The organism is Sinorhizobium kostiense, from assembly GCF_017874595.1.
Taxonomy (GTDB): domain Bacteria; phylum Pseudomonadota; class Alphaproteobacteria; order Rhizobiales; family Rhizobiaceae; genus Sinorhizobium; species Sinorhizobium kostiense.
Genome location: NZ_JAGILA010000001.1, coordinates 284504 through 340254, shown reverse-complemented (window position 1 = coordinate 340254; position 55751 = coordinate 284504). Strand labels below are relative to the sequence as shown.

At 62.5% G+C, this 55751-nt stretch carries 54 protein-coding genes and 1 tRNA gene (1 of these 55 cut by a window edge); 33 read left to right on the top strand and 22 right to left on the bottom strand.

Going from position 1 to position 55751, the window contains the following annotated elements; genetic code table 11:
- Positions 1–251 precede the first annotated feature (251 nt).
- Entirely contained in the window at positions 252–1052 is an 801-nt protein-coding gene (locus J2Z31_RS01510; RefSeq protein WP_209600105.1) for a 3-methyl-2-oxobutanoate hydroxymethyltransferase, read from the top strand.
- Between the two features lie 133 nt (positions 1053–1185).
- Positions 1186–2070 (top strand): formyltetrahydrofolate deformylase, encoded by an 885-nt coding sequence (gene purU, locus J2Z31_RS01505; protein WP_209600104.1) that lies wholly within the window; start codon positions 1186–1188, stop codon positions 2068–2070.
- A gap of 258 nt (positions 2071–2328) precedes the next feature.
- Here purU and J2Z31_RS01500 read toward each other — a convergent pair whose 3' ends face one another.
- Both J2Z31_RS01500 and J2Z31_RS01495 read right to left on the bottom strand, forming a co-directional pair.
- A complete protein-coding gene (locus tag J2Z31_RS01500) occupies positions 2329–2931 on the bottom strand; it encodes an alpha/beta hydrolase (protein WP_209600103.1) in 603 nt (200 codons plus the stop codon).
- A 53-nt stretch (positions 2932–2984) separates the two neighbouring features.
- On the bottom strand, positions 2985–3917 hold the full coding sequence (locus tag J2Z31_RS01495) for a VOC family protein (protein WP_209600102.1): 933 nt from the start codon (positions 3915–3917) through the stop codon (positions 2985–2987).
- A 120-nt stretch (positions 3918–4037) separates the two neighbouring features.
- Between J2Z31_RS01495 and J2Z31_RS01490 the strand changes: the two genes are divergently transcribed.
- The 10 genes from J2Z31_RS01490 to J2Z31_RS01445 all read left to right on the top strand — a co-directional run bounded on the left by J2Z31_RS01490 (position 4038) and on the right by J2Z31_RS01445 (position 14562).
- Positions 4038–4937, top strand: a complete 900-nt coding sequence (locus J2Z31_RS01490; protein WP_209600101.1) for a LysR family transcriptional regulator — start codon at positions 4038–4040, stop codon at positions 4935–4937.
- Positions 4938–5157: 220 nt separating this feature from the next.
- Entirely contained in the window at positions 5158–6063 is a 906-nt protein-coding gene (locus J2Z31_RS01485) for a helix-turn-helix domain-containing protein (RefSeq protein WP_209601038.1), read from the top strand.
- Positions 6064–6202: 139 nt separating this feature from the next.
- Complete coding sequence (locus J2Z31_RS01480; RefSeq protein ID WP_209601037.1) at positions 6203–7108, top strand: helix-turn-helix domain-containing protein; 906 nt, start codon at positions 6203–6205, stop codon at positions 7106–7108.
- Between the two features lie 161 nt (positions 7109–7269).
- Positions 7270–8175, top strand: a complete 906-nt coding sequence (locus J2Z31_RS01475) for a helix-turn-helix domain-containing protein (RefSeq protein ID WP_209600100.1) — start codon at positions 7270–7272, stop codon at positions 8173–8175.
- A 241-nt stretch (positions 8176–8416) separates the two neighbouring features.
- Positions 8417–9067, top strand: coding sequence for a hydrolase (locus J2Z31_RS01470; RefSeq protein WP_026617514.1), 651 nt, complete (start codon positions 8417–8419; stop codon positions 9065–9067).
- Positions 9068–9154: 87 nt separating this feature from the next.
- Positions 9155–9445 carry a XapX domain-containing protein gene (locus tag J2Z31_RS01465; RefSeq protein WP_209600099.1) on the top strand — a complete coding sequence of 97 codons (291 nt, stop codon included), beginning with the start codon at positions 9155–9157 and terminating at the stop codon, positions 9443–9445.
- Positions 9445–11430: an amidohydrolase gene (locus J2Z31_RS01460; protein ID WP_209600098.1), complete on the top strand. Its 1986-nt coding sequence runs from the start codon at positions 9445–9447 to the stop codon at positions 11428–11430. Before J2Z31_RS01465 ends, J2Z31_RS01460 begins: the two co-directional genes overlap by 1 nt.
- 11 nt (positions 11431–11441) lie before the next feature.
- Entirely contained in the window at positions 11442–11885 is a 444-nt protein-coding gene (locus J2Z31_RS01455; protein ID WP_209600097.1) for a DoxX family protein, read from the top strand.
- On the top strand, positions 11882–13495 hold the full coding sequence (locus J2Z31_RS01450; RefSeq protein ID WP_408022003.1) for an MFS transporter: 1614 nt from the start codon (positions 11882–11884) through the stop codon (positions 13493–13495). Before J2Z31_RS01455 ends, J2Z31_RS01450 begins: the two co-directional genes overlap by 4 nt.
- 236 nt (positions 13496–13731) lie before the next feature.
- Positions 13732–14562, top strand: coding sequence for an alpha/beta fold hydrolase (locus J2Z31_RS01445; RefSeq protein WP_209600096.1), 831 nt, complete (start codon positions 13732–13734; stop codon positions 14560–14562).
- Positions 14563–14879: 317 nt separating this feature from the next.
- On the opposite strand, the gene J2Z31_RS01440 is transcribed toward J2Z31_RS01445, so the two are convergent.
- From J2Z31_RS01440 to xylF, 4 genes are all read right to left on the bottom strand, one after another.
- A tRNA-Arg gene (locus J2Z31_RS01440) sits at positions 14880–14956 on the bottom strand.
- Positions 14957–15161: 205 nt separating this feature from the next.
- On the bottom strand, positions 15162–15947 hold the full coding sequence (locus J2Z31_RS01435; RefSeq protein WP_209600095.1) for an ATP-binding cassette domain-containing protein: 786 nt from the start codon (positions 15945–15947) through the stop codon (positions 15162–15164).
- A gap of 14 nt (positions 15948–15961) precedes the next feature.
- Positions 15962–17275, bottom strand: a complete 1314-nt coding sequence (locus tag J2Z31_RS01430) for a sugar ABC transporter permease (protein ID WP_209600094.1) — start codon at positions 17273–17275, stop codon at positions 15962–15964.
- 151 nt (positions 17276–17426) lie between these two features.
- Positions 17427–18467 carry a D-xylose ABC transporter substrate-binding protein gene (gene xylF / locus J2Z31_RS01425; protein WP_209600093.1) on the bottom strand — a complete coding sequence of 347 codons (1041 nt, stop codon included), beginning with the start codon at positions 18465–18467 and terminating at the stop codon, positions 17427–17429.
- 238 nt (positions 18468–18705) lie between these two features.
- Between xylF and J2Z31_RS01420 the strand changes: the two genes are divergently transcribed.
- Positions 18706–19917, top strand: coding sequence for an ROK family transcriptional regulator (locus J2Z31_RS01420; protein ID WP_209600092.1), 1212 nt, complete (start codon positions 18706–18708; stop codon positions 19915–19917).
- Between the two features lie 74 nt (positions 19918–19991).
- On the opposite strand, the gene iolG is transcribed toward J2Z31_RS01420, so the two are convergent.
- Entirely contained in the window at positions 19992–20984 is a 993-nt protein-coding gene (gene iolG / locus J2Z31_RS01415; RefSeq protein ID WP_209600091.1) for an inositol 2-dehydrogenase, read from the bottom strand.
- A gap of 448 nt (positions 20985–21432) precedes the next feature.
- On the opposite strand from iolG, the gene J2Z31_RS01410 reads away from it, so the two are divergent.
- Positions 21433–21663: a hypothetical protein gene (locus tag J2Z31_RS01410; RefSeq protein WP_209600090.1), complete on the top strand. Its 231-nt coding sequence runs from the start codon at positions 21433–21435 to the stop codon at positions 21661–21663.
- Positions 21664–21715: 52 nt separating this feature from the next.
- Here J2Z31_RS01410 and J2Z31_RS01405 read toward each other — a convergent pair whose 3' ends face one another.
- Both J2Z31_RS01405 and J2Z31_RS01400 read right to left on the bottom strand, forming a co-directional pair.
- Positions 21716–22165 carry a hypothetical protein gene (locus tag J2Z31_RS01405; protein ID WP_209600089.1) on the bottom strand — a complete coding sequence of 150 codons (450 nt, stop codon included), beginning with the start codon at positions 22163–22165 and terminating at the stop codon, positions 21716–21718.
- Positions 22166–22230: 65 nt separating this feature from the next.
- Entirely contained in the window at positions 22231–23205 is a 975-nt protein-coding gene (locus J2Z31_RS01400; protein WP_209600088.1) for a LysR family transcriptional regulator, read from the bottom strand.
- A gap of 272 nt (positions 23206–23477) precedes the next feature.
- Between J2Z31_RS01400 and chvE the strand changes: the two genes are divergently transcribed.
- The 7 genes from chvE to J2Z31_RS01365 all read left to right on the top strand — a co-directional run bounded on the left by chvE (position 23478) and on the right by J2Z31_RS01365 (position 32882).
- Complete coding sequence (gene chvE / locus J2Z31_RS01395) at positions 23478–24545, top strand: multiple monosaccharide ABC transporter substrate-binding protein (protein WP_209600087.1); 1068 nt, start codon at positions 23478–23480, stop codon at positions 24543–24545.
- A gap of 192 nt (positions 24546–24737) precedes the next feature.
- The gene (mmsA, locus tag J2Z31_RS01390; protein WP_209600086.1) at positions 24738–26273 is read left to right on the top strand and encodes a multiple monosaccharide ABC transporter ATP-binding protein; all 1536 of its coding nucleotides are present in this window, start codon (positions 24738–24740) and stop codon (positions 26271–26273) included.
- Positions 26273–27487, top strand: coding sequence for a multiple monosaccharide ABC transporter permease (gene mmsB / locus J2Z31_RS01385; RefSeq protein ID WP_209600085.1), 1215 nt, complete (start codon positions 26273–26275; stop codon positions 27485–27487). The genes mmsA and mmsB overlap by 1 nt, the downstream gene beginning before the upstream one ends.
- 152 nt (positions 27488–27639) lie before the next feature.
- Positions 27640–28635: an AraD1 family protein gene (araD1, locus tag J2Z31_RS01380; RefSeq protein ID WP_209600084.1), complete on the top strand. Its 996-nt coding sequence runs from the start codon at positions 27640–27642 to the stop codon at positions 28633–28635.
- A gap of 69 nt (positions 28636–28704) precedes the next feature.
- Positions 28705–30138: an aldehyde dehydrogenase family protein gene (locus J2Z31_RS01375; RefSeq protein ID WP_209600083.1), complete on the top strand. Its 1434-nt coding sequence runs from the start codon at positions 28705–28707 to the stop codon at positions 30136–30138.
- A gap of 48 nt (positions 30139–30186) precedes the next feature.
- Positions 30187–31926, top strand: a complete 1740-nt coding sequence (gene araD, locus J2Z31_RS01370) for an L-arabinonate dehydratase (protein ID WP_209600082.1) — start codon at positions 30187–30189, stop codon at positions 31924–31926.
- Positions 31927–32216: 290 nt separating this feature from the next.
- On the top strand, positions 32217–32882 hold the full coding sequence (locus J2Z31_RS01365) for a hypothetical protein (RefSeq protein ID WP_209600081.1): 666 nt from the start codon (positions 32217–32219) through the stop codon (positions 32880–32882).
- A gap of 157 nt (positions 32883–33039) precedes the next feature.
- On the opposite strand, the gene J2Z31_RS01360 is transcribed toward J2Z31_RS01365, so the two are convergent.
- The 3 genes from J2Z31_RS01360 to J2Z31_RS01350 are packed head-to-tail and all read right to left on the bottom strand — an operon-like array spanning position 33040 to position 36251.
- Complete coding sequence (locus J2Z31_RS01360) at positions 33040–33894, bottom strand: transglutaminase family protein (RefSeq protein ID WP_209600080.1); 855 nt, start codon at positions 33892–33894, stop codon at positions 33040–33042.
- A gap of 16 nt (positions 33895–33910) precedes the next feature.
- Complete coding sequence (locus J2Z31_RS01355) at positions 33911–34852, bottom strand: alpha-E domain-containing protein (protein ID WP_209600079.1); 942 nt, start codon at positions 34850–34852, stop codon at positions 33911–33913.
- Positions 34853–34856: 4 nt separating this feature from the next.
- Positions 34857–36251, bottom strand: coding sequence for a circularly permuted type 2 ATP-grasp protein (locus J2Z31_RS01350; protein WP_209601035.1), 1395 nt, complete (start codon positions 36249–36251; stop codon positions 34857–34859).
- Between the two features lie 351 nt (positions 36252–36602).
- Here J2Z31_RS01350 and J2Z31_RS01345 point away from each other — a divergent pair, with 351 nt between their 5' ends.
- Positions 36603–37064, top strand: coding sequence for a GyrI-like domain-containing protein (locus J2Z31_RS01345; RefSeq protein WP_209600078.1), 462 nt, complete (start codon positions 36603–36605; stop codon positions 37062–37064).
- A gap of 83 nt (positions 37065–37147) precedes the next feature.
- The gene (locus tag J2Z31_RS01340) at positions 37148–38059 is read left to right on the top strand and encodes a DMT family transporter (protein WP_209601034.1); all 912 of its coding nucleotides are present in this window, start codon (positions 37148–37150) and stop codon (positions 38057–38059) included.
- A gap of 174 nt (positions 38060–38233) precedes the next feature.
- Here the strand turns inward: J2Z31_RS01340 and J2Z31_RS01335 are convergent, their stop codons facing one another.
- The 3 genes from J2Z31_RS01335 to J2Z31_RS01325 form a co-directional block, all read right to left on the bottom strand.
- Positions 38234–39730, bottom strand: coding sequence for a DEAD/DEAH box helicase (locus tag J2Z31_RS01335; protein WP_209600077.1), 1497 nt, complete (start codon positions 39728–39730; stop codon positions 38234–38236).
- Positions 39731–40031: 301 nt separating this feature from the next.
- Positions 40032–41132, bottom strand: a complete 1101-nt coding sequence (locus tag J2Z31_RS01330) for a DNA alkylation repair protein (RefSeq protein WP_209600076.1) — start codon at positions 41130–41132, stop codon at positions 40032–40034.
- 14 nt (positions 41133–41146) lie between these two features.
- The gene (locus tag J2Z31_RS01325; RefSeq protein WP_209600075.1) at positions 41147–41446 is read right to left on the bottom strand and encodes a hypothetical protein; all 300 of its coding nucleotides are present in this window, start codon (positions 41444–41446) and stop codon (positions 41147–41149) included.
- 80 nt (positions 41447–41526) lie between these two features.
- Here J2Z31_RS01325 and J2Z31_RS01320 point away from each other — a divergent pair, with 80 nt between their 5' ends.
- Positions 41527–42201 carry a helix-turn-helix transcriptional regulator gene (locus J2Z31_RS01320; RefSeq protein WP_209600074.1) on the top strand — a complete coding sequence of 225 codons (675 nt, stop codon included), beginning with the start codon at positions 41527–41529 and terminating at the stop codon, positions 42199–42201.
- A gap of 117 nt (positions 42202–42318) precedes the next feature.
- On the top strand, positions 42319–42771 hold the full coding sequence (locus tag J2Z31_RS01315; RefSeq protein WP_209600073.1) for a host attachment protein: 453 nt from the start codon (positions 42319–42321) through the stop codon (positions 42769–42771).
- Between the two features lie 66 nt (positions 42772–42837).
- Here the strand turns inward: J2Z31_RS01315 and J2Z31_RS01310 are convergent, their stop codons facing one another.
- Positions 42838–43875, bottom strand: coding sequence for a saccharopine dehydrogenase NADP-binding domain-containing protein (locus tag J2Z31_RS01310; RefSeq protein WP_209600072.1), 1038 nt, complete (start codon positions 43873–43875; stop codon positions 42838–42840).
- A 104-nt stretch (positions 43876–43979) separates the two neighbouring features.
- Here J2Z31_RS01310 and J2Z31_RS01305 point away from each other — a divergent pair, with 104 nt between their 5' ends.
- The gene (locus J2Z31_RS01305; protein WP_209600071.1) at positions 43980–44594 is read left to right on the top strand and encodes a TetR/AcrR family transcriptional regulator; all 615 of its coding nucleotides are present in this window, start codon (positions 43980–43982) and stop codon (positions 44592–44594) included.
- A gap of 18 nt (positions 44595–44612) precedes the next feature.
- On the opposite strand, the gene mnmD is transcribed toward J2Z31_RS01305, so the two are convergent.
- Positions 44613–45329, bottom strand: a complete 717-nt coding sequence (gene mnmD / locus J2Z31_RS01300; protein WP_209601033.1) for a tRNA (5-methylaminomethyl-2-thiouridine)(34)-methyltransferase MnmD — start codon at positions 45327–45329, stop codon at positions 44613–44615.
- A 39-nt stretch (positions 45330–45368) separates the two neighbouring features.
- On the opposite strand from mnmD, the gene J2Z31_RS01295 reads away from it, so the two are divergent.
- The 6 genes from J2Z31_RS01295 to uraH all read left to right on the top strand — a co-directional run bounded on the left by J2Z31_RS01295 (position 45369) and on the right by uraH (position 49979).
- Positions 45369–46499, top strand: coding sequence for an NAD(P)/FAD-dependent oxidoreductase (locus tag J2Z31_RS01295; RefSeq protein ID WP_209600070.1), 1131 nt, complete (start codon positions 45369–45371; stop codon positions 46497–46499).
- Between the two features lie 115 nt (positions 46500–46614).
- Positions 46615–47400 (top strand): DUF1045 domain-containing protein, encoded by a 786-nt coding sequence (locus J2Z31_RS01290; protein WP_209600069.1) that lies wholly within the window; start codon positions 46615–46617, stop codon positions 47398–47400.
- Between the two features lie 193 nt (positions 47401–47593).
- Complete coding sequence (gene puuE, locus J2Z31_RS01285) at positions 47594–48523, top strand: allantoinase PuuE (RefSeq protein ID WP_209600068.1); 930 nt, start codon at positions 47594–47596, stop codon at positions 48521–48523.
- Positions 48523–49026 (top strand): 2-oxo-4-hydroxy-4-carboxy-5-ureidoimidazoline decarboxylase, encoded by a 504-nt coding sequence (uraD, locus tag J2Z31_RS01280; protein ID WP_209600067.1) that lies wholly within the window; start codon positions 48523–48525, stop codon positions 49024–49026. Before puuE ends, uraD begins: the two co-directional genes overlap by 1 nt.
- Before the next feature lie 78 nt (positions 49027–49104).
- Positions 49105–49620, top strand: a complete 516-nt coding sequence (locus J2Z31_RS01275) for an ureidoglycolate lyase (RefSeq protein ID WP_209600066.1) — start codon at positions 49105–49107, stop codon at positions 49618–49620.
- Positions 49617–49979: a hydroxyisourate hydrolase gene (gene uraH, locus J2Z31_RS01270; protein WP_209600065.1), complete on the top strand. Its 363-nt coding sequence runs from the start codon at positions 49617–49619 to the stop codon at positions 49977–49979. The genes J2Z31_RS01275 and uraH overlap by 4 nt, the downstream gene beginning before the upstream one ends.
- Before the next feature lie 30 nt (positions 49980–50009).
- Here the strand turns inward: uraH and J2Z31_RS01265 are convergent, their stop codons facing one another.
- From J2Z31_RS01265 to J2Z31_RS01250, 4 genes are all read right to left on the bottom strand, one after another.
- A complete protein-coding gene (locus J2Z31_RS01265; RefSeq protein WP_209600064.1) occupies positions 50010–51146 on the bottom strand; it encodes an alpha-hydroxy acid oxidase in 1137 nt (378 codons plus the stop codon).
- A 106-nt stretch (positions 51147–51252) separates the two neighbouring features.
- Positions 51253–52569, bottom strand: a complete 1317-nt coding sequence (guaD, locus tag J2Z31_RS01260) for a guanine deaminase (protein WP_209600063.1) — start codon at positions 52567–52569, stop codon at positions 51253–51255.
- Complete coding sequence (locus J2Z31_RS01255) at positions 52566–53798, bottom strand: urate hydroxylase PuuD (RefSeq protein ID WP_209600062.1); 1233 nt, start codon at positions 53796–53798, stop codon at positions 52566–52568. The genes guaD and J2Z31_RS01255 overlap by 4 nt, the downstream gene beginning before the upstream one ends.
- A gap of 151 nt (positions 53799–53949) precedes the next feature.
- Positions 53950–54849: a LysR substrate-binding domain-containing protein gene (locus J2Z31_RS01250; protein WP_209600061.1), complete on the bottom strand. Its 900-nt coding sequence runs from the start codon at positions 54847–54849 to the stop codon at positions 53950–53952.
- Positions 54850–54878: 29 nt separating this feature from the next.
- Between J2Z31_RS01250 and J2Z31_RS01245 the strand changes: the two genes are divergently transcribed.
- On the top strand, positions 54879–55181 hold the full coding sequence (locus tag J2Z31_RS01245) for a hypothetical protein (protein WP_209600060.1): 303 nt from the start codon (positions 54879–54881) through the stop codon (positions 55179–55181).
- Positions 55182–55353: 172 nt separating this feature from the next.
- Here J2Z31_RS01245 and xdhB read toward each other — a convergent pair whose 3' ends face one another.
- Positions 55354–55751, bottom strand: partial view of a xanthine dehydrogenase molybdopterin binding subunit gene (xdhB, locus tag J2Z31_RS01240; RefSeq protein ID WP_209600059.1) — the 3' portion only. 1960 nt of this gene lie beyond the right edge of the window; the window shows 398 of its 2358 coding nt (coding positions 1961–2358); the start codon falls outside the window, past its right edge; it ends in the stop codon at positions 55354–55356.

Here is a 55751-nt window from a genome sequence, read left to right as displayed (position 1 = left end):
ATGAAAGTGACACCCCCCTCTGCCCTGCCGGGCATCTCCCCACAAGGGGGAGATCACAAGCGGCGCGCCCAGTGCTCGTCACCCCCTCCTCGTTGGCCAAGGCTTTCGATTGAAGGGAAGCGCTTGCCGCGAGTCGATCTCCCCCCTTGTGGGGGAGATGGCCGGCAGGCCAGAGGGGGTAAAACTCCGCACTCAACTGTTCACCATTTCACGCCGTCACCCGCACCATTACCGACTTCCAGGAGACCCCGATGAAACACCGCCGCCCGACCGTTGCCGATCTGTTGTCGATGAAAGGTCAGAGGCAACTCACCATGCTGCGCGTCGTGACGCTCGCGGAGGCGGAAGCCGCCGAGAAGGCCGGGATCGACCTGGTCTCCGTGCCGCCGGCGCTGCTCGGGCCGGAATTCCGCGAGGCCGCTCCTTCCGTCTTTGCCTTTCCCGGCCTCGAATATGGCGACTTCGTCACGGCGGAGGACTATCTGCGCGCGGCTTTCGAGGCGATGCGCGCCGGCGGCGATGCCGTCTATTGCGCGGCCGGCCTTTCGACCGTCAGGCGCCTGCGCGAGGAGGGCATTCCGGTCTGCGGCCATGTCGGACTCATCCCTTCGAAAGCCACCTGGACCGGCGGCTTCCGCGCCGTCGGCAAGACCGCCCTAACCGCGCTCGAGGTGTGGCGACAGGTGAAGGGGCTCGAAGAGGCCGGCGCCTTTGCGGCGGAGATCGAGGTCGTGCCCGCGGAGGTGGCGACGGCGATCTCCAAGCGCACCTCGCTGCTGATGCTCTCCATGGGCGCCGGCACAGGTTGCGACGCGCAATATCTCTTCGCCGAGGACGTGCTCGGGCAGAACCGAGGCCACTATCCGCGCCACGCCAAGGCCTACCGCAACTTCGCCGCCGAGCTCGACCGGCTGCAGCAGGAGCGTATCGCCGCCTTCCGCGAATATGCCGACGACGTGCGCTCCGGCGCCTATCCGGAAGAGGCGCATCTGGTCGGCATCGCCCGCGAGGAGCTCGAGGCGTTTCTCGACAGGATCGATGCGACTGCGTGACTTTCATGCGGCAGATCAAAGTGCAGGCAGCTTCGCGCATGATCAGATGCGCGTCGCTTCAGGAGGGGACTGCGTCCGCCGCAGGTGATAAACAGTCGGACGCAAGTCGGAAGCGAGACGAGTAAGGACAGCCATGAACGCTTATGTATTGACGGTAACCTGCAAATCGACGCGCGGCATCGTCGCCGCCATTTCCGGCTATCTGGCCGAGCAGGGCTGTAACATCATCGACAGCTCCCAGTTCGACGACCTGGAGACCGGGCTTTTCTTCATGCGGATCTCATTCATCTCGGAAGAGGGAGTGGGACGCGCTACCATCGAAGAGGGGCTGAAGCCGGTCGCCGAGAAATTCGCCATGGAGACGGCGCTCCACGACCAGGCGGAGCGCATCAAGGTGCTGCTGATGGTGTCTCGCTTTGGCCATTGCCTGAACGACCTGCTCTACCGCTGGAAGATCGGCGCGCTGCCGATCGACATCGTCGGCGTCGTCTCCAACCACTTCGATTACCAGAAGGTGGTCGTCAACCACGACATCCCCTTCCACTGCATCAAGGTGACGAAGGAGAACAAGCCGAAGGCGGAAGCGCAGCTGATGGAGCTCGTCGAGCAGACCGGCGCCGAACTCGTCGTGCTCGCCCGCTACATGCAGGTCCTCTCCGACCAGCTCTGCAAGAAGATGTCTGGCAAGATCATCAACATCCATCACTCCTTCCTGCCGTCGTTCAAGGGCGCCAATCCCTACAAGCAGGCCTATGAGCGCGGCGTCAAGCTGATCGGCGCGACGGCCCATTACGTCACCGCCGATCTCGACGAGGGCCCGATCATCGAGCAGGACATCGCCCGCATCACCCATGCGCAGTCGGCCGAGGACTACGTCTCGATCGGCCGCGACGTCGAAAGCCAGGTATTGGCGCGAGCCATCCACGCCCATATCCACCACCGCACCTTCATCAACGGCAACCGCGTCGTCGTCTTCCCGCCGAGCCCGGGGTCCTACGCGTCCGAGCGGATGGGGTGAAAGCATTTTTGCAGTCGGGTGGAATCACCTGACTTCGCACAAATGCGGCAATGACAAAGATGGAGCGGCGCCAACGGAGTGATCTTGAAAGCGCTGGCTTAATCGAACGCGGCTGGGGCCGCCATTTCTTAAGTGGGGCGGGGCTCAGATCAGCGTTCACTGCGGAAGGCGTGAACGAATAGGTGTTGGCGGCGCGTTGGGAAAGACCTTTCGGTACATGCCCGCCGGTTGCCCGGGCAGGCCGGTCGCCCGTTTCCTCTAAGTTAGGAACGTGTGCAATGCTTGCAATTCCTCAGGTCGGATCTCATGACCGCCGGAATGGTAGCATGCCTCTACACGGGCCCTCTGTCCCGCAAAGTAGTCGACGAGCCGCTCTGTGAGGGACAGCGGGCAAATCGGGTCGCGTTGGCCAGCGGTGATCAGGATTCGTCGATCTTTCAACTGCTTGTTGTCCGGGGGGATCCAAGGAATGAGTGGATGGAGCAGGGCAGCTCGATCAAAAAGCTCGGGCTGCCTGATCAGAACCGACGCAAGGATGTTTGCCCCGTTCGAATAGCCGAGCCCGTATATTGCCCGTCCGGGGTTTTCCGCTTTGTGGGCAGCAATGAACTCGATCATCTTTTGTGTTCGTATCGCCAGGTCCTGCATGTCGTAGAAGCCCTCGCTCGTTCGGCGAAAGAAGCGCAGCGCGCCAAATTCCGACACGTCCCCACGCGGCGAAATCAGCCCGGCATCCGGCAAGATTTGGCTGGCCAGCCCGGCGAACTGATGTTCGTCTCCGCCCGTGCCGTGAAACGTAAAGACGATGGGCGCGTTGCGTCGTGGCGCTCTTATGAGAGCCCGATAGGATGAGGTCGTCATGGTGGTTTTCTCCGTCGGGCCGGACCCGAATTGCCGTGTGGTCCCGAAGCGAGTTAGTCTCTGATCGGCTCGAGGCGGCGTGAGATCTCGTCGCGATAGGGCTCGTAGCGCGTGGGAAGCTTCAGGGCTTCACCGAGGTGCGCGGTGTCTTCATCGCGATCAAATCCCGGCTCGTTGGTGGCGATCTCGAACAGCACGCCACCGGGCGTGCGGAAGTAGATCGCCCAGAAGTAGTCGCGATCGATAACTGGCGTGACCTGATAGCCGGTGTCGATCAGGGCCTTGCGGACCTCGAGCTGGGCCGCACGATCGTCCACCGCGAAGGCGATGTGATGCACCGAGCCGGCGCCGGGCCGCGCGAAATCGGCACTGGGCACGACTTCCAAGTCGACGACATCGGCGCCGTTGCCGCCGCTGATCGCGAAGCGCGACCATTCGCCTTTCCGGTCGACCTCCTGGTAACCCATGAAGCTCAGGAGTTCCCGGGTGGCGCCCGGATCCGTAAGACGCAGAGTTGCGCCGTGGAAGCCCTTTAGGGCGTTGCCCGCGTCGACCTCTGTGCCGGCCCAGCCGCGTCGCGGATCGTCCTTGACTTCGACCAGCGAGAAGGCATCGCCGTCCGGGCCTTTGAAGCGAAGCCGCTTCTCGCCCCAGAGTTGGTGCTCAGAAAGTCCGGCGACACCGCGCGAGGCGAGCCGTTCCTGCCAGTAGTCGAGCGTGCCCTCAGGGATGGCGAACGAGGTCTCGCCTACCTCCCCAGCACCCGGACGTCCCTTGGCGATATGCGGAAACGGGAAATAGGTCATCACCGAGCCAGGCGTGCCGATCTGGTCACCGTAATAGAGGTGATACACCTCCGGATCGTCGAAATTCACGGTCTTCTTTACGCGGCGCAAGCCGAGCGTCTTGGTGAAGAAGTCGCTGTTCTCCTGGGCGCTGGCCGCCATGGACGTGACGTGATGAAGGCCTTTGATCTGTGTGAGCATGGCAGCTTTCCCTCCCAATTAGCGTGTGTTGGTTGATCTGGAGAGAAAATCGCTCGGGTCCTCACGAAAGTGAACAGGAATAATATTGACAAAAATATTTCATATATTGCAATAAACAGCATGGGCGATCTGAGCGATATCCGGGTATTCCTGGCCGTAGCGCAGCAGCGCAGCTTCACGGCGGCGGCGCGACAGTTGTCGATGACACCGCCGACCGTCACCCGCGCCGTCAGTGCGCTGGAGGAGAGCCTGGGAGTGCAGCTCCTGCTGCGCACCACGCGTCAGGTTTCCCTCACATCAGCCGGCGCCGTCTACGCGGCCCGCGTAGAGCCACTGATCAGGCAGTTCGACCAGGTGAGAGAGGATCTACGCGAAGAGCAAGGGGAGGTGGCAGGGCTGATCCGCCTCAATGCGCCGCTGTCGCTCGGGCAGCAGATCCTGCCGGACATCGTCTCAGGATTTCGGGCGGAATATCCGCGGGTGAGTATTTCTCTATCCCTGACCGACCGCTTCATAGACATCGTGTCCGAGAGCTTCGATCTCGCACTGAGAGTTTCCGAGCCGCCGCGGGACAAGTCGACAATATGGCGCAAAGTATGTCGCGTACGGCGAATCCTTGTCGCCTCCCCAGGCTATCTCGCTGCTTTTGGGACACCAGAGACGCCCGATGATCTCCATCGACATGCCGGTATTGCCTACGACGAGGAGGCGATCGCCGAGAGCTGGGAGCTGATGAACGGCGGGCGAACTCGAAAGATATCGGCGGGCAAACTACTGGCTGCGAACAACGGCGAGCTAATCGCCAGATTGGCGGAAGACGGGCAAGGGGTAGCCCTGCTGCCGCACTTCATCGTCGACGAAGCGCTGTCGCGCGGCACGCTGAAGCAGGTCCTTGCCGAGTGGGAGCCTCCCGAGCTGTGGCTGACATTATACTATCCGCCCTACGAGAAGCTGCCGATGCGCGTTGCAAGGTTCTCGGACTTCTTCGAAACGTACGTTACCCAAACGCGCCCGCTGTGAGGCGGAGGCGAACTCCAGTCCTGTTTTCGGCTCGAAGGTGTCCTTTCCGGCAAAAGGCGAGCAAATGTTACAAGAAATTGACGACGCCCGCAGGCATGCTTCCCTTTCAATAACGGGCTTATATCGAGCTCTTCTGCTGTCGAGATCTTCCAGGTCGGGAACGTCGGCACTGTCGCGAGCCGGCCTCTCGCAGCCGCAGAGCAGCATCTGGGAGGTGCGGATGAATCATAGGATGGGAACGGGAGAGGGCGTCGGCGCTCATTTTGGGCTGCCGCATGCTCCATGTCTCCCGGCTCGCCCGGTTCGGGACGCCGGATTTTCGGTGACGCGCCTGGAATGGCGGCTCAACGGGGATGCCAACCGCCTGGTGTCCTTGCCGCCCGACGAAGCTTACTTTCTGATGCTGTACCTCAAGGATGCGTATCATTGCGATGTCGATCCCGATGGCACCGAGGGCGAGACTCGCCGCTTCCGACAGGGTTCCATTTGCCTCGTCGATCTTGCCAATGGAGCCTGCATCCGGCTGTCCAGCGATCTCGATTCCCTCGCCCTCCAAATACCGCGAGAACTTTTTCGGGAGGTTTCAGAGTTCTCAACTGCCCCAAAAGCAACGAGGCTTAGATGCCGGCGGGGCGAGCACGACGATGTGATATGCAATCTCGGAGCGGCGCTTCTGCCGCTGTTCGAGAGGCAAGGGAACTCCCAGACCCCGGTCTTACAGCACATTGCCATCGCCATCTGTGCCCACTTGCTTCACGCTTACGCCGATCCCGATCAGCCAGGCTCCAGTTCAACACGCTTCTCCGTTTGGCAGGAAAAGGCAGCCAAGGACTTCATGATCGACCATTTTGCCAATCAGTTCCCAATGGCCGCAGCGGCTTCGGCGGCCGGTGTTTCCATCCGTCGCTTTATCGCAGGCTTCGAGGGGGTGACGGGTCAGACGCCGCAACAGTGGCTTCTGGGCTATCGCACAGCACGTGCCAAGCAGTACCTCGGCGAGCAGTCTTTGACAGTACCGGAGATCGCCACCCGCTGCGGCTTCACCGACGAGGACCACTTTATCACGGCTTTCCGTCGGGTGACGGGCAGCACCCCAGCGGCCTGGCGGGCGCGTTGGTTACAGTGACGGTTTTGTGCAATGAGGTCATTTTCCATTCAAGCCTCGGGACTATCGTAGAGATCGCACTGCAGTTGATCCGGCACTATTGTAGCCCTGGAGACGGCACTGACGGTCGCACATGGCCAGATATCGGGAGACGACGCCGATGGACCTGCATGAGGGATTGAACGGCACACGTTATCGGCCGAGCCCGATCGTCAAATCAGTTGCCACCGGCGACATCATCGTCACCAGGACATATTCCGATCGCTTCGATGCAGATTCAGCCGTCATTCCGCGCTCGGAAGCATTCGGCGTCACCGTTCAACTGCGCGACTTCTATTCCCAGAGGATGTGGCGAGGTGGCGAGTTGGTGCATGACGGCGGCGGTGCCAAGGCCTCGCTTGCGATCACCGATCTTCGCATTCAATGGCAATGCCATTCACTCTCCCCGTTCGACAACGTTCGCTTCCAGATTCCATTTGCGCGCCTACGCGCCTTTGCCGAGGAGGCCGGGCGCAGCGAATTCGTAGCGCTTTCTTGTGTCTCGGGTCGCATCGATCCCGTGATGCACGGGCTCGCGCAGGCATTGCTGCCGTCGCTCGACAACCCGGAACAGGCCAATCCCCTGTTCCTGGAGCAGATCAATCTCGCCATGCTGGCGCATCTCAGCCAGACCTATGGTGGCCTGCACTTCCCGGTGGGCAAGAAAGGGACCTTGGCGCCCTGGCAGGAAAGACTTGCTACCGAATTTCTCGCAGCTCATTACAACAAGCCGTTCTCGGTCGGAGATCTGGCTTCTTGCTGCGAACTGTCGCGCAGCTATTTCAACAAGGCTTTCAAGGAGAGCTTTGGGCGCACCCCTTCGAAATGGCTGACCGAGTACCGGGTCGCGCGGGTCAAGGAGCTATTGTTGCAGGACCTGTCGATTGCGGAGGTCGCTATCAATTGCGGCTTCGCCGATCAGAGCCACATGACCAGGGTGTTCACAAGTCTGACGGGCGACACACCGGCACGCTTCAGACGAAAGAATAGGCCGTTCGGCGTGGCCTTGGATCCGCTTGGAGTCTAATCGCTACCATTGGCCCACATCGTTCAAAACGCGTGAGTTTTGTACAAGAACGTTATCGCAGTCGCGGCGATGATGCGCCAATTCAGAGCGACTCAGGAGACCTCCGCATATAGGCTCGCTCGTTTTCGCTACAGGTAGGCTCAAAGTACGGGACCCAAGGCATGACGGGCGTCGCTTCCACCGCAGCAACCAAAAGACATGACAGTCTCGGTTGCTCCATGGACAGACTCGACGACGACCGGATGATCGACGGCCGCGACATGACGTTCTATCGTAAGCGGTCGGCGTCGGCGCCGCCGGACAGGGTCACGACACCAGCGACCGGGCGCGGATATCTGCTTGGTCTTTCTGCAGCAGGCGGACACAGGCGTCGGATCTTCAAAGAGCATCATTCGACTGTCCATGATTTCGAGCAGAACGCCGTATACCTTCGGAATTTCGCCGATGATTATCGCGCTGATCTCAGCGGTTCCTTCGACTTCATGCTGCTCGAAATCAATCACAACGCGCTCGAGCGGATCGCCGACGCGGCGGACTTGAGAAGCGTCAGCGAATTGCGCCCGGTTGCCGCGCACGCAGATCCCGTACTCGGTGGCATGCTCGGCGCCTTGTTTGCGTCAGTGGATGGGAGCGCGGACAGAAGCGCCTTGTTTGTTGACCAGCTCTCGATCGCAATTGGGGTTCATATCGTTCAGCAGTACGGCAATGGCCGCGGCGGCGCGGCCGCCAGTGGACGCCAGCTTTCCTCACGTTGCCAGGCCAGAATCAAGGATCTCGTGCAGAGTCAGTTGAGTGGTGAGCTGACCGTCGAACAGCTCGCTTCGGCCTGCAATCTGTCGCAGGCGACATTTCTTCGGGCCTTCCGCGAAACCATGGGGAAGACGCCGCATCGATGGTTGCAGCAACAACGCATCGAAAAGGCCGTTGATCTGCTGCAGTCCTCACAAACCGCGTTGAGCGAGATCGCCCGCGTTTGCGGCTTCTCCGACCAGAGCCACTTCACACGTGCGTTCGTACAGGCGATGGGCACTGCCCCCGGCGCCTGGAGACGAAGCCGGCAGTCCTGAGCAGGGCTCGACAACAAGCAGCAGATCGAAGAACGGGAGCCTCGGGGAAGAGCACCCACTCTGCCACCGTGCGGTTGAGCCGTGTCCCGGTGGCTCAACGGAGCACGTGACCTGCACCGGCTTCAGTCTCAGCGGCGATTAAAAAGTACAAAAGTCCGTCGCTGGATACAAGAATCGCGCCCCCATCACCGGCATAGTCGCGAGCATCGGCAACCAACAGAAAGAGGCCAGTATCATGACGCTGAACGCAACACCGACGCCCGGCAACCTCCTCGTCTCGCCCAAGGATCACGCGCTGATCATGATCGACTTCCAATCGCAAATGTCGTTTGCGACAAAGTCGATCGACGCTGTGCAACTGCGCAACAATGCGGCGCTGGTCGCAAACGCGGCTGCCGGTTTCAAGGTCCCCACGATCCTGACGACGGTTGCGGAAAAGAGCTTCTCCGGGCCCATGTTCGCCGAGATCACCGATGCCTTCCCCGGACAGCCGCTTCTCGACCGCACCTCCATGAACACCTGGGAGGACGCAGCGGTGATCGAGGAGGTCAACCGCATCGGTAAGAAGCGCCTTGTGTTCTGTGGGCTTTGGACATCGGTCTGCATTGTCGGTCCGACCCTGTCTGCGCTCGATCAAGGCTTCGAGGTCTACGTGATCGCCGACGCCTGTGGCGACGTGTCCGACGAGGCGCACGAGCGCGCAATGGACCGCATGGTGCAGGCCGGCGTTCGGCCGATGACGTCGCTCCAGTACATGCTTGAGCTGCAGCGCGACTGGGCGCGCACCGAAACCTACGACATGACGACCGGCATCGCCAAGAAGTTCGGTGGGGCCTATGGCCTCGGCATCATCTACGCCAAGACCATGTTCGGCGCTTCCGAAGGCCACTGACGCCAACTGGGCTGATCCGTCGAGCATCGCTCCGGCCGCACGCTTGCGGTCGGAGCGGGGACCGAAATCGGTAAAAAGGAAGTGACGATGAAGATGTATCTCCTCTCGCTCGGGGCCGGCCTTCTCGTCGGTGTCATCTACAGCCTGCTCAACGTTCGCTCCCCGGCTCCGCCGGTAATTGCGCTGGTGGGGCTCTTGGGGATCCTCGTCGGCGAACAGGCGGTGCCTCTCGTTAAGCGCCTGATATCAGGCAATCCGCTCACCGTTTCCTGGTTCAGCAGCCGCTGCATCCCGCACGTCTTCGGGGAACTGCCGACCGGGGCAGATCATGATCATGCTGGTGCGCCCGACCGTGCACCGACGCGGAGGATTGGCTAATGCCGACCCGCCGCGGTTTTCTCGGAGCAGCGTCCGCGCTGGCGCTCCCCAACCTGTTTTCAACGGCGCGCGCCGCCAATTCCGCTTCGACTTCAGGAGACAAGCCAATGAGCGCCGATCTGATCCTGCACAATGGTTTGATGACAACGCTCGACCGCACGAATCCGAAAGCCACCGCCGTCGCCATCAAGGACGGCAAGTTCCTCGCGGTCGGGCATGATCAGGAGATCATGGCTCTGGCCGGGTCGGACACCAAGGTCGTCGACCTCAAAGGCAAGCGCGTGCTGCCTGGTCTCAATGACAACCACACCCACGTCGTTCGTGGCGGGCTGAACTTCAATATGGAGCTGCGCTGGGACGGCGTGCGCTCGCTCGCCGACGCGATGGACATGCTGAAGCGGCAGGTCGCGATCACGCCGCCGCCACAATGGGTGCGCGTCGTCGGCGGCTTCACCGAGCACCAGTTCGCCGAAAAGCGGCTGCCGACGATCGAGGAGATCAACGCGGTCGCTCCCGATACGCCCGTCTTCCTGCTGCATCTTTACGACCGGGCGCTGCTCAACGCCGCCGCACTTCGCGCTGTCGGCTTTACCAAGGAGACGCCGAACCCTCCGGGCGGCGAGATCACTCGCGATGCCAACGGCAATCCCACCGGTCTCCTGCTCGCCAAGCCGAATGCGGGCATTCTCTATTCGACTCTTGCCAAGGGGCCGAAGCTTCCCTTCGAGTACCAGGTCAATTCGACGCGCCACTTCATGCGCGAGCTCAATCGCCTCGGGGTCACCAGCGTCATCGATGCCGGCGGCGGCTTTCAGAACTACCCGGACGACTACGCCGTCATCCAGAAGCTCGCGGATGAGGGGCAGATGACCGTCAGACTCGCCTATAACCTCTTCACGCAGAAGCCGAAGGAGGAAAAGGAGGACTTCCTCAAATGGACCTCCTCGGTCAAATACAAGCAGGGCGACGACTTCTTCCGGCACAACGGAGCCGGCGAGATGCTGGTCTTCTCGGCCGCCGACTTCGAGGACTTCCGCGAGCCGCGCCCCGACTTGCCGTCGGAAATGGAAGGCGAACTCGAGGAGGTGGTGCGAATCCTCGCCGAAAACCGCTGGCCCTGGCGCCTGCACGCCACCTATGACGAGACGATCAGCCGTGCCCTCGACGTCTTCGAAAAGGTGAACCAGGACATTCCGCTCTCCGGCATCAACTGGTTCTTCGACCATGCGGAGACGATCTCCGACCAATCCATTGACCGGATCGCGGCACTCGGCGGCGGCATCGCCGTGCAGCATCGCATGGCCTATCAGGGCGAATATTTCGTTGAGCGCTACGGTCACGGCGTCGCGGAGGCGACGCCGCCGGTCGCGCGCATGCTCGAGAAGGGCGTCAACGTCTCCGCCGGCACTGATGCTACGCGGGTCGCGTCCTATAACCCCTGGGTGTCGCTTTCCTGGCTGGTGACGGGCAAGACCGTGGGCGGCATGCAGCTCTATCCGCGCGCCAACTGCCTCGACCGCGAAACCGCGCTACGCATGTGGACCGAGAAGGTGCAATGGTTCTCCAATGAGGAGGGCAGGAAGGGGCGTATCGAGAAGGGGCAGCTCGCCGACCTCATCGTTCCCAGCAAGGACTATTTCGCCTGCGCCGAGGACGAGATCTCGTTTCTCACCTCCGACCTCACGATGGTCGGCGGCAGAATCGTCTATGCGGCGAGTGATTTCGCCAGCCTCGATGAGAATCCGTTGCCGCCGGCAATGCCGGACTGGTCGCCGGTCAGAACCTATGGCGGCTATGCCGCCTGGGGCGAGCCGGAGGGGGCCGGCCGGCATTCGCTTCGGCGAACTGCGATTGCGTCCTGCGGCTGCTCCAACAGTTGCGAAATGCATGGTCACGACCATGCGGCGGCCTGGACGTCACGTCTGCCGATCGCCGATCTCAAGGGCTTCTTCGGTGCGCTCGGCTGCTCGTGCTGGGCCGTGTAGGGGAACGGCAGATGACAAGTCTTCGATTTTTTGCGGCTCCACGGACGTCCCGCACACCGGCACTCCACTTTCTGGCCCTGTTCGCCCTCTGCTCCGCTTATATTCAAGGGCCACTCGTGAAGATCTTCGACTTTCCGGGCGCGCTCGCCGAAATGGAGCATTTCGGGTTGCAGCCGGCGCCGTTTTTCGCCATCGGCGTTATCGTCTTCGAGCTATCGATGTCGGCGCTCATCCTTACCGGCATTTACCGCTGGGCTGCCGCGCTTGCGCTTGCGGTCTTCACGCTCGCCGCGACCTTCATCGCGCTTCGCTTCTGGGAATTGCCGTCTGGAATGGAGCGCGCGATGGCCATGAACGGCTTCTTCGAACATGTCGGACTCGTTGGCGCGTTCACTCTGGTCGCCTGGAACGACCTGCGTGAACATGGCGCTCCCGGAAAGGGACGGACTTCATGAGCTCTCTGTCTGCAACCCCGGCGGCTGGCGGCGGGTTCGCGCCGCTTCGCCAGAAGACCTTCGCCATTCTCTGGGTGGCGACCATCGTCGGCAACACCGGTAGCTTCATCCGCGATGTCGCAAGCTCATGGCTTGTCACCGACCTCTCGAACGCCCCCGCCGCCGTCGCGGCGGTGCAGGCTGCGGGGACGCTCCCGATCTTCCTCCTCGCGATCCCTGCCGGTGTGCTGTCGGACATTCTCGACCGCCGCAAGTTCCTGATCATCATCCAGCTTCTGCTTGCCGGAGCCAGCATCTGCCTCATGTTGCTGTCTGCGACGGGGTTGCAGACTATCACGTCCCTGATTACATTCACCTTCGTCGGGGGTATCGGAGCGGCGCTGATGGCGCCGACCTGGCAAGCCATCGTTCCCGAACTCGTCCCAAAGCAGGATCTCAAAGGTGCCGTAGCGCTCAACTCGCTCGGCATCAACATCTCCCGAGCGATCGGACCGGCAGTCGGCGGCCTGCTGCTTGCCTGGTTCGGCGCAGCCTTCACCTATGGCGTTGACGTTATCAGCTACATTTTCGTCATCGCTGCCCTCATCTGGTGGAGGCGCGCGCCTGATGTCGACGACGGCTTGTCCGAACGCTTCTTCGGAGCGTTCCGCGCTGGTCTGCGCTATGCGAGGGCGAGCCGCGAACTGCATGTCTTGCTTTTCCGGGCGGCCGCATTCTTCGCTTTTTCGAGTTCGGTCTGGGCGCTTCTGCCCCTAGTCGCCCGCAATCTTCTCGGCGGCGATGCCGGCTTCTACGGCATCTTGCTCGGCGCGGTCGGCGCCGGTGCCATCGGCGGTGCGCTGGCGATGCCGAAACTTCGCGCAAAGCTCGATGCGGACGCACTGTTGCTCGGCTCGGCGATCGTCACGGCGGCCGTGATGGCCGGGCTCTCCTTCGCACCGGCCAGATGGATCGCTATTCTGGCTCTGCTTGCCCTCGGAGCCGCCTGGATCACTGCGCTGACGACACTGAACGGGGCCGCACAATTGATCCTGCCGAACTGGGTTCGGGGACGTTCGCTCGCTGTCTATCTTACGGTGTTCAACGGGGCGATGACGGCCGGGAGCCTTGCCTGGGGTGCCGTCGCGGAGATCGCCGGCGTTCCGACGACCCTTGTTCTCGGCGCTGTTGGACTTGCCGTGGCCGGGCTCATCTTCCACCTCGTCAAGCTGCCAAAGGGCGACGCGGACCTGGTGGCATCCAACCACTGGCCCGAACCTCTCACGGCTGCCCCCGTCGAGCATGATCGCGGTCCCGTGCTCGTCACGATCGAATACCGGGTCGACGAAAGCGACCGGAGCGATTTTCTGAAGGCGCTCGCCAAGCTCTCCGGAGAGCGCCGCCGCGATGGCGCCTATGGCTGGGGCGTCACCGAGGACGCCGCCGATCCGCAGAGGATTGTTGAGTGGTTCATGGTCGAATCCTGGGCCGAGCACCTTCGCCAGCACCGGCGCGTCTCGAAGGCCGACGCCGACGTGCAGCAGGAAGTTCGCGGCTTCCACAGGGGTCCAGAGGCGCCCGTGGTCAACCATCTGTTGTCGATAAATCTGCCCCATCTCGGTCGCAACTGAGCGCAAGCATTCGCACGCGACGCGGGCGCTTTTATCCAAAACACAACGGAAACCGACAAGACTTGTCCGGAGGCGTCGTTAGGCTTCGAGGTGCGGCGGCGAGGGGGCGCAGAGCGAGCTTCGCCGGCCGGACTCTCGGACGAAGCTATCTTCCCGCGCATCTGCTGTGCCCGGATCAGGTGCAGACGGTCCGCGGCGGCAACTCATTTTCGAACCAAAGCAAAGGAACGGTTCCCATGACCCAGAACTTCATCAAGACCGAAGACGGCGTCGAGATCTTCTACAAGGATTGGGGCTCGGGCCAGCCGATCGTATTCCACCACGGCTGGCCGCTTACCTCGGACGACTGGGACGCGCAGATGCTCTATTTCCTGAGCAAGGGCTACCGCGTGATCGCCCACGACCGGCGCGGCCACGGCCGCTCGACTCAGGTCAGCGAGGGCCACGACATCGCCCACTATGCCGCGGATGTCGCCGCGCTTGCGACTGAGCTCGATCTCCGCGACGCCATCCATATCGGCCACTCCACGGGCGGCGGCGAGGCACTCGCCTATGTCGCCCGCCACGGTGCCGGCCGCGTAGCCAAGCTCGTGATGGTCGGTGCCGTTCCCCCGATCATGCTCAGGACGGAAGCCTATCCCGGCGGGCTGCCGATGGAAGTGTTCGACGGCCTGCGGGCCCAGCTCGCGGCAAACCGCGCACAATTCTTCCTCGATCTGCCGAGTGGGCCCTTCTATGGATTCAACCGCCCCGAGGCGAAGGTCTCGACCGGTGCGATCCAGAATTGGTGGCGGCAGGGCATGATGGGCAGCGCCAAGGCTCATTACGACGGCATCAAGGCATTCTCCGAAACCGATTTCACCGAGGATCTCAAGAAGGTCGAGGTGCCGACGCTGGTCATGCATGGGGACGACGATCAGATCGTGCCGATCGACAGTTCGGCTCGTCTCGCGGTGAGGCTGCTGAAGAACGGCGCGCTTAAAGTCTATGAGGGCTACTCGCATGGCATGCTGACGACCCATGCCGATGTCATCAATCCCGACCTGCTCGCATTTATCGAGTCCTAGCAGCAAGGGCCGGCGGCGCTCGGCGCCGCCGGCTCACGAGAGCAGCGATGCGTGGCATTCGCGAGCACGCGAACCGTTGCCGAGTCAAGGAATCACGCACCCGATCCCTTGATCTCCGTGAGTGCGCTCACAAGTGCTTCGATGAAGACGCGAACCTTGGGCGAGCCTGCTCGTCGGATAAACGGCCCGGAAGCGTGCTTGTGGGAATGCACTTCCAGTCGACAACGCCTTCGAATTGCAGTCCGCGCTTATGGGTCAGAAACCGTGCTTAGCGGTGTCCAGACCGCACTTATGTGGCGATGCAGAAAGAACAAGAATGGCGCACCCGACAGGATTCGAACCTGTGACCTTTGGAATCGGAATCCAACACTCTATCCAGCTGAGCTACGGGTGCATCCGTTGGCGGCAGGGCCGCCGAAGCAGGCTGTGAGGGGTTCTTAGCCTAGCTTGCGTTGCGCTTCAATGGTCAATTGCGGGAGATTGCGGGGGAAATTCGATTCCCCCGACGGCCTGTGTTCGCCCTGCATCGCTCTCTGCGGGTCGTCACCCCAACAACAATGCCGCATCGCGGGGATGCGGCATCGAAAGGCGGGACCGGCTTACGCCATCTGCATGGCGCCGGGGCCGGGGATCGCCTTGGCTGGCACCTTGCCCATGATGATCATGCCCAGCACCTCGTCCTTGGTGACGTCCTCGGTGCGGGCGTGGCCGACGACCTGGCCGTTCTTCATCACCGAGACCCGGTCGGCGAGGTCGAAGACGTCGTGGATGTCGTGGCTGATCAGGAAGATGCCGATGCCTTCGCGCTTCAATTGCTTGATGAGCTCGCCGACCTGCGCCGTCTCCTGCGGGCCGAGTGCCGCCGTCGGTTCGTCCATGATCAGGATGCGGGCATCGAAAAGGATGGCGCGGGCGATCGCCACCGATTGGCGCTGGCCGCCGGAAAGCGCCTTTACCGGTTCCTTGAAGCGCTGGAAGTTGGGGTTCAAGCGCCCCATCACCTCGCGGGCTTTCGCCTCCATCGCGACGTCGTCGAGTGTGCCCCAAGCGGTGCGCAGCTCCCGGCCGAGATAGAGGTTGGCGGCGGCGTCGACATTGTCGGCGACGGCGAGCGTCTGATAGATCGTCTCGATGCCGTATTTCTTGGCGTCGCGCGGATTGTTGATCTCGGCCGGCTCGCCGTTGATCAGGATCTCGCCGGCATCGCGCCGGTAGGCGCCGGAGAGAATCTTGATCAGCGTCGACTTGCCGGCGCCGTTATGGCCGAGGAGCGCAACGACCTCGCCGGGGTAAAGATCGACGGAGGCGTTGTCCACCGCATGGATGCCGCCGAAGGAGATGGAAATGTTCTTCATTTCCACGAGCGGAGTGCGTTGTTCGGTCATGTTCGAACTCCTGATTACTTGGCGCGGGCGCGGTAGACGGTGTCGAGCCAGACGGCGGTGACGAGCACGACGCCGACGACGATGCGCTGCAGCGGGCTGTCGATGCCGAGCAGCACCATGCCGGATTGCAGCGACTGCATGACGAGCGCGCCGAGCATGGCGCCGGCGATCGTGCCGGTGCCGCCGGCAAGCGAGGTGCCGCCGATGACGGCCGCGGCGATCGTGTAGAGCTCGTCGAGCTCCCCTTGTGCATTGGTGGCGGCGTTGAGGCGCGCCGTCGAGATCGCCGCAGCGACGGCGCAGAGCATGCCCATCAGCGCGAAGATGCGGACGGTCACCCAGCGCGTCTTGATGCCGGCGAGCTCGGCTGCTTCCGGATTGCCGCCGATCGCGAAGACATAGCGGCCGAAACGCAGACGCGTCGAAATGAAGGTCATGATGATGCCGATGACGATCGCGATCAGCACCGGAACGGCGATGCCATGGGCGATGAAGAGGCCGCCTTCCGGCCAGGCGATGCCATTGGCTTCGGCATAGCGGCGGGCGATGTTGGTCGGCCAGGGATAACTGTTGACGATGGCGATTGCGCCGAGGACGAGGGCGCAACCTACCAGCGAGAGGAAATATTCGGCCCAGACCGGGCGAAGCGGGAAGCCGAAGCGTTTGCGCTGCCGGCGCGAGTGCAGGATGCTGACGACGATCGCCACGCAGGCGATGACGCCGACGACCCAGCTCGCCGTGGCGCCGATCGAGCCGGCGGTGCCGCCGCCCATCAGGCGGAAGGTGGCGTCCATCGGCGCGACGGTGCGGCCGCTGGTGACGAACCAGGTGGCGCCGCGCCAGACGAGCAGGCCGCCGAGCGTGACGATGAAGGATGGCACGTTCAAAAAGGCGATGATCATGCCGTGCAGAGCGCCGATCGATGCGCCGAGCAGGAGGCCGGCCAGAAGCGTGATCACCCAGGTGGCAGGGTGGTTGAAGCCGAGCACATGCGGCAGCATTTCCGCCTGCAGTACGCCCATGATCATGCCGACGAAGCCGAGGATGGAACCGACCGATAGATCGATGTTGCGCGTGACGATGACGAGCACCATGCCGGTCGCCATCACGGCGATCGAGGCGGTCTGTACGGAGAGGTTCCAGAGATTACGCGGCGTCAGGAAAAGGCCGCCGGAGAGCATGTCGAAGCCGATCCAGATGATCAGCATCGCGCCGACCATGCCAAGCAGGCGAGTGTCGATTTCGGTGGCGCGGAAGAAGCGCTTCACCGGGCTTTCGTCCGCGCCGCGCGCGCGATTGAAATGTGCGGTATGTGTCGTGTCGGCCATGGCCGTCCCCCACTTTTGCTTCAGCAGCGCCGTGCCTATCGGCGGCATCGCCGCCATCATAGCACCGCGCAAGACGAGAGCGTTTCGCCTCAAGCAAACGCCGCAACGGGCTCCCGTCGCGGCGTCTTGAGGTCAATGCAAGCGTCCGTCCTCAGTTGCAGGCAGCAACGGAGCCGGCGGGGACGCCCTGGCAGGCGGCTTCCTTGGAAATCCAGCCGGCGTCGATGACGGCGTTCAGATTGTCCTTGGTGATCGGCATCGGCGCGAGGAATACGGACTTCATCTCGACGCCCTTCGGGCCGCCATTGAAGGTCTGAACGCCTTCGATCTCGTCCATGGTCTTGCCGCCGGCAAGCGCCGCGGCGATTTCAGCCGCCTTCTTGCCGAGTTCGCGGGCATCCTTCCAGACGGATACCGTCTGCGTGCCGAGCGCGACGCGGTTGAGCGCGGCATGGTCGCCATCCTGGCCCGAGACCGGAACCGAGCCGGCAAGGCCCTGGGCGGAAAGGGCGGCAATGGCACCGCCGGCGGTGCCGTCGTTCGAAGCGACGACCGCATCGACCTTGTTGTCGTTAGCCGTCAGGAACTGCTCCATGTTCTTCTGGGCGTTTTCCGGCTTCCAGCCGTCGGTATAGGCCTCACCGACATTCTTGACCTTGCCGCCGTCAACCGCTTCCTTCAGCACTTCCATCTGGCCGGCGAAGAGGAAATCGGCGTTCGGGTCGGAGGAGGAGCCCTTGATGAAGACGAAATTGCCTTCCGGCTTCACCTTGAACACTTCGCGCGCCTGCATGCGGCCCACTTCCTTGTTGTCGAAGGTGATGTAGAAGGCGTCCGGGTTCTCGATCAGGCGGTCGTAGCCAACGACCGGGATGCCTTCGGCGGTCGCCTTCTCGATCGCAGGCGCAATCGCGTCGGAGTCCTGCGCAAGCACGATCAGCGCATTGGCCCCTTGGGCGATCAACGATTCGATGTCGGTGAGCTGCTTTGCGGCAGAGGACTGCGCGTCGGCGGAAATGTACTTGTCGCCGGAGGCCTCAAGCGCGGCCTTGATGGCAGCCTCGTCGGTTTTCCAGCGCTCTTCCTGGAAGTTCGACCAGGAGACGCCGATGACGAGGTCCTTCGCGACCGCTGCGGAATGCATGGATGCGATGATGGCGGCACCTGCCATCAGCTTCAGAACGGATTTCATTATTTACCTCCCAATGGCTTGAGTTGACACGCACGAACCTCCCGAGCGCATCCGACGAGCCGTTAACCGCTGTCTCAAATCATCGCCGCCACTCGCGGCAGGCTTTTTTCTCGACAGTCGAGAAAATAGATGTCAGAGTTTTAGAAGGCTGTCAACAAGCGCATTACCGCGTATTCGAGCGGCCGATGTTTTGGGAGGAGCATGTGATTCGAGCGGCCGCGGTGGCCAGAGGCGAAGTATGCTGACCAGGTCCAGCACCGAACTCGTGCGTCAGCAGAATTCGGCACTCGTACTGTCGGCGCTCCGCCGCAAGGGCGCGCTCGCGCACACGGACATCGCCGAGCAGACCGGCCTTGCCTCGGCGACGGTCTCCGCAATTACCGCCGAACTGGAGCGCATTGGCGTCATTGCCAAGAGAGAGCACCACGTCCAGGGGGGCAGGGGGCGACCACGCGTGCTCTTCGCGCCGAACCGCGATTGCGGATACGTGATCGTCGTGCGCATTTCCTCCGATATCGTCCAATACTCGCTCGCCGACTATGGCGGGGTGCTGCTCGATCGTTTCGAAGAGGCGCGCGACCGGGATCATGCCGGTGCGGCTGCTTTCGGGCGGCGCTTTGCGGCGTCGCTCGATCGCCTGCTGGAACGTTCGCGCATCGGTAAAAAGCAGGTGCTTGCCATCTCGATCAGCAGCAAGGGGCTGGTCGCGGCCGAGGGTGCGCGGCTGATCTGGTCGCCGGTCTTCGGCGGCGAGGAGCTCGATTTCGCAAAACTCCTGCGCGAGGAGTGGCCGGCACGGGTGATGCTCAGCAACGAGACCCTGCTCGTCGCCCAGGCGCTTGCGGCTCAGGCCGAAGCGAAGGACGGCGACTTCAAGGCCCTCGCCGCCGTCTCGCTCGGCCACAGCATCGGGCTGGGCCTTGCGCGGAGGGGGCGCTCGGGTGAACTCGATGTCTCCGCCCCGAATTTCGGCCATATGCTGCATGCGAGCTCGGCCGGGCTCTGCCGCTGCGGCGCCCATGGCTGCATCGAGGCGGCCGCGGGCTTCTACGGCATCCTGCGCACGGCCTTCGAGGTGCCGGCCGATACGATTCCGGCGAAATTCGTGCCGCTTGCCGAGATGGACAAGATCGCGGCGAGCGCGCGCCAGGGGCATCGCATGTCCGGCTATGCCTTCCGCCAGGCGGGCATTGCCCTCGGCATCGGAATGTCCCGGCTCATTAGCCTTTACGAGACCATGCCGATCTTCGTCACCGGGCCCGGCCTTCGCTATTTCGACCTCTTGCAAAAAGGCGTCGAGGAGGGGCTGGCGCAATCCCTGCAGGTGCGGCTGCAGGGGGCGCCGGAAATCACCGCGGTTTTCGACGAGCAGCAGCTCGTCTTCGATGGCCATCTCGACCGCGCCTTGAGTCTCGTCGATGGCGAAATCGCCGCGACCGGGCATGCATGAGATTGCGCCGATGCCGCACGACAAAAAGGTCGGGCGTGACCCGGCCATTTCATTTGGTAGTGGAAGGCTTTGCGTCAGGCGATGCTGATCTGGCGCTTCTCGGCGACCGACTTCACGGCCGCATCGGCGAGCGCAAGGGCAGCGAGGCCATCCTTGCCGGAGGGGGTGATTTCCGCACCCTTCTCGATCGCGGCGATGAAGCTCTCGATCTCGTTGGCATAGGCCTCGGTATAGCGCGTCATGAAGAAGTCATGCAGCGGCGGACGGGTGTAGCCTTCGCCATTGGCGATTTCGATCGAAACCGCACGCTGGTTCTCCGCCGACACGGCACCCTTGGAGCCGTGCACTTCGATGCGCTGGTCATAGCCATAGGTGGCCCGGCGCGAGTTGGAGATGATCGCCTGCTTGCCGGATGCCGTCTGCAGGATGACCGAGACGCTGTCGTAGTCGCCGGCTTCGCCGATCGCCTCGTCGACGAGAACGGCGGCGGTTGCGGTCACCGAAACCGGCTCCTCGCCAAGCAGAAAGCGCGCCATGTCGAAGTCATGGATGGTCATGTCGCGGAAGATGCCGCCCGAGCGCTTGATATAGTCGACCGGCGGGGCGCCCGGATCGCGCGAGGTGATCGTCACCATTTCGACGTCGCCGATCTTGCCCTCGTCGATCGCCTTGCGCACGGCCATGAAATGCGGGTCGAAGCGGCGGTTGAAGCCAACCATCAGCTTCGCCCCTGTCTCGGAAACCACCTTCAGGCAGGCCTTGACGCGGTCGACATCGAGATCGATCGGCTTTTCGCAGAAGATCGCCTTGCCGGCGCGGGCGAAGCGCTCGATCAGGTCGGCATGCGTGTCCGTCGGCGTGCAGATGACGATGGCGTCGATATCGTCGGCCGCCTCGATCGCCTCGATGGTGCGGACCTCGCAGCCATAGGCCTTGGCGATTGCTTCCGCCGCGGCCGGAAAGGCATCGGCAACAGCTAAAAGGACGGCGTCCGGATTGCCGCTGACGGCTTTCGCATGAACCTTGCCGATACGTCCGGCGCCCAAAAGTCCAAATCTCACTGTCATCTTCGTTTCTCTCGAATTCCGGTCCGAGACCGGGTGGGGCGCGGTGATTGCCGCTCACCGCGCGAAGGCGTCGCGGAGGCGACGAGCCCCGCGGAATCTAGAAGCCAAGGAGGGAAATTTGGTGGCGCGTGCTCGCGCCGTCTGCCTCTCCTGCGCCCCTCATGCCGATTCTGCCCTGCCGCCTGTCCTCGCGCAAATCGGAACGAAATGGCTAAAAATTGCGAATGCGGAACAATTATTCCATTTAGCCTGCTGGCGTCAAGACGCCCCGTGCCGCGCCTCGCCTGTTGCGGTGGGAGGATTTGCCCGGGATCGGTTCCGCTTTATGGAAATATGCGCTACTGCATATCGCCGCGGTTCAAGAAAGACTGCGGCACGTTTCGACATCCTGAGATGCCTGGTGCCGTGGTCGGCGCCGAAGCGGCGCGCATATCTTCAGAGGCATGAGATGATCAAATTCATCGACCCGGACCATCCTTTCTATCGGCCGCTATGGATCCGGCTGCTGATCGTCGCCCTCTGCGCCGCCTGGACCGCCGTCGAGTTCTACGGCGGGCAGCCGCTCTGGGGGATGATCTTTCTGGCCGTGACCGCCTATGCCGGCGCCGCGCTTTTGATCTTCTACCGGCCGAAGGAGCCGGAAGAGAAGGAAACGGTGACCTCCGACGAGCCTAAGTGAGCGCGACAAGCTCACCCCCCCTCTGACCGGCAGGCCAGGTGGGTATACGCCCTCACGGCCGAACAAGTCTCCTGGTGGCCTCGTCGATGAGCATATTGGCGAGCTTCATCCGGATGGTCGCATTTGAGCGAAACTCGGCCGGCAGCCTGTCCGGATGGTTCGCCGCAGCAAAGCGCCTGCGCTTGGCGGCGAGCGTGAGGCCGGTTTCGTCTTCCGTGATCGCAAGCTCTTCGGCGACTTCGGCAAGGCTCGTGTGGCTCAGATGAGCCGGCATGACCGGCGGCTCCATCCTTGCGGTGGGCGCCAGCTCCCGATAGGCGCGATCAACCGCGCCGAAGGCGGCTGGCGCGGGCGAAAGGGTCCCCACGAGAAAAGCGGGGGATCGATCGATCGGCGTCTGCCACGCGCGGCCATCGATGTCCGATACCTCGCCGACTCCTTCGACGTCCCGCTCGGCCTTGAGGCGCTCGAGCACCGATTGGAACACCGACATGCCGAACATGAAGCCTCCGTGATTTGCGGGTTTAGCACGCGCCATCCTGCCGGGCGAAGATTAAGCGGGCCTGATCACATCCGGCTTTGCTTCAGGATCAGGTCGTAGAGCAGCTTCGCGCTCGGGGGCAGGGCGCGGCCTTCGGCGGTGATGAGGCCGTATGGCTTGAGGCGGATCGGAAACTCAGTCGGCAGAATGCGGATCTCGCCGGCTTGCGTGCCATTGCCGGCGACCAGCCGGGCGACGTCGAGCGCGACGGGGGCAATGGCATTGGTGTTGCGCACGATCGACAGCGTCAGGATGATGGAGGAGGTGTTGATGACGGTCGACGGCAGCGGGACGCCGGCGGAGAGGAAGCTGTCCTCCACGGCGCGGCGCAAGAGCGTGCCCGGCGGCTGGAACACCCAGTCGTAACCGGGCAGGTCGTCGGCGCTCACGGAGGTCTTTTCCATGAGCGGATGGCCTTCCCGCACGATCAGGCAGACCTCCTCGAAGCCGACCTCCACCAGCTTGAAGAGGCGTGGATTGAGGTCGTCGGGAATGCGGCCGACGACGAAGTCGTGGCGAGCGGCGAGCAACTCGCGCGTCAGCACGTTGCTGTTGTCGATCTGCACATTGATCTCGATGCCGGGATAGGCGGTGGAAACCTGGCGGATCGCAGGCACGGCAAGATTGAGTGCCGGACCGGTGACGGAGCCGATCGACACCGAGCCGCCGCTGCCCGATTTCAACTCGTTGATTTCGCGAGCGGCCTCGCGTAGTTCGAGGAAGATGGTGCGGGCCCGCCGCGCCAGCGCCTCGCCGTAGCTGGTGAGCTCGACGCCGCGGGCGACGCGTGCGCAGATCGGCGCCTTTACGATCGCTTCGATCTCTGCAAGCATGCGCGAGGCGGCCGGCTGCGAGATGCCGAGGGAATCGGCGGCGGCGCTGATGCGGCGATGATCGTCGAGCGCCAGCACGAGGCGCAGGTGATTGATCTTCAGCCCCGACCGGAAAAGGCCGGTGTCGAGCGGTTCGCCCGCAGGTGCGATCGCGTTGTCAGGGATCATTCTTTCGAACTCGTTTATAAAGCGATTCAAAAATCACACTCTTTGTGAGTGGTATACCAATTTTGATATGCATGCAAAGCGATATTGTATTTGACAGTTATGGCAATTGATTCCAGTTTCGCAGCCTGTGCGCCAGCGCATGCGGGAGTATGTAAGAGGGGAGGGCTTCCTTCATCTTGAAACGCCGCCGGAGATCAGCTCTCGGGCCGGCGGGTCGCTGCGCATAGACGGGGGCTCCGGCCTGCCGGCCTCAACACTCAGGGAGAGATCTGATGAAATTTGTTAATTCGCTTCTCGCAGCCGCGGCGATCACCGTCGCCTCATTCGCTGCGCCGGCATTCGCCCAGGACAAGGGCATGGTCGGCGTCTCCATGCCGACGAAGACGTCGACCCGCTGGATTTCCGACGGCGAAACCATGGAGAAGCTGTTCAAGGAAGCAGGCTACACGCCGGATCTGCAGTTCGCCGACGACGATATTCCGAACCAGCTGGCTCAGATCGAGAACATGGTGACGAAGGGCGCGAAAGTTCTCGTCATTGCCGCCATCGACGGCACCACGCTCTCCGACATCCTGCAGAAGGCTGCCGACTCCGGCGTCAAGGTCATCGCTTACGACCGCCTGATCCGCGATTCGGGCAATGTCGATTACTACGCAACCTTCGACAACTTCCAGGTCGGCGTCCTTCAGGCAACCTCGCTCGTCGAAGGCCTGAAGCTCGACGAAGCAAAAGAGCCGAAGAACATCGAACTCTTCGGCGGTTCGCCGGACGACAACAACGCCTTCTTCTTCTATGACGGCGCCATGTCGGTCCTGCAGCCGCTGATCGACAGCGGCAAGATCGTCGTGAAGTCCGGTCAGATGGGCATGGACCAGGTCGGCACGCTGCGCTGGGACGGTTCCGTTGCCCAGTCCCGCATGGAAAACCTGCTGTCGTCCACCTATACCGATGCCAAGGTCGATGGCGTTCTTTCGCCCTATGACGGTCTCTCCATTGGCATCATCTCGGCCCTGAAGGGCGTTGGCTACGGCTCCGGCGACCTGCCGATGCCGATCGTCACCGGCCAGGACGCCGAACTGCCGTCGGTCAAGTCGATCCTCGCCGGCGAACAGTATTCGACCGTCTTCAAGGACACCCGCGAGCTCGCCAAGGTCACCGTCAACATGGTCAATGCCATCATGGACGGCAAGGAGCCGGAAGTGAACGACACCAAGACCTATGAAAACGGCGTCAAGGTCGTTCCGTCCTACCTGCTGAAGCCCGTCTCGGTCGACAAGACAAATGCCAAGGAAGTGCTGGTCGGCTCCGGCTACTACACGGAAGACCAGATCAACAACTGATCCTGTCGGAGGGGTCCGCGGTGGCCGCGGACCCCTTTTGCCTGAGGTGGCCGGCATCTTGCAGATGCACAAAGGTTGCTTCAAAACTTTGAACTGTCGCGCGTTCCTTCGGCCTCGTCACCGATCCAGGGAATTGCCGCGGCGGGAGGAAGCCTGCAGTCTCTTCGCGAGACTGCCGCTGGAATGGCTGTTATGGATAATATCATTCTCGAAATGCGGGGTATTACAAAGACGTTCCCCGGCGTCAAGGCGCTGGACAACGTTTCGTTCAAGGTCCGCGAAGGCGAAATCCATGCGCTCGTCGGTGAGAATGGCGCCGGCAAGTCGACCTTGATGAAGGTATTGAGCGGCGTCTATCCCGCCGGCACTTATGAGGGCGAGATCTATTACGACGGCGAGGTCAGAAGCTTCAGCACGATCGCCGACAGCGAAGAGATCGGCATCATCATCATCCACCAGGAACTGGCGCTGGTGCCGCTGCTATCGATCGCCGAGAACATTTTTCTGGGTAACGAAGTCGCCACCAACGGGGTCATTCAGTGGCCGCAGACCTTCGCGCGGACGCAGGAACTGCTGAAGAAGGTCGGGCTGAACGAGTCTCCGGCGACACTCATCACCGATATCGGTGTCGGGAAGCAGCAACTGGTCGAGATCGCCAAGGCGCTTTCGAAGAAGGTGCGGCTCCTGATCCTCGACGAGCCCACCGCATCGCTCAACGAGAACGACTCGGACGCGCTCCTGAAGCTCCTCATGGAGTTCCGCAAGCAGGGCATGACGTCGATCATCATCTCACACAAGCTGAACGAGATCAAAAAGGTAGCCGACCAGATCACCATCCTGCGCGACGGCGGCACAGTCGAAACGCTCGACTGTCACAAGGAAGACATCAGCGAGGACCGGATCATCAAGGGTATGGTCGGACGCGCGCTCGAGGATCGCTATCCCCCGCGCGTACCGAATATCGGCGACACGCTGCTCGAGGTGAACAACTGGAACGTCTTCCATCAGCATCACCGCGACAGGCAGTTCCTGCACGACGTCAGCTTTAAGGTCCGCGCGGGCGAAGTCGTTGGCATTGCGGGGCTGATGGGCGCCGGGCGAACCGAAACGGCGATGAGTCTCTTCGGCAGGTCCTGGGGCCATAAGATCACCGGCGAGGTGACCATGCGCGGCAAGCCCGTGGATGTGAGCACGATCCCGCGGGCGATCAAGGCGGGCCTTGCCTATGTGACGGAAGACCGCAAGCAGCTCGGTCTCGTGCTGATCAACAACATCATGCACAATACCACGCTCTCCAATCTGAGCGCGGTTTCCTCGAACGGGGTCATCGACGAGCGCAAGGAGGCGAAGGTCGCATCGGATTATCGTTCCAAGCTCCGCATCCGTTCGCATTCGATCTACCAGGAGGCGGTGAACCTGTCGGGCGGCAACCAGCAAAAGGTCGTGCTGTCCAAATGGCTGTTCACCAATCCCGAAGTTCTCATACTCGACGAGCCGACGCGCGGCATCGACATCGGCGCGAAGTATGAAATCTACACCATCATCAACCAACTCGCGGCCGAGGGCAAAGGCATCCTGATGATCTCGTCGGAAATGCCGGAGCTGCTCGGAACCTGCGATCGCATCTATGTCATGAACGAGGGACGCATCGTGGCCGAGCTTTCCAAGGAGGAAGCAAGCCAGGAATCGATCATGCGTGCCATCATGCGTTCAGGGGAGAAACACTAATGGTCGCCGATACGAGCACCCACACCACCAAACCGTCGATCGGGGACTACCTCAGGAACAACATCCGCGAATACGGCCTCCTGGTCGCGCTCGTGATCATCATGCTGTTCTTCCAGTTCGTGACCGACGGCGTGCTGTTCAAGCCGGTCAACATCACCAACCTGGTGCTGCAGAACTCGTTCATCGTCATCATGGCGCTGGGCATGCTGCTGATCATCGTGGCGGGCCACATCGATCTTTCGGTCGGCTCCATCGTCGCCTTCATCGGCGCGATCTCGGCGATCATGCTCGTCAAATGGGGGCTGCCGGCCTTCGTGGTCATTCCCGCCTGTCTCGTCGTGGGCGGCATCATGGGGGCCGCGCAGGGCTATTGGGTGGCCTACCAGAAGATTCCATCGTTCATCGTCACGCTGGCAGGCATGCTGGTGTTCCGCGGGCTGACCTATGTGGTCCTCGGCGGACGCCCGATCGGGCCCTTCCCGAAGGAGTTCCAGCTGCTTTCGACGGGCTTCGTTCCGGACTTCCTCTCTTTCTTGAACGTGACGCCTGACCTGATCAAGAACATGGTCGCGCTCGTGGCCGTACTGCTGCTGGTGGGCTACGCCCTCTACGCGGGGCTCCGCAATCGCCGGATCAATGAGCGGCACGGCACGGAGAACGAGCCCTTCATCTTCTTCGCCATCCAGATGGCGGTCATCGGCGTCGTCGCACTGTTCCTCGGCTTCCAGCTGGCGACCTATCGCGGCCTGCCGAACGTCCTCATCGTCATGGGCGTTCTGATCGCCCTCTACACCTTCATCACGACGCGCTCGACGGTCGGTCGCCGGATTTATGCGATGGGCGGCAATGAGAAGGCTGCCAAGCTCTCCGGCATCAATACCGAGCGGCTCACCTTCTATGCCTTCGTCAACATGGGCGTGCTTGCCGCGCTTGCCGGCATGATCATCACGGCGCGCCTGAACTCGGCGACCCCGAAGGCCGGCGTCGGCTTCGAGCTCGACGTGATCGCAGCCTGCTTCATCGGCGGCGCGTCGGCATCGGGCGGCGTTGGCAAGATCACCGGCGCGGTGATCGGCGCCTTCATCATGGGCGTGATGAACAACGGCATGTCGATCATGGGCATCGGTATTGATTACCAGCAGCTCATCAAGGGCCTCGTGCTGCTCGCAGCCGTGTTCTTCGACGTCTACAACAAGAACAAGGGCAAGGGCTGACCGGCTCTCCAGGTAAGCCCCGTCATACCGGCTATCAAATGGCAGCCGTGAGGCTGCCGAGCTGGGCGGCCTGGAACCGCCCTGGAACCGGCGCCGCTTGCCTTTGAGTTGAAGGCGGCTGGTTCCATCCAAAGATGAGGAAGGACAGGAACGTGCTGATTTCTCAGGTCAGAATGCAAGACGGATCGATTGCTGTCGCGGTGCGGGAGCCGGGCGAAACGGCACGCGCCATCAACGGCGCGGCCAGCGTCTACGCCTTGGCGATGGAAGCGGCCAATGCCGACAAGAGCCTGCAGGTCGTCATCGACGCCAAGGGGCTTGGCGAAGCGATCGATCTCGAGCAGGCCTATGCCGAGGGGCGGATGCTGCCGCCGATCACCCATCCCGATCCGGCGCATCTCCACTTGACCGGAACCGGGCTTACGCACCTCGGTTCCGCGGCCACGCGCGACGCCATGCACAAGAAGACGACCGAAGCGGCGGAAGAGGCGCTGACCGATTCGATGAAGATGTTCCGCATGGGGCTTGAAGGCGGCAAGCCGAAAGCCGGCGAAAAGGGCGTCCAGCCGGAATGGTTCTACAAGGGCAACGGCACCGCCGCGGTCGCACCCGGTAAGCCGCTGACGTCGCCGTCTTTTGCCGAGGACGGCGGCGAAGAGCCGGAAATGGCCGGCATCTACGTAATTTCCGATAGGGGCTTGCCCTATCGGCTTGGCTTTGCGGTAGCCAATGAGTTTTCCGACCACAAGACCGAGCGCGTCAACTACCTTTGGCTGGCGCATTCGAAGCTCAGACAGGCGAGCTTCGGTCCCGAGATCCGCATCGGCGCGGCGCCTGACGATATCCGCGGCACCTCGCGAATCCTGCGTGGCGGCAAGGTGCTGTGGGAGAAGCCTTTCCTTTCCGGCGAGGCGAATATGTCCCACAGCTTCGCCAATCTCGAATATCACCACTTCAAATACGATCTCTTCCGCACGCCCGGCGACGTGCATGTGCACATGTTCGGAACCGCGACGCTCTCCTTCGGCGACGGCATCCGTACGGAGCCGGGGGACGTCTTCGAGATCGAGGCCGAGGATTTCGGCCTCGCCTTGCGCAACCCCTTGGCGGTCGGCGCCGAGGAAGAAATCGCCATACGTCAGCTCTGATGTACCTGCCATAGCAGCGATGCCGCGACGGGCGGCCGCTTGGGACAAAAAACAAGGAGGTTGAAGCTCATGACACTTCACCAGAACCTGATTGCCGGCGAATGGGTCGGCGGCGACGGCATCGCCAACATCAATCCCTCGAATACCAACGACGTCGTCGGCGAATATGCCCGCGCCACCGCGGACGACGCGAAGGCGGCAATCGCGGCGGCAAAGGCGGCCTTTCCGGCCTGGTCGCGCTCCGGCATTCTCGAACGCCACGCGATCCTCAAGAAGACCGCCGACGAGATCATGGCGCGCAAGGACGAACTCGGGCGGCTCTTGTCGCGCGAGGAAGGCAAGACGCTCGCTGAAGGCATCGGCGAGACCGTGCGTGCCGGCCAGATCTTCGAATTCTTCGCCGGCGAGTGCCTGCGGTTGGCTGGCGAGGTCATCCCCTCGGTTCGCCCGAATATCGGCGTCGAGATCACCCGCGAGCCGGTCGGCGTCGTCGGCATTATCACGCCATGGAATTTCCCGATCGCCATCCCTGCCTGGAAGATCGCGCCGGCACTCGCCTACGGCAACACCGTCGTATTCAAGCCGGCCGAGCTGGTTCCGGGCTGCTCCTGGGCAATCGCCGACATCCTGCACCGCGCTGGCCTGCCGAAAGGCGTGTTGAACCTCGTCATGGGCAAAGGCTCCGTGGTCGGCCAGGCAATGCTGGAAAGCCCGGACATCCAGGCGATCACCTTCACCGGCTCTGTCGGTACGGGAAAGCGCGTCGCTATGGCTTCGGTCGAGCATAACCGCAAGTTCCAGCTCGAGATGGGCGGTAAGAACCCGTTCGTCGTACTCGACGATGCCGATCTTTCCGTTGCCGTTGAGGCGGCCGTCAACTCCGCCTTCTTCTCGACCGGCCAGCGCTGCACGGCCTCCTCGCGCATCATCGTCACCGAGGGCATCCATGACAAGTTCGTCGCCGCGATGGGCGAGCGAATGCATGGCCTCGTCGTCGACGACGCGCTGAAGCCCGGCACCCATATCGGTCCGGTCGTCGACCAGAGCCAGTTGAACCAGGACACGGACTATATCGCCATCGGCAAGCAGGAGGGCGCGAAGCTCGCCTTCGGCGGCGACCTCATCAAGCGCGACTCGCCTGGGTTCTACCTGCAGCCGGCGCTCTTCACCGACGCACATAACCAGATGCGGATCGCGCGCGAGGAGATCTTCGGACCGGTCGCCGCGGTCATCCGCGTGAAGGACTATGAGGAGGCGCTTGCCGTCGCCAATGACACGCCGTTCGGCCTTTCTTCCGGTATCGCCACTACCAGCCTCAAGCACGCAACGCATTTCAAGCGCAATGCCGAGGCTGGCATGGTGATGGTCAACCTGCCGACGGCCGGCGTCGATTTCCACGTGCCGTTCGGCGGCCGCAAAGGATCCTCCTACGGGTCGCGTGAACAGGGCAAGTACGCGGCCGAATTCTACACAACCGTGAAGACGGCCTACACGCTGGCTTGAGCCGGCCTGTTTGCCGCCCGCCCCGCCGGGGCCTGAAGGAAGGAAGAGATGAAGAAGAAAGCTGAGTGGCCGCGCAAGCTGCGTTCGCAGGAATGGTTCGGCGGTACGGGCAAGAATGCCATCATGCATCGCTCCTGGATGAAGAACCAGGGGCTCCCCGCCGACACCTTCGACGGGCGGCCGATCATCGGCATCTGCAACACCTGGTCCGAACTCACCCCCTGCAATGCGCATCTTCGCGACCTCGCCGAGCGCGTGAAACGGGGCGTCTATGAGGCGGGCGGCTTCCCGGTCGAATTCCCGGTTTTTTCGACGGGCGAAAGCACCTTGAGGCCGACCGCGATGATGTTCCGCAACCTCGCGGCGATGGATGTCGAGGAGGCGATCCGCGGCAATCCGGTCGACGGCGTCGTACTGCTCGGCGGCTGCGACAAGACCACGCCAAGCCTTCTGATGGGCGCGGCGAGTGTCGACATCCCGGCGATCGTCGTCTCCGGCGGACCGATGCTCAACGGCAAGTGGCGCGGCAAGGATGTCGGCTCCGGCACAGCGATCTGGCAATTCTCGGAAATGGTCAAGTCCGGCGAGATGACGCTGGAGGAGTTCATGGATGCCGAGCAGGGGATGGCCCGTTCGGCGGGAAGCTGCATGACGATGGGCACCGCCTCGACCATGGCGTCCATGGCGGAAGCGCTCGGCATGACCCTTTCCGGCAACGCCGCCATCCCAGCCGTCGACGCGCGACGCCGGGTGATCTCGCAGCTCACCGGCCGCCGCATCGTCGAGATGGTCAAGGAGGATCTGAAGCCCTCCGATATCCTTACGAAACAAGCCTTCGAAAACGCCATTCGTGTTAACGGCGCGGTCGGCGGCTCGACCAATGCCGTCCTGCACCTTCTCGCTCTCGCCGGCCGCGTCGGCGTCGATCTCTCGCTCGATGATTGGGACAGGCTCGGCCGCGACGTGCCGACGATCGTCAACCTGCAACCCTCCGGCAAATATCTGATGGAGGAGTTCTATTATGCTGGCGGCCTGCCGGTAGTGATCAAGGCGGTCGCCGAAATGGGATTGCTCCACAATGACGCAATCACCGTCAGCGGCGACACGATCGGGAACGATGTCAAGGGCGTCGTCAACTACAACGAAGAGGTGATCCTGCCGCGGGAAAAGGCATTGACCAAGTCGGGTGGTATCGCCGTGCTGCGCGGCAATCTCGCGCCGCGCGGCGCCGTGCTCAAGCCGTCGGCCGCTTCGCCGCACCTGATGCGGCACAAGGGCCGCGCGGTCGTGTTCGAGAGCATTGAGGACTATCACGCCCGCATCAATCGCGAGGATCTCGACATCGACGAGAACTGCGTCATGGTGCTGAAATATTGCGGGCCAAAGGGTTATCCCGGCATGGCCGAGGTCGGCAACATGGGTCTGCCGCCGAAGGTCCTCAAAAAGGGCATCACGGACATGATCCGCATTTCGGATGCGCGCATGTCGGGAACCGCTTACGGCACCGTGATCCTCCACACTGCACCGGAAGCGGCCGAAGGCGGACCGCTGGCGCTGGTCGAGAACGGTGATTTGATCGAGGTCGACATCCCGAACCGCTCTCTGCATCTTCATGTTTCCGACGAGGAGCTTGCCCGCCGCCGCGCGGCCTGGGTCTCGCCGGTGAAGCCGCTCACCGGCGGCTATGGCGGTCTCTACATCAAGACCGTCATGCAGGCCGACACCGGCGCCGACCTCGACTTTCTCGTCGGCGCGCGCGGATCGGTCGTCGAGCGCGACAGCCACTAGAGCATTTTGCGGTCAGGTGAAACCACCTGGCGTCGCACAAATGCGGCAAAAACAAACCGATAGAGCGGCGGTGCGAGCGCATCCCGCTCTAACTTCGCCCAGATAGGCTCTGTTGAATGGTTAGGATTCAAGGGTCGAGACGGCTGCTCCGTGCCTGGACGCGAGTCACCGTGGGGTGCGAGGCGAAAGTCTGTACATCCTATTCCGTGCATCTCAATGAAACCTATTGGCGTGTTCCGACTTATTGGTGCAATCGGGCCGTTCGGGCCCGGATTGCTGAGGAGATGAACATGCGCAAGAGAATCGCAATTGTTACTTTCGGTCTGTTTGCAACGGTTTTCGTGACCCCCTCCTTTGCGCAGAGCGTTGGCGGACGCGCAGCGATCGATGCCGATGTGTCGCTTGGAGGCTCGAATGGCGTGAATGCCAATGCGGGTGCGTCCCTGGGCACCGGCGCAAATGCTGACGTCGACGCATCGGTCGGTGGATCGGGGCGTGCCGATGCCTCGGCTTCCGCATCGGTCGGCGGTGGCCAAGGGATCGATGCGAATATCAGAGCAGGTGCTGGCCAGGGCGCCAACGCTGCTGCGTTGCTGGCAGTTGGCGGCGGCAACGGCGCGAATGCCGCCGTGACCGCCGGCGTCGGCAATGGCGTCAACGCCGCCGTGACCGCCGGCGTCGGTGACAATGCCGGGTCGGGTTCTGTCGTCGACGACGTTGTCGGTGACGGCGGCATATTCGCACCTGAGCCTGCACCAAAACCCGCTGGCGGAGCCGGTCCGGCTGCCAGCGACGGCCCCGGCGCACCCGGCAGCGCGTCGCTCGCCGCTTTCAACGCCATGCCCGCGGATGAACGGCGCATGGTGATCAAACGCTGTCGTGATGTGGTGAACGGCGGTTATGACCGCGGGCTGGTCTCGCTCTGCCGGCTGCTACAGTCGTCTGCGTCGCGATAGCGCATCGGGCCCGAAAACCGAAACCGGTTTTCGCAAAGCACGATGCCGTCCTGAAGGAGGCTCCGCCCCTCACCCTCGCCCTCTCCCCGCATGCGGGAGAGGGGACTTGGACTATCGGTCGCGCGGATGAGGGGCCCTCGCGGCTATCCAGCCTGCCTTAAAGGCTCTGCGTCTGGCTCTGGTTGCCCTGGCTCTGGCTTTGACTCTGCGCCTGCTGTTGCTGCTCGACTGTCACCGAAACGTTCAGCATTTCACTGGCGACACCATGAACCAAACCTGACACCGGTGCGGCGTCGCGGTAGCAGAGACCCGAGGCAAGCCGGACATACCGGTCGTCGGGGCAGATCTTGTTGGCGGGGTCGAAGCCGACCCAACCCAGGCCGGCGATATGCACTTCGGCCCAGGCATGGCTCGCAGTCTGCTCCGGATGGCCCTCCACCATCAAATAGCCGGAGACGTACCGGGCCGGCAGCCCCAGCGCACGCGCGGCGGAGATGAGGATATGAGCGTGATCCTGGCACACGCCTTTGCCGCGCTCCAAAGCCTCCTCGGCCGTAGTTCGCGTGTGCGTCTCGCCGGCCTTGTATTCGACCGTTTCGTGGATCGTTGCCATCAGCGCGTGCATGCGATCGAGTTCGGTTTCGCCTTCGACCGATCTCGCGAGCTCGCGGACCCGTTTGCCCGCTTTGCTAAGCGGCGTTTCACGCAGATAGAGCCATAGCGGCACGCAGGACTGTTGCAGGCCCAATACGCCAGCCTTGTCTTCGGTTTCGAGCTCGCCGCTCGCCTCGATCCGGAAGCTCGTCCGGTCTGCATCGATGCTCACGAGGTGCGTGCGATTGCCGAAGTGATCGTCATAGGCGACCTCGACGACGGCACCCTCGACAAGCGTGCGCCAATTCAGGACCGTCTGGCCAGGTTGGCTCGTCGGCGTCAGGCGCAGCCGCTGCAGCGCGTAGAGCACCGGTTCATCATAGCGATACTCGGTCGTGTGGCTGATCTTCAGGTGCATCCCACTCTCCTGAGCCTCAGTGGTAGAACCGGTAGCCGTCGGTGATTTCCTGCCCCAGACGGTTGTTGTGGCTGATGAACTCTTCCAGATATTCGTGCAGGCCCTGGTCCATGATGTCGTCGATCGAGCGACTGCGCAGAGATTCCAGCGTCTGTTCCGCCGTCTCGTGGGCCGCATGCTTCTCGCCGTATTCGCGCGCGAGATAGCCGAGATTGCTGACGATCTTCTCGTAGCAATAGGCAAGCGAGCGCGGCATGCGGCCGTTCGAGATCAGGAAGTCGGCGATGTTGGCCGGTCTGAGCTCGGCATCATAGACCCAACCATAGGCGCGGTGTGCGGAAACCGAGCGCAGGATCGATTCCCATTGCACATTGTCCATAGACGAGCCGACCGCGGAGACCGCCGGAAGCAGTACATAATATTTCACGTCGAGAATTCGGGCTGTGTTGTCCGCTCGCTCGATGAAGGTGCCGATGCGCGAGAAATTGAAAATTTCGTTCCGGAGCATCGTGCCGTGGAAGGCGCCGCGGATCAGGCCGGCCCGCCGCTTGATGGCATCGATGACCTCGGGCATCTCGGCGGGCCGCACCTTCCTGGCGAGCATCGCCTTCATGTCGATCCAGCACTCGTTGGTGGCTTCCCAGGTCTCCCGCGTCAGTGCCGTGCGGACCATGCGGGCATTGTGGCGGCCGGCCTCGATGCAGGACATGACGCTCGACGGGTTGGCGTGGTCACGCAGGAGAAAGTCGATGGCGTCGCTGCTCGTCAGCTGGTCGTGCACCTGGTCGTAAAGCTCGCGCACCCCGGCACTCTGCAGCACGCCTTCCCAGTCGTCCTCCGTCGCTTCGCTGCGCGTCAGCGACATGCGCAGGCCGGCGTCGATCAGCCGGGCGCCATTCTCTGCCCGCTCGATATAGCGGAACATCCAGTAGAGGCCGTTCGCAGTTCTTCCCAACATGGCCTCAGTCCTCCAGTACCCAGGTGTCCTTGGTGCCGCCGCCCTGGCTGGAATTCACCACCAGTGAGCCCTCCTTCAGGGCGACACGCGTCAGGCCGCCCGGGATGATCTGCACCTTGTCGGAGACGAGGACGTAAGGACGCAAGTCCACATGACGGGGCGCTATGCCCTTGTTGACGAGGATCGGCACGGTCGAGAGCGACAATGTCGGCTGGGCGATGTAATTGCCGGGGCGCTCCTTGAGCTTTTCGGCAAAGGCGGCGCGCTCCCTTTTCGTCGCTGTCGGGCCGACGAGCATCCCGTAGCCGCCGGAGCCGTGCACCTCCTTGACGACGAGTTCGTCCAGGTGCTCGAGCACGTATTTCAGGCTCGGCTGTTCCGAGCAGCGCCAGGTCGGTACGTTCTCGAGAAGCGGCTTGCGGCCGGTATAGAACTCGACGATCTCCGGCATATAGGAATAGATCGCCTTGTCGTCCGAAATGCCGGTGCCGGGTGCGTTGGCGATGGTGATGTTGCCGGCGCGATAGACGTCCATGATGCCGGGGATCCCGAGTGCGGAATCGGGTCGGAAGGTCAGTGGATCGAGGAAATCGTCGTCGACGCGGCGATAAAGCACGTCGATCGCCTCATAGCCGCGGGTCGTGCGCATCTTCACTTTGCCGTCGATGACGCGCAGATCCGAGCCTTCCACCAGTTCGACGCCCATCATGTCCGCAAGGAAGGCGTGCTCATAGAAGGCGGAGTTGTAGATCCCAGGGGTCAATACCGCTACGCGCGGCTTGCCGGTGCAGCCTGGAGGCGCAAGTGAGGAAAGACTCTGGCGCAGCAGATAGGGATAGTTCTCCACCGGCCGGACACGATTCTGGTGGAAGAGTTCCGGGAACATCTGCATCATGGTTTCCCGGTTTTCCAACATGTAGCTGACGCCGGACGGCGTGCGGGCATTGTCCTCCAGAACGTAGAACTGATCCTCGCCGGTTCGCACGATGTCGGTGCCGACGATGTGGGTGTAAACACCACCCGGCGGGCGGAAACCGATCATCTGCGGCAGGAAGGCATCATTCTTCTCGATCAGCTCACGCGGGATGCGGCCGGCGCGGATGATTTCCTGCTTGTGGTAGATGTCATCCAGGAAGGCGTTGAGTGCGAGTACGCGCTGCTCGATACCTTGGGCGAGCTTTCGCCATTCGCGGCCGGAAATGATGCGGGGAATTAGGTCGAAGGGGATGAGCTTTTCGGAGGAATCCGCATGTCCGTAAACGGCGAATGTGATGCCCGTCTTGCGGAAGATGTTCTCGGCTTCTTTCGATTTCGCTATGAGCCGGTTTCGGTCCTGGCTGGCATACCATTCATGATAAGTCGAATATGGCCGGCGCGGACTGCTGTCCGCATTCATCATTTCGTCAAATGCCAAAGGCGTCGTCCCCTTATTTTTCGACCATTTGAGTACATCGTTTGACGCAATGCAAGAAGCGTGCACATTCGCCGGCGAAGAAATTTTGCGCCCCATTACGATCGAGTTGAAAGCGTTTTCGCCTCGCATCGTCGCACCCGCGTAAGGGCACTTGCACCTTCTTCGATTGCGGGGGTTCAAGGGGTGGTCGATAAACGGGCAGTTGCCTTAATTTTCGGCGGTTGCAATGCGCGCTTGCAGTGGCGACTTCCGCAGGCCCCCCTAAATCGGGAAAAAAGTGTACAATGGCCGCCGTTCGCGAGCGGCACCTGGGCCGAGGTAGGCACGGGAGGCGGGATGGAAGCTCTGTATGAAATCGTCGAACGGCCGGCGCAACGAATCACCGGCCGTACTTGGGAAGGGACATTCGTCGAAGCGGCCGATGGCGCGATCCATCGGCTGATCGCCGAGGCGCAGGAGCATCGACGCATCAGCCATCCGCGGGACCGTTCCACCTTGATCGGCCTCTCCTGGGACGTCCGACCCGAGAGTTTCCATTACTTCGTCGGCTATGTCGGTGAGGATTCCTCGACTTTCGATCGGCCCGAGCACATGGATTTGCCGGCCATGCGCTTTGCAACGACGATGCACCATCCGGAGGGCGGCGATGTCTTCGTCCAGTATCGGAAGATGTACGACTGGATCGACGCCGCCGGATATGTCGTCGACAACAGCCGCCTGCATTACCGCGAGGAATACGAGGCGGGATTCGTCTCCCCCTCGGCATCCTCCCTGCGGATGATGATTCCGATTCGCTGATTGCAGCCATCAGAAATATTGCTTTGACCCGGCGTGGCTTGAGCTCTATCGCGGTTCGAAACACCATTGGGAGCAAACCGATGTTGCTTGCCCGCCTGGCTCCGGCCATTTTCGTGCTGCTTTGGTCGACGGGCTGGGTGGTCGCCAAATATGCGGCGTTCTTCGCCGACCCGCTGACCTTTCTGGCTCTGCGCTACAGCTTCGCCATCCTCCTCTTTATCGGGTTCTGCGCCGTGACGGGGGCACGCTGGCCGCGCTCGTGGAGCGTGGTTGGCCATGCGATCGTTTCCGGCATACTCCTGCACGGGCTCTATCTTGGCGCGGTGTGGTGGGCGATCGGCGAGGGCGTGCCGGCGGCAATCTCCGGGATCATAGCCGGCCTGCAACCGCTGATGACGGCGGCGGTGGCGCCCTTCCTGATCAGTGAAAACCTGAGCCGGCAGCAACGGCTCGGGCTCATGCTCGGCTTCTCCGGGATCGCGCTTGCCGTGCTGCCCAAGGTGCTGGCGATCGACACCGAATTCCATCTGTTGCCGGTGGTGATCAACGTGCTGGGCATGGGTGCCGTTACCTACGGCACGCTTTACCAGAAGCGGCACCTGCAGACCGGCGACATCCGGGCGATCGCGGCGCTCCAATATGTCGGCGCGCTTGTCGTGACTCTGCCGCTTGCCCTGATGCTTGAGGAAATGCACGTGTCGTGGAACCTCGAACTCGTCGCCGCGCTTGCCTGGTCGGTCCTCGGCCTGTCGATGGGAGCGATCGCGCTCCTGCTTTATCTCATCCGCCGCGGTCAGGTGTCACGAGCGGCGTCGCTGATCTATCTGGTGCCGCCACTCGCAGCCGTTCAGGCAGCGCTTTTCTTCGGCGAGGCGCTGACCTGGCCGATGATCATCGGCACGATTATTGCCGTGACAGGCGTTTACCTCACGAACCGGAAGGCAGGCAACGAGGCACTTCCTCAGGAGCAAGCCGGCAAGCCTGCCGTCGTTTGAGGCGAAGGAAGAAAGAGAAGTATTGCAGGTTCACATCATCGACTGACAGAATGCAAGCGGTATGGGCCGGGCCGGGGTTGAGGTCCGACCTGCCGCGGAAGTGGCTTTTTTGAGGGGTGCCGACCCTGGGTGGACCGGCCGCCGAGACCCGGCGGCCGGTGTCGATTCAACCACTCAACCTTGGCGGCCGCCGCCCTTACCGGTGCGGCGCATGTCCTGACGGCGATTGCCGTCGCTGCGGCCGCGGTGGCTGTCTTGCGGTCCCGGACGGCCGTGGTGGTGCTTTCTGGCCTCGTGATTGCGGTTGCCTTCCGATCGGCCGTCATGATGCCCGTGCCCCGTCACGCGCTGATCGCGCCGATCATGGTTCTGCGGACGGTCTTCGCGCAGGAGCTCGTCGCCGGCAAAGCCAGTCACCGCCGGCTCGCGCGCCGGCCGTTTCCGGCGCGGCGCTTTGTCCTGGCGCTGGCCGCCGCCATTGCCGCGATTCTGGCCGTTGCCGCGACCGCCGTGCCCCCTGGGGGAGCGGGCCTGGTCTGCCGGCGCATCGCCGCTTGCAACAGCGATCTCGATGCCCATCAGCTTCTCGATGTCACGCAGCAGCCGGATTTCGTCCGGCGTGCAGAAGGCGATCGCGATACCGTCGCGGCCGTTGCGCGCCGTGCGGCCGATGCGATGCACATAGGCATCCGGCACTTCCGGCAGGTCGTAGTTGTAGACGTGGGTGACGCCCGGAATGTCAATGCCGCGGGCGGCCACGTCGGTTGCGACGAGCACGCGGATTTCGCCGTCGCGGAAGGCCTTCAGCGCTCGTTCGCGCTGGCTCTGGCTCTTGTTGCCATGGATCGAGGCGGCCTTGAAGCCGACGTGATCGAGATGCTTCATCAGCTTCTCGGCGCCGTGCTTGGTGCGGCTGAAGATTAGCGACAGGCCGTCCGGATTGTTGGTCAGCGACTGCTTCAGGATCTGCGTCTTCAAGTCCTTGCCGGGCACGAAATGGACATATTGCTCGATCTTGTCGGCAGCCTTGCCGGGCGGCGTGACCTCAACCTTCACCGGATCGGTCAAGTACTCGCCGGCGAGTTCGGCGATCTGCTTCGGCATTGTTGCCGAGAAGAGCAGCGTCTGCCGGTTCTTCGGCACGAGCTTGGCGATCTTGCGCAAGTCGTGGATGAAACCGAGGTCGAGCATTTGATCGGCCTCGTCGAGCACGAGATAGCGGCCCTGGGTGAGCGTCAGGGCCTTACGGGCGACGAGGTCGAGCAGGCGCCCAGGCGTTGCGACGAGAATGTCGACGCCGCGTGCAAGTTGCTCGGTCTGTTTGTTGATCGAGACGCCACCGACGACGATTCCGACCTTGAGCGGCGTCTTCTTGACGAAGAGCTTGAGGTTGGCCGCGATCTGATTGACGAGTTCGCGGGTAGGGGCGAGCACGAGTGCGCGAATGTTGCGCGGGTCGGCGCGCCGGCCGTCTGCGAGCAGCTTCTCGATCATAGGCAGGCCGAATGCCGCCGTCTTGCCGGTGCCGGTCTGGGCCAGGCCGATGAGGTCGCGACCATTCAGGACCTGTGGGATGGCTTGCGTCTGGATAGGGGTCGGCTTCTCGAAACCGTTGGCGGAAAGCGCCGCCAGGATCTGCTGTGAGAGGCCGAGTTCTTTGAAATTGGACAAGTGGTATACCTTTCGGGGGCGCCAAACGCTTCCGCCGGAATCGCGTCCTTGCAATTCCGGTCTCGTCTGGCGTCAAGAACCCCGCGTGAATTGGGAACTTGTGGGTTAAAGAGAAGTCGTCAGGCGCTTGTGCTGCCGCAATCGGCGGCGATGTGTCGCGCTTTTCCTTCTTCACGGCTTGAAAGTGGTTGCCGAGGGCGCGCTCACGCGGCGGCCGGAAGGTGACGCGCCATCCATGTCGTTGCTTTGGCTCAAAAAGTCAAGCTGCATCTTCTTGCACCGGTCGATTCAGCCGCTCAAGTTACGACATAGCCAGCTCGAAATCCGCTTCGGCGGCGGGTTCCCCGTTGATCATGATCACGACTCGATGTGCGCCGCCATAGTAGTGCCGTGTCGTGATCGGCCGCATGGGATGGTGTTTCTTGAGTTCGAATGTGGCGCCGGGCTCAAGCGTCGCCGTCGTCCACTTGAACACCTTCGGCGAGGTGCTGCCATTCGCCTTCCGATGGTGCACGGCATAGTCGATCATGATCCGCTGTGGGGAGCCACCGGTGTTGCGGACGGTCAGTCCGAGGACAAGTTCGGCGCCGAACCGGACTGTCGGTGTCGCGAGTGCAAGCTGCGCCGTGACGCGGAGTGGCGTGTCGAAGCCGAAATTGGCAAGCGCGCCGCGGTGTCCCTGCTTCAGGAGCGTGCGGGAGGCATGGCGCAGCAATCTCAAGCGCTCACGGGTTGCGCCTCTAATGTGACTAGCCACGAATTCCACGACGAGGTCGGGGTGATCCTTGGCGATATCATTGAGACTGTTGGCGACCGAGCGCCGCACATATTCCTCCGGATCATCGAGAAGCGCGGTAAGGATCGCAAGGATCGGCCGCGGGTCGTGGACTAGCTTCGGCAGCCGCATCGCCCAGGGCAAACGAGGGCGGGTGCCCTCGCTCGCGAGCCGCCTGACGTGAGGGTCGTCGTCCTCGATCCAGCGGTAAATGGTTGCCAGCGCCCGGCCCTGATCCTTGTGGATGAATGGCCGGACCGCAAACTCGCCGGTGAAGTGCGGCGTGAGCCGGCGGAGGAGCGACAGGGAGAGCTCGAAATCGCCAAGCCCGCGAACTGCGACGAACTGGCTTACCGGCAGCAGCGCCCAGCCGTTGAGGCCGGGCGCATTGCCGTTTGGCAGCGCCGCTTGGAGAACCCCTGCCGCCGCGGGAAAGTCCCCAGGCAGCGCCTCGACAAGTGCATCTCTGATCTGCAGCGATCGCTGCATGAGCTCGAGCGATTCGAGACCATTGCCGGCGGATGCGAGGAAGCGATCACGCTCGAAGCCGGGCGCGTGTAGCGAAAGTTGATCGGCGATCTCCACCACCACGCGCGGGTGCAGCAGGTTTTTCAGAGGTTCCGGCATAGGTCTGACGTCTTTCACTTATGCTGTTCGGTCAGGAAATGCTGCATGAGCTGGACCGTCCCGATCGTCGCCATATAGGGGGCGAAGTCCGGATCCGACATCACGCGCTTGCTCGCTGCCTGCGCCGCCTCCAGAGATTCCCATTCGACGAGGTCGGCGAACATGTCGGCCGTTTCACAGGCCGTCGCCGCACGCCAGGAGACGAAGCCAGGGTAACGGGAGACGGCTTCGATGGCTTTTCTCCGTGCCGCAAGCGCGGCCTCCTTGTCGGTGACTGTGCAAACGGCGAGTTCGAGAACATGAGCGGTTGGCATTGGGACCTCCATTTTCGATCGCGCTTGACTAAATCACATCGCAACTGACAGCCTTGTGGCCATAATGTACAGGAAAACCCATGCGACCGGCCGATCGATTGTTTCGCATCATCCAGCTCATGCGCGCCACCGGCCGCGCCATGACGGCACGCGAGATTGCCGAGAGGATGGAAGTTGCGCCGCGCACCGTCTACCGCGACATGCAGCACCTCATCGCCTCCGGTGCGCCGATCGATGGCGAGCGTGGGGTCGGTTATCTCCTGCGCGAGGCCTTTGATGCGCCGCCGCTCGCCTTCACCTTCGAGCAGTTGGAGGCGCTCGCCTTCGGCGTTCGCGCGGTGCAGATGCTCGGCGACAGAAGATTGGCCCAAGCGGCGCGCGAAGCGATGGAGAAGATTGGGCAGGGGCTGCCGCAGGAGCATGCGGAGAAACTAAGGGCCGCTCCGCTTCGTGCCTTTCGCTCCGCGCTCCAGCCCGACCCTCCGGCATGGCTCGGCGTGATCCGCGAAGCCGTCGCCGCGCATCGTAAGCTGCGCATCACCTATGAAAGCCTTGCAGAACAAATGTCGGAGCGTACAATTTGGCCGCTCGGCCTCAGTATATTCGGGCATCATTGGCTGCTGACGGCCTGGTGCGAATTGCGCCAGGACTTTCGCGATTTTCGGGTGGACAGGATCGTTTCGCTGAAGACCGAACGCCAGCGATACGAGCCAACGCCGGAGCGTAGTTTCGATGCTTATCTTACCCGTCTGTAGACAAGCCACGGGACAACCGGGCGAATGGACCATCGGTGATAGGGAACCCTGACGCGGTTTCAACCGTTCCGTTTCCCGCCGACCCTATTTGCCAACCAGGACACAAGGGGAAAAGCAGTGCGGAACCGGATTTGGATACTGGCGGCCGACGGCAACGCGGCGCGCATTGTCAAGGACGTCAATCTGCTGAAGGACGAACGTCAGCACCCGATAGAGGAGACGTACCAGATCGAAGCCAAACGTGCTCGGGAAATCATGGCCGACAAGCCTGGTCGCAGCCATTCCTCCGTCGGTCACGGTCGCTCGGCCATGGAATACAGTAGCGATCCGGTCCGCGAGGAACAGCACCGCTTCGCCGTGGAGATCGCCGAAAAACTCGACCACTACGCGCTCGAGAACGCCTTCGAGAATCTTGTGATCTGCGCAGCACCGCGGACGCTCGGAGACCTCAGAAAGCTGCTTTCGCATCAGGTCAAGGAAAGGACGGTCGCCGAGATCGACCGCAATTGCGTCGCGGTGCCGACCGATCAGCTGATCGCGACGGTCAAGTCCGTGGTCTTCCCGGGCTAGGCCGGTCAGCATTAATCGTGACGCACTTCGCCGCGACGGCGGTATCCCGTCTTTTAGGTGCGGATGTTACGCTGCGGCGATTTCGAGCGCCAAATGATCGGGTTGGAGCGCAGCCAGGACCGCTTCAGCATTGAGGACCATACCAGGCGCGTTTGCGCCTGCCCGATTGAACTCCTGACGAAGTATGCGTTTGACGACCTCGCAGACAAGCGGCGCGGAGAAGGCGTAGATGTCCTGTCCTCGCGCAACAGCCCGCCGGCTGGCTCCTTCGCGCCTCGCGACAACTTCGACCACGAACCGTTGCGTCGAGCGGCCGGTCGCGTCCGCCGCCTGCGGAGCGGGAGTCCCCTTGTCTCGAACTTCGCTTAAAGCGACCGCGCTTAAATGGGTGTGGAGCTCCGACGTCTTCACGTGCCGGGAGATCAGGACGATCTCCGAGAACGGCATTTCGCTGACGAGTTGCCTGCCCAGCGCCTCCCCGAAGTCCCAGTGCTTCTGCGCGGACGGAAGAGCCAAGGGACGGAGGCGGCCCTCAGCGACGACCATACGCGGTGCCTTGTTCCGCTCACCAGTCACGCGTGTCCCACGCGTGGGATGCCAGCTGTCGAGGCCGATCATTACATCGATCGCATCCGCGGACGTCCAGTCCCCCAGCGCAGCGGTAACCAACAGATCAGCGAAGCCGCCATAGAATCCCATCCCGGGGATGAGCACGAGGCCCGCTTGGCGAGCAGGCTCATCGAACGTCTCAAGTGTCCTGCTCACGCTCGCTTGCTCGGCGCTGATGTCCACATAATGCATCCCGGATTTCACCGCTGCAGCGGCCAGTGCGTCGGCGGTATCGAGGAAAGGCCCTGCACAATTGATCACGGCTTGTGCGCCGTTGAGCGCGCGCAAGAGCGATCCCTCGTCCTCCACAGTGGCGCAGCGGCAGAGCACGTCCGGTTCCGGGAAGCGCGCCGCGGCGAGCGCCTCGGCACTGCGCGCGATCGCAATCGCCCGGAACCCACGACGCAACAATTCCGCGACGACGAAACGGCCGGTATGCCCAGTCGCTCCGAAAACCGCCACGGTCGGCCGGGTTCTAATCAAGCTCTCTGACATTACTTCCTCCAGTGCTACAGACCTGTCTGTTCTCACCTAATACATACAGGTCTGTAGTGCGTCAAGCCCCGCTGTGTTATGCTGGACGTGTTGGAGGTCCAAGCATGTCGAAAATCTCATCCAATCCCGTCGGCCACGGCAGTACCGACGTCCGAGACAGGATCCTGGAAACCGCATCGAAACTTTTCTACAAGCAAGGCGTGCGCGCGGTCGGCGTCGATCTGGTGGTCGACAAAGCCGGTGTCGCGAAGACGAGCCTCTACCGTCACTTCGGCACAAAGGACGATCTCATTGCCGCGTTTCTGGAACGCGAAGATCAGGACTTCTGGGGCCAGTGGGACAGAGTGGCGGCGAAGTACGAACACGACGCTAGGGCGGAGTTGGACGCCCACCTGGGCTGGATCGGTGAGCGCGTCGGACGGCCGAACTACCGAGGCTGTCCGCAGATCAACGTGGCCGCCGAGTTCCCTGAAGCTGACCATCCCGCGCGCAAAGTCGCCGAGACCCATAAACGCGAGATGCGGCGGCGGCTGAAGGCAATCGCGGAGCGTCTGGACGTGGCCGTCCCCGATGAACTCGCGGGTCAGCTCTCGGTTCTTGTGAATGGTGCCTTCGTCAGTTCACAGATCTTTGAACCGGGCGAGGCTACGCCGCTGCTTCGGCACGCGGCCGAGGCACTGATCTCCGCCGGGAGATCGTCCAACAGAATCGATCTTTGAATGCATAGGCAACTGACTTCACGGCTTGTGACCGCGCAGCATCTCCCGCTTGCCGGCAAAACCCGGCAGGCGATCGACGACGAAGCCGGCGGCCACGAGATTACGGCGAACGAAGCCGGCCGCGGCATAGGTCGCGAAGGTGCCTCCGGGCACGCTCTTGTCGAACACCAATTGCATCAGTTTCTCGGACCACATGTCCGGATTGCGCGACGGCGCAAAGCCATCGAGATACCAGGCCTCGAAGCGCTCCGGCGAGGCGGCGACGCCCTCGATCGCAGGACCGCAGATCACCGTCAGCCGCACGTCGCCGAAATCGATGTCGACCTGGTCGGCCGGGTCGTCCGGCCAGTTTTCGAAGAGCGCCCGCCGTTCCTCATCGATCTCCGGCCAATGGGACAGAGCCCGCTCGATTTCCGCGGCGCGCATCGGAAAGAGCTCGAAGGAGACGAAATGCAGGCGGCGGTCGGCGGCCCCGGCCTGTTTCCACTGCCGCCAGGTCTCGCAGAAATTGAGCCCTGTGCCGAAGCCGAGTTCGCCGATCCTGAACGCGCCGCCCGCCCGCCAGCGCTCCGGCAATCTGTTACCGGCAAGGAAAACATGGCCGCATTCGAGCCGCCCGTCGGTCCGGCAATAAAAGTGATCGCCAAACACCACCGAATAGGGCATATCGCCCCCGTGCCATTCGAGGTTCTGCCGAGATGGCGGCTGGTATTGGCGGAGATCGGTTTTTGTCATCTCCATGCGGATAGTCCGCCAATCGGATAAGGTCAATCGATGAGCGAAGTCCTGATCGTCGGCGGCGGAATTATGGGGCTCTGGGCCGCCGTGATGGCCGGCCGCGCCGGCATCGAGACGCGCCTCCTCGAACGGAAGAACACCGGCGCTGGGGCGAGCGGCGGTCTTCTCGGCGCGTTGATGCCGCATATGCCCGACCGCTGGAATGCGAAGAAACAGTTCCAGTTCGATGCCCTGATCTCGCTCGAGAGCGAGATCGCGCGGCTGGAGGCGGAGACCGGTCAATCGGTGGGCTATCGCCGCTCCGGCCGCCTCATGCCGCTCGGCAAGCCGCATCTGCGCGACATCGCACTCGGCCACGAGGCGGATGCTGCGCGTCATTGGATCGCTGGCGAGCGGCGCTTCCGTTGGCATGTCAAGGATGCCGAAGCGGGCGATTGGCCGGCTCTGCAAGCAGCACCCTTCGGGGTCGTACACGATACGCTTGCCGCGCGAGTCGCGCCGCGAAGCCTGCTTGCGGCGCTTCGCGCAGCGCTCGCCGCCTATCCGAACGTCCGGATCGACGAGGGCGCGGAGGTTGCATCGATCGATCCTGATGCGGGGCGGCTTACGCTTGCCGACGGGCGCCCTTTGTCCTTCGGCCATTGCTTCCTCACGGCAGGCATCGAGAGCTTTGCCTTCATCGATCGTTTGTCGGGGTCCGCCAGCGCGTCGAGCGGCTGCCCGGTCAAGGGACAGGCCGCACTTCTCCGCGCCAAGATCGATCCGGCCGCGCCGACCATCTTCACCGACGGACTTTACATCGTCGCCCATGAAAATGGGCATGTGGCCGTGGGCAGCACCAGCGAGAATCGATTCCAATCGCCGTTTACGACCGACGAGCAACTGCAGGCGCTGATCAGCCGAGCGACGGCGCTGGCGCCCGCGCTGGCCGGCGCCCCGGTGATCGAACGCTGGGCGGGTCTACGTCCGAAGGCGACCGGTCGCGAGCCGATGGTCGGGCGTCATCCGGAGCATGATCGCCTGTCGGTTCTGACGGGCGGCTTCAAGGTCAGCTTCGGGATCGCACATGTGCTGGCGCAATACGTGATCGACGAGATTTTCGGGTGTCCGAGCATCGAACTTCCGGAATCGTTTCAATGCGCCACCCATCTCGAGGCGCTGCGATAGCCCCATCCGACTTCGTCAATCTGTCACGCAAATCACCTAAGACGCGGCCAAAGCGGAGCGGCTTGCGCGATTCACGCGGTTCCATCCGCTCTCGATGACCTCTGGAGCACCTGTTGTGCGGTATGCAATATGTTTCACTCCGCCGATGGGCGATCCGCTGTCTGCCGCGGCAGCGAGCTGGCTCGGGCGCAGCGTCTATTCGGGCGAGCCGGTGGAACCGCCTTCGATTGCCGGTCTAAGCCTCTCGGAAATCGCCTTCCACACGGCCGCTCCCCGACGCTTCGGGTTTCACGCGATGATCATGGCGCCCTTCCGCCTTGCGCCGGGCACGGATGAATCGCAGCTCCTGAAGGCGCTGATGCATTTCACCAGCGCCGAAACGCCGTTTGAAATCGAACGGATGGAGGTGACGAGGCTCGACCATTGCTGGGCTCTTGCGCCGCAGGTGCCGAGCCAGGTGATGCATCTGCTTGCGGGGCGGATCGTGCAGGCCTTCGACCGCTTCCGCGCGCCGCTCGGTGATGAGGAGATCGAGCGCTCCGACCCGGACCGCCTGACCGCGCCGCAATTCACCAATCTTCACCGCTGGGGCGATCCCTTCGTGATGGACGAGTTCCGTTTCCACCTGAAGCTCACTGGGCTCTTGAATGCCGCTGTCGAAAAGCGACTGGAGGCGATTCTGCGGGAGCTGTTCGAGCCGCACCTCAAAGAGCCGCTCGTGGTCGACAGCCTTGCTCTCTTGATCGAAGAAGAGGCGGGGGCGCCCATGCGGGTGCATTCGCAGCATCCGCTCGGAAAGATTTCCGCGCGTCCGCGCAGTCACCGTGGAAGGCGGATGCCGATCGAGCCATGCCTTCCGGCCGAGACCGTGCCGCGCAGCGCCGCGTCCCGCTCCGCATAGATCACGATGATTTTAGGTCTGATCGAATCATAAACGTGATCGATTCTGAGAAGTTGGCGCGGGATGCGGGCGGAAAACCGCGCACGCTTTTCCTCATCCCGCGCCAGCGCTAAGCTCCTCTCTCGCCCGCGATTTTCATCTCGACAATCCGGTCTGCGGTGCTACCGTTCCGGAAAATTCGAAGGGTGATTTCATGGCAGAGAATACCTATCCGCGTGACCTCGTCGGCTACGGGCGCACGCCTCCCCAGCCGCGCTGGCCGGGGGATGCGCGTATCGCTGTTCAGTTCGTGTTGAACTACGAGGAGGGCGGCGAGAGTTGCATTCTCGACGGCGATCCCGCGTCCGAATGCCTGCTGTCGGAGATTGTCGGCGCGCAGCCCTGGCCGGGGCAGCGCAACCTCAACATGGAATCGATTTACGAATACGGTGCGCGGGCGGGATTCTGGCGGCTGTGGCGCATGTTCACCAGTCGTGGCGTGACACTGACCGTCTACGGCGTGACGCTCGCCATGGAGCGCAATCCGGAGGCGGTCGCGGCGATGAAGGAGGCCGGCTGGGAGATCGCCAGCCACGGGCTGCGTTGGCTCGAATACAGGGATTTCCCGGAGGAAGTCGAGCGGCAGCACATCCGCGAAGTGGTGCGGCTTCACACGGAACTCACGGGCGAGCGGCCGCTCGGAATCTATCAGGGCAAGCCGTCTATCAACACGCTGAAGCTCGTGCTCGAGGAGGGCGGGTTCCTCTACTCCTGCGATTCCTATGCGGATGAGCTTCCCTATTGGGTGCCGGGGCTTTCGCCCGACAGGCCGCACCTCATTATCCCGTATACGCTCGACGCCAACGACATGCGTTTCGCCACCAATCAGGGCTTCAATTCCGGCGACCAGTTCTTCACCTATCTCAAGGACACGTTCGACGTGCTCTATGAGGAAGGCAGGGACGGCAGTCCCAAGATGATGAATGTCGGCCTGCATTGCCGCCTGGTCGGTCGGCCCGGTCGCGCCGCGGCGCTCGCCCGATTCATCGATTATGTGACCTCGCATGACAAGGTATGGATCCCGCGGCGGATCGACATTGCCCGTCACTGGTACGAGCATCACAAGCCTGAAGGAAAGCGCTAATGTCCGATCGGGAGGAATTCGTCCGCCGCTTCGGCGGGGTGTTCGAGCATTCGCCCTGGGTTGCCGAGCGGGCCTACGACCATGCCGCCGCCGCCGGGTTGACCGCCGGCAACGTGCATTCGGCGCTCTGCAATGCCTTTCGCGCCGCCTCGCCGGCGGAGCGCCTCGCGGTGCTTCGCGCCCATCCGGATCTTGCCGGCAAGCTGGCGGTAGCCGGCGAGCTCACTGCCGATTCAAGGGCCGAGCAGGCATCCGCCGGTCTCGACCGGCTTTCACCGGAAGAACACGCGCGTTTCACCGCGCTCAACGAGGCCTATACGAAGAAATTCGGTTTTCCCTTCATCATCGCCGTGAAGGGCCTGACGAAGGGCGAAATTCTCGCCGCCTTCGAACGGCGCATTGACAATTCCGCGGAACAGGAATTTGAAACCGCCTGCGCCGAGGTGGAGCAGATCGCCCGGCTGCGACTGAGGTCCATGCTTCCGGGAGATGATTATGCCTGACAGTGCCGTTCCTGATCTTGCCGGCCACCTCTTGCCGCGAGCCGATGTCGTTGGGGTGCCGGCGGGAATCCGGGCCTGATGCCGCACCTGCTTACGATAGAGCCGCTGACGAAGGAGGCTTTCGCGCCGTTCGGCACCGTCATCGAGGCCGATCCGGCATCGATGCGGCTCATCAATGGCGGTAATACGGAACGCTTTCACGCGCTTGCCGAGGCCGACGTCATCGGTGAGGGCGCCCGGGTGGTGATCAATATCTTCCGTGGAGAGCCGCGGGCATTTCCGTACAGGCTGGCGATGATGGAACGCCACCCGCTCGGCAGCCAGAGTTTTTCGCCGCTCGAGGACCGGCCATGGCTGGCCGTCGTCGCGGAAGACGAAGGCGGACGACCGGGCAGGCCGCGCGTGTATCTCGCAAGCGGCCGGCAGGGCGTCAATTATGGCCGCAATGTTTGGCACCATCCGCTGATGGCGATCGGCTCAGTGAGCAATTTCCTCGTCGTCGATCGCACAGGCCCGGGCGATAATCTCGAGGAATCCTTCTATGACGAGCCTTTCGTCATTCCCGATCCGCTTTCGATGGAGGTTATGCGATGAGCAAGAGCGGCCGTCTGACGACCCATGTTCTCGACACAGCGCTCGGCAAGCCTGCCGAGGGGCTGCGGATCGATTGCTATCGACTGGAGGGCGAGGGGCGGCAATTGCTTCGCACGGTGCGGACCAACAGCGACGGCCGCGTCGATGGGCCGCTTGCGGAGGGACAAGGCTTCACCGCGGGAAGTTATGAACTGGTATTCCACGCGGGCGATTACTTGCGGGCAGCCGGCGTTGCGCTCACGGAGCCGTCCTTCCTCGACCTCATCCCCTTGCGCTTCGGGATCGCCGACCCCGAAAGCCACTATCACGTCCCTTTGCTGCTCTCGCCCTACGGCTATTCCACCTACCGGGGGAGCTGACGCTCGGGAAGGCATTCCCTGCCGAGGCGCCTATTCCGCGATGATCTCCGGGCCCACATCGGTGATCCGGCGCTTGCCGCAGAGCGCCATGGTGACGTCCATCTCCTTGCGGATGATGTCGAGGGCGAGCGTCACGCCCTCCTTGCCCATGGCGCCAAGGCCATAGAGGAAAGGGCGGCCGATATAGGTCCCCTTGGCGCCTAGCGCGATCGCCTTCAAGACATCCTGGCCCGAGCGGATCCCGCCATCGAGATGAACTTCGATCTGATGGGCGACGGCGTCGACGATGCGCGGCAGCATGCTGATCGAGGAGGGGGCGCCGTCGAGCTGGCGGCCGCCGTGATTCGAGACGATGATCGCATCGGCGCCGGTCTTTGCCGCCATCTTGGCGTCCTCCGGATCGAGAATGCCCTTCAAGATAAGGGGGCCGCCCCAGCGCTCCTTGATCCACTCGACGTCCTTCCAGGAGAGCTGCGGGTCGAACTGCTCGGCGGTCCAGGAGTGGAGCGAGGAAAGCTCGGTGACGCCTTTCGCGTGACCGACTATGTTGCGGAAGGTGCGCCGCCTGGTACCGAGCATCTTCATGCACCACCGTGGTCGTGTCGCCATCATCCAGAGATGCTTCGGAGTCAGGCGCGGCGGTGCCGAGAGGCCGTTGCGGAGATCCTTGTGGCGCTGTCCAAGAATCTGCAGGTCTAGCGTCAATACCAGTGCCGAGCAATTTGCGGCCTTCGCCCGATCGATGAGGTCCAGAACGAAACCCCGCTCGCGCATCACGTAGAGCTGAAACCAGAAGGGCCTGCTGGTGACAGAGGCGACGTCCTCGATCGAGCAGATGCTCATGGTCGAGAGCGTAAAGGGAACGCCGTAGGCCTCCGCCGCCTGGGCAGCGAGCATTTCGCCATCGGCATGCTGCATGCCGGTCATGCCCGTCGGAGCGAGCGCCACCGGCATCGACACCTTCTGGCCGATCATCGATGTTTCCAGCGATCGGTCGGTCATGTCGACCAGAACCCGCTGGCGCAGCTTTATTCTCTGAAAATCCTCCTCGTTCGCCCGGTAGGTCCCCTCCGTCCAGGCGCCGCTATCGGCATAGTCGAAGAAGAGCTTCGGAACGCGGCGGCGGGCGATGGCCTTGAGGTCGTGGATGTCGAGGATCTGCGTCATGGGGTCGGCCTTCATCGATGATGATGCCGAGCCCTTACCATGTTTTCGATGGACCCGTAATGGCCGCAGACAGCAAGAGGTAAAAAAAATTGACCTCTTGCCATCCTCAATGTGTGGCGAGTGTCGACTTGGCTGGCCGGCCCGCCACATAGGTCTCGACCACGGCGCGATCGTCCCCCATTGTCTGCAGCAGGAAGAGCTCGTCGGCGAGCGAATTGACCACTTCGGCCCTGAGCGCCATGGCCGGCGTCGCCGCCATGTTCAGCACAACGAGGTCGGCATCGGTGCCGGGCTCCAGCGTGCCGATCCGGTCGGCAAGCGAGAGCGCCTCGGCATTGCCGCGGGTCATCAGGTAGAGGCTCTCGAACGGGTTCAGCCTTTCGCCCTGCAACTGCAGGATCTTGTAGGCCTCGTCGAGCGTCTTCAGCATCGAATAGCTGGTGCCGCCGCCAATGTCGGAGGCGACTGAGACGCGTACCGGTTTTTGGCGTCGCGTGAGTGCGCGCAGTGGAAAAAGGCCGGAGCCGAGGAAGAGGTTCGATGTCGGGCAGAAGACGGCGACGGAGCCCGTCTCACCCATTGCGTCGGCTTCACGCTCGGAAAGATGGATGCAGTGGCCGAAGAGGCTTTTCGGTCCAAGGAGGCCGTAGCGGGCATAGACGTCGGTATAATCCTTCGCCTCTGGATAAAGCTCGCAGGTATAGGCGATTTCGTCACGATTTTCGGAGAGATGCGTCTGCACGTGCAGTTTCGGAAACTCGCGCGCGAGCGCGCTTGCGACCTCCATCTGCTCCGGCGTGGAGGTGATGGCGAAGCGCGGGGTGATGGCGACGTGGTTGCGGCCCTTGCCGTGCCAGTCGGCAATCACCGCGCGCGTCTCGTCATAGCTCGTCTGAGGCGTGTCCAGCAGGCCCTGCGGCGCGTTGCGGTCCATCATCACCTTGCCGGCAATCATGCAGGTGCCGCGTCTCAGGCTCTCGGCAAAGAATGCGTCGGCAGAGGTCTTATGCACCGAGCAATAGGCAGTTGCGGTCGTCGTGCCGTGGCGGGCCATCTCGTCGAAGAAGCGAACGGCGATTCGCTCCGCATGGGCGCTTTCGACAAAGCGGCATTCCTCGGGGAATGTATAGGTGTTCAGCCATTCGAGCAGATTGGCCGCATAGGAGGCCATGACCTGCATCTGCGGGAAGTGCAAATGCGTGTCGATAAAGCCCGGGACGATCAGATGCGGGCGATGGTCTATCTCCCCCACGCCCTCCGGTGCCGCTGCCTTGACCGTCCCATAGGCGCCGGCGGCCTTGATCAGGCCATTTTCGACGAGCAGGGCGCCGTCGCTTTCATAACTGTAGGCGGCGTTGTCGTCGATGCTTTCCGGCGCACGGCGAAAGCTTAACGTGCGGCCGCGGATGAGGGTGGATGTCATCGTGTCTCCCCGACGGCGCTCTCGAACCAGGCGGAGATGAGCCTGCGTTCGTCTGCCGTCATGTCGGTTACATTGCCGGGCGGCATGGCATGGCTGCGCCCGGCCTGGATATAGATTTCACGCGCGCGGGCGGCAATCTCCGCCTTGCTCTCCAGGGTGACGCCGTTCGGCGGGCGGGCGATGCCGTCGAAAACGGGCTCGGCCGCGTGGCACATGATGCAGCGGGTGGAAATCGTCTCCTTCACCGCCGGGAAATGCGCATTCTCGGCAAAGCGGGTGAAGGCCGGCGCGGCTTCTGCCCGCTCTTCGCCGGTCAGCAATTTCGGCACCGTCGACAGCCACATGATCAGGATGAAGAGGAGCGCGGTTGCGAGCCATGTCCAGGTCGGCTTGCCCTTCCGCGCATGCGTGGTGTTGAACCAGTGGCGGATGGTGACGCCCATCAGGAAGACCAGCGCAGCGATGATCCAGTTGAATGCGGTCGCGAAGGCGAGGGGATAGTGGTTCGACAGCATGAAGAAGATCACGGGCAGCGTCAGATAGTTGTTGTGCAACGAACGCTGCTTGGCCTGGGCGCCGAGCTTCGGATCGGGCGTTCGCCCGGCAATCAAGTCCGCAACGACGATCTTCTGGTTGGGAATGATGATGAAGAAGACGTTGGCCGACATGATCGTCGCCGTGAAGGCACCGAGATGCAGGAAGGCGGCGCGGCCGGTAAAAACCTGCGTATAGCCCCAGGCCATGGCGACGAGCACGCCATAGAGCAGGATCATCAGTCCCCAGGTGTTCTTGCCGATCGGCGACTTGCAGAGAAGATCATAGAGAACCCAACCGAGGGCAAGCGAGGCAAGCGAGATTGCGATCGCCGTCGTTGCCGAAACATCCAGGACGTGACGATCGACCAGGAAAAGGTCGGCGCCTCCGTAGTAGACGATGCAAAGCATCGCAAAGCCTGAGAGCCAGGTGGAGTAGGACTCCCATTTGAACCAGGTGAGGTGTTCCGGCATCCTCTCGGGCGCGACCAGATATTTCTGGATATGGTAGAAGCCGCCGCCATGGACCTGCCATTCCTCGCCATGGGCGCCCGGCGGCAGGTGGTCGCGCTTCGTGAGACCCAGGTCGAGCGCGACGAAATAGAAGGACGAGCCGATCCAGGCGATGGCCGTGACGACATGGAGCCAGCGGACGGCAAAGGCCAACCATTCCCAGGCGATGGCGAATTCATACATTCAGATACCCCTTTCTCTCCGTCCGTTCAGCTTGCGAGAAAAAGCTGGGGCGGGGAAGGGAGAATTCGTTGTCCGGCCGCATTTCGGGAGCGACGCCCCGTCTCCGCGAAGCTCATCTTTACAAATGCTTAGAGCGACGCCGTGTTCGACGTTAACGAAAGCTGTCGGGTTTGATCTCGCCAAGAAGCCAGTCCCGGAAGGCACGGATCTTGCGGGTGTTGCGGCGCCCATAGGGATAGACGAGCCAGTAATCGTGGCCGTCGCTGCAGCGCAGATCGAAGGGCTGGTAAAGCCTGCCGAGCGCCACGTCGTCGTTATAGAATTCCGGCATCAGGATCGCCACGCCCTGGCCAGCCACCGCCGCACGCGCCTCGAAGGCCTGGGCACCGAGTCGGCTTGCGGGCCGGCCAGCCAGGTCCGGGTCCTCGACGCCGGCGGCGCGAAACCACAAAAGCCACCAGGGATCCCTTGGGTCGATGATGCGGAGCTTGAGAAGGTCGCGCGGCGTATGCACTCCGCCGATCGTCTCCGCAAGCGCCGGGCTGAGCATCGGGGTAAACTCCACCCGCATCAACCGGTGGCTGACGAGACCCGGCCAGTCGCCCTTACCCGAGCGGATCGCCACGTCGACCGACTCCTTGCTGAAATCGATGATCGCGTCGTTTGCCACCAGACGTACGGCAATGTTCGGGTGTGCGAACTGGAAAGAGCCGATTTCTCGGGCGAGCCATTGCGAGGCGAAGGTTGCAGTGGAGTTGATGAGCAGGGACGTCTCAGTGTCGCCACGGGCCGTTGCGATCGCCTCCTGGAGCGTTTCGAAGGCCTCCGTCACCTTCGGCGCCAGCCGTTCGCCGACCTCCGTCAGTGAGACCTGACGCGGACGCCTGAGGAATAGCGGCTCGCCGACGTTCTCCTCCAGGAGTTTGACCTGATAGCTGACCGCAGTCTGCGTCATGCCAAGCTCTTCGCCGGCCTTGGTGAAGCTGCCGAGCCGGGCGGCTGCCTCAAATACGCGCAAGGCGTTCAGCGGGAACTGCTTCGACATCTTCATGGATAAGCTCTCTTGATGCGTAGAGACGGATGTTCGATTGGAATTGGAGCACCGCTGCCGGCATTCTGCAAGTCAGCTTTACTCATTTGCAATGGGGTCCAACGATGACTTGCTATGCACTGGAAGGCTCTGAAAGGAAACCATTATTGTCGAGCCGGCTGATCTCCGGGCTGGTCTCAGGCCTGGGTGCGCTGATGCGGCCGCGCTATCCGCGACTGGACGCCGGCACCGTGTCGGATCACATGAAGAGAGATATGGGTTTCATAGACTGGGGCGCGCCTCGTCGGGAGGATTCGCCTGATTGGGAGCGGCCCGCAACCGGCCCATTTTGATGCTTCTCATACCGCTGCCCGTCCTCCGCCGCAGCTGCTGAGGACGGTCCGCGACCTTCTCCCCCCAAGCGCCACAAGCGGGGAGAAGGGGACGAGCCGCGCTCTTGCAGTCCTCCAATCGCGTGCGGGAGAGGGTTAGGCGAGGGGCTTTTTAATCCTTGAAGTATTTGGCTCACGGAGCCTGAAACGGTGAGTCGCCCCGCTTCAGCTGTTCCACTGCCATCAGCACCCTTTCTGGCGTCGCCGGCGTGTCCAGCCGCGGGCATTCGCGGTAATCGGCGACGCTCGCGACCGCCATGGAGAGGGCCTCGAGCACCGAGATCGGCAGCATCAGCGGCGGCTCTCCCACCGCCTTCGAACGGCCGATCGTCTTTTCAGGGTTCTCCGACCATTCCGCGAGGCGGACGTTGAAGATCTTCGGCCGGTCCGAGGCGAGCGGAATCTTATAGGTGGAGGGCGCATGGGTTCTCAGCCGTCCCTTCTCGTCCCACCAGAGTTCTTCCGTCGTCAGCCAGCCCATGCCCTGGACGAATCCGCCTTCGATCTGGCCAAGATCGATCGCCGGGTTGA

Excerpts from the sequence above, each read along its gene's own strand:
- J2Z31_RS01360 (WP_209600080.1), bottom strand. The coding sequence starts at position 33,894 with ATGCACCTGAAGATCAGCCACACGACCGAGTATCGCTATGATGAACCG.
- J2Z31_RS01325 (WP_209600075.1), bottom strand. The coding sequence starts at position 41,446 with ATGCCAACCGCTCATGTTCTCGAACTCGCCGTTTGCACAGTCACCGAC.
- J2Z31_RS01250 (WP_209600061.1), bottom strand. The coding sequence starts at position 54,849 with ATGAAGATGTCGAAGCAGTTCCCGCTGAACGCCTTGCGCGTATTTGAG.
- J2Z31_RS01400 (WP_209600088.1), bottom strand. The coding sequence starts at position 23,205 with ATGATCCCTGACAACGCGATCGCACCTGCGGGCGAACCGCTCGACACC.
- chvE (WP_209600087.1), top strand. The coding sequence starts at position 23,478 with ATGAAATTTGTTAATTCGCTTCTCGCAGCCGCGGCGATCACCGTCGCC.
- J2Z31_RS01510 (WP_209600105.1), top strand. The coding sequence starts at position 252 with ATGAAACACCGCCGCCCGACCGTTGCCGATCTGTTGTCGATGAAAGGT.
- puuE (WP_209600068.1), top strand. The coding sequence starts at position 47,594 with ATGGCAGAGAATACCTATCCGCGTGACCTCGTCGGCTACGGGCGCACG.
- iolG (WP_209600091.1), bottom strand. The coding sequence starts at position 20,984 with ATGACAGTGAGATTTGGACTTTTGGGCGCCGGACGTATCGGCAAGGTT.
- J2Z31_RS01255 (WP_209600062.1), bottom strand. The coding sequence starts at position 53,798 with ATGTATGAATTCGCCATCGCCTGGGAATGGTTGGCCTTTGCCGTCCGC.
- J2Z31_RS01475 (WP_209600100.1), top strand. The coding sequence starts at position 7,270 with ATGACGGGCGTCGCTTCCACCGCAGCAACCAAAAGACATGACAGTCTC.
- J2Z31_RS01305 (WP_209600071.1), top strand. The coding sequence starts at position 43,980 with ATGTCGAAAATCTCATCCAATCCCGTCGGCCACGGCAGTACCGACGTC.
- J2Z31_RS01365 (WP_209600081.1), top strand. The coding sequence starts at position 32,217 with ATGCGCAAGAGAATCGCAATTGTTACTTTCGGTCTGTTTGCAACGGTT.
- J2Z31_RS01345 (WP_209600078.1), top strand. The coding sequence starts at position 36,603 with ATGGAAGCTCTGTATGAAATCGTCGAACGGCCGGCGCAACGAATCACC.
- J2Z31_RS01430 (WP_209600094.1), bottom strand. The coding sequence starts at position 17,275 with ATGGCCGACACGACACATACCGCACATTTCAATCGCGCGCGCGGCGCG.
- mmsA (WP_209600086.1), top strand. The coding sequence starts at position 24,738 with ATGGATAATATCATTCTCGAAATGCGGGGTATTACAAAGACGTTCCCC.
- J2Z31_RS01465 (WP_209600099.1), top strand. The coding sequence starts at position 9,155 with ATGAAGATGTATCTCCTCTCGCTCGGGGCCGGCCTTCTCGTCGGTGTC.
- J2Z31_RS01355 (WP_209600079.1), bottom strand. The coding sequence starts at position 34,852 with ATGTTGGGAAGAACTGCGAACGGCCTCTACTGGATGTTCCGCTATATC.
- J2Z31_RS01435 (WP_209600095.1), bottom strand. The coding sequence starts at position 15,947 with ATGACCGAACAACGCACTCCGCTCGTGGAAATGAAGAACATTTCCATC.
- J2Z31_RS01480 (WP_209601037.1), top strand. The coding sequence starts at position 6,203 with ATGGACCTGCATGAGGGATTGAACGGCACACGTTATCGGCCGAGCCCG.
- J2Z31_RS01295 (WP_209600070.1), top strand. The coding sequence starts at position 45,369 with ATGAGCGAAGTCCTGATCGTCGGCGGCGGAATTATGGGGCTCTGGGCC.
- J2Z31_RS01330 (WP_209600076.1), bottom strand. The coding sequence starts at position 41,132 with ATGCCGGAACCTCTGAAAAACCTGCTGCACCCGCGCGTGGTGGTGGAG.
- J2Z31_RS01275 (WP_209600066.1), top strand. The coding sequence starts at position 49,105 with ATGCCGCACCTGCTTACGATAGAGCCGCTGACGAAGGAGGCTTTCGCG.
- J2Z31_RS01455 (WP_209600097.1), top strand. The coding sequence starts at position 11,442 with ATGACAAGTCTTCGATTTTTTGCGGCTCCACGGACGTCCCGCACACCG.
- uraH (WP_209600065.1), top strand. The coding sequence starts at position 49,617 with ATGAGCAAGAGCGGCCGTCTGACGACCCATGTTCTCGACACAGCGCTC.
- J2Z31_RS01420 (WP_209600092.1), top strand. The coding sequence starts at position 18,706 with ATGCTGACCAGGTCCAGCACCGAACTCGTGCGTCAGCAGAATTCGGCA.
- araD (WP_209600082.1), top strand. The coding sequence starts at position 30,187 with ATGAAGAAGAAAGCTGAGTGGCCGCGCAAGCTGCGTTCGCAGGAATGG.
- J2Z31_RS01485 (WP_209601038.1), top strand. The coding sequence starts at position 5,158 with ATGAATCATAGGATGGGAACGGGAGAGGGCGTCGGCGCTCATTTTGGG.
- J2Z31_RS01350 (WP_209601035.1), bottom strand. The coding sequence starts at position 36,251 with ATGATGAATGCGGACAGCAGTCCGCGCCGGCCATATTCGACTTATCAT.
- uraD (WP_209600067.1), top strand. The coding sequence starts at position 48,523 with ATGTCCGATCGGGAGGAATTCGTCCGCCGCTTCGGCGGGGTGTTCGAG.
- purU (WP_209600104.1), top strand. The coding sequence starts at position 1,186 with ATGAACGCTTATGTATTGACGGTAACCTGCAAATCGACGCGCGGCATC.
- J2Z31_RS01375 (WP_209600083.1), top strand. The coding sequence starts at position 28,705 with ATGACACTTCACCAGAACCTGATTGCCGGCGAATGGGTCGGCGGCGAC.
- J2Z31_RS01310 (WP_209600072.1), bottom strand. The coding sequence starts at position 43,875 with ATGTCAGAGAGCTTGATTAGAACCCGGCCGACCGTGGCGGTTTTCGGA.
- J2Z31_RS01265 (WP_209600064.1), bottom strand. The coding sequence starts at position 51,146 with ATGACGCAGATCCTCGACATCCACGACCTCAAGGCCATCGCCCGCCGC.
- J2Z31_RS01490 (WP_209600101.1), top strand. The coding sequence starts at position 4,038 with ATGGGCGATCTGAGCGATATCCGGGTATTCCTGGCCGTAGCGCAGCAG.
- guaD (WP_209600063.1), bottom strand. The coding sequence starts at position 52,569 with ATGACATCCACCCTCATCCGCGGCCGCACGTTAAGCTTTCGCCGTGCG.
- xylF (WP_209600093.1), bottom strand. The coding sequence starts at position 18,467 with ATGAAATCCGTTCTGAAGCTGATGGCAGGTGCCGCCATCATCGCATCC.
- mmsB (WP_209600085.1), top strand. The coding sequence starts at position 26,273 with ATGGTCGCCGATACGAGCACCCACACCACCAAACCGTCGATCGGGGAC.
- J2Z31_RS01405 (WP_209600089.1), bottom strand. The coding sequence starts at position 22,165 with ATGTTCGGCATGTCGGTGTTCCAATCGGTGCTCGAGCGCCTCAAGGCC.
- J2Z31_RS01460 (WP_209600098.1), top strand. The coding sequence starts at position 9,445 with ATGCCGACCCGCCGCGGTTTTCTCGGAGCAGCGTCCGCGCTGGCGCTC.
- J2Z31_RS01320 (WP_209600074.1), top strand. The coding sequence starts at position 41,527 with ATGCGACCGGCCGATCGATTGTTTCGCATCATCCAGCTCATGCGCGCC.
- J2Z31_RS01450 (WP_408022003.1), top strand. The coding sequence starts at position 11,882 with ATGAGCTCTCTGTCTGCAACCCCGGCGGCTGGCGGCGGGTTCGCGCCG.
- J2Z31_RS01410 (WP_209600090.1), top strand. The coding sequence starts at position 21,433 with ATGATCAAATTCATCGACCCGGACCATCCTTTCTATCGGCCGCTATGG.
- J2Z31_RS01500 (WP_209600103.1), bottom strand. The coding sequence starts at position 2,931 with ATGACGACCTCATCCTATCGGGCTCTCATAAGAGCGCCACGACGCAAC.
- J2Z31_RS01495 (WP_209600102.1), bottom strand. The coding sequence starts at position 3,917 with ATGCTCACACAGATCAAAGGCCTTCATCACGTCACGTCCATGGCGGCC.
- J2Z31_RS01245 (WP_209600060.1), top strand. The coding sequence starts at position 54,879 with ATGTTCGATTGGAATTGGAGCACCGCTGCCGGCATTCTGCAAGTCAGC.
- mnmD (WP_209601033.1), bottom strand. The coding sequence starts at position 45,329 with ATGACAAAAACCGATCTCCGCCAATACCAGCCGCCATCTCGGCAGAAC.
- J2Z31_RS01445 (WP_209600096.1), top strand. The coding sequence starts at position 13,732 with ATGACCCAGAACTTCATCAAGACCGAAGACGGCGTCGAGATCTTCTAC.